The organism is Acidovorax sp. NO-1 (assembly GCF_000238595.1).
Lineage (GTDB): Bacteria > Pseudomonadota > Gammaproteobacteria > Burkholderiales > Burkholderiaceae_C > Acidovorax.
On record NZ_AGTS01000044.1, the window covers coordinates 1 to 46,250 of the forward strand.

Consider the following 46,250-nt stretch of genomic DNA (forward strand, 5'->3'; position numbering starts at 1 on the left):
TTAGCTGTTGAGAATTGCTCCGGAGTGACGCTATTGAATCAGGGCAGTAGAGTTTTGCTAAGGGGCAAACCAATTGATGAGAAGTTGTCCCCCCCCTCATTGCGATGTCAGTGATGTGCAACGGCCCTTGGAGGCCTCAGCGCTCGGCGCGATTTGGCCTTCACAGGCAAGAGCGAAAAGTTAGGAGTTCCGGGGGGGCTTGAACGGGAAGCTCTGTGCGGCAGAAGCACAGCATCGGCTTTGTCAGCGCGATTTCTGACGGACCTTGCGATTCCGGGTGAGGGCGAAGTTGGAGAACGTGGCTGAAGGGATGTCGCCTACTTTGCTAGTTTCTCCAGGGGCTTCCCGGCCACTATTCGCTCAGTAATTTCCGAACGGCCAGGCGAGCACGTGGGGCGGCCTTGCTGTAACGGAGCAGCATTTCCGCTATTTCGTCATCTTCATCTGCAAAGAAGAAAGCCACAGGCACACCCAGCACCTTGGCCAGTTTGCGCACGGTGAGCAAGTCAGGGCGATGGATGCCCAGCTCGTAACGATTGATCCGCGTGCTCGCTACGAAGGCATCAATCCCAGCTTCGATCCCCAGCATTTTTTGAGACAAGCCAGCGTTGAGCCTAGCCTGCTTGAGCCTGGCTCCCCACCGTTGATCCGCCTCTGACATCTCTCGTCCCATAGGACTACGAGAGTCGTAGTTATGCCACTTTATTGATACTACGAGTTGCGTTGTATAGGCCGTGCAACCTGACGATGAACGCGGCCAGCACCTCTTCAGTGGCCCGCCAGGACGTTCTGAGCACGATAGCGTGATGAAAGCCTCGGGCTGTCACCCCGCCTCCCCCCATTTGCCTCAAAGCTACGAATTACGTAGCCATCACCAGCTACTTCCTGCCTTTGATGGCTGCCTATCTGAATATTCTCGATTGCTACGATTTACGTAGTTTTAGACGAAGGTCGAGACGGCCTGTAGCAGCAGGAGGAGGAGGAGCATCAATGACGGGGAGGCAGACTTTGAATGGACTGAGGAATGCACTCATAGGCGTTGGTGCGATAGGGGCCGTTGCGGCGTGGATTGGAGCAGCGGAAGTGGCATGGCACTGACCATTTCCACCAACGTTCCTTCGCTGAATGCCCAGCGCAACTTGAGCGCGAACCAGGCAGGCTTGGCTACAACCATGCAGCGCCTGTCTTCGGGCATGCGTGTCAATACGGCCAAGGATGACGCTGCGGGCTTGGCGATCAGTGAGCGCATGCTGACGCAGGTGAAAGGCATGGATGCCGCCAAGCGCAATGCCAACGACGGCATCTCGCTAGCTCAGGTGGCCGAAGGTTCAATGCAGAAGATGACCGAAATCCTGCAACGTGGCCGCGAGTTGGCGGTACAGGCGGCTAACGGCACCAACTCCCGGAGTGACCGCCAAGCCCTGTTTGCCGAATACTCCCAATTGCTTCAAGAGTTTGAGCGCATGTCTCAGACGGCCAACTTTAATGGTCACAAGCTCTTGGACGGCAGCTTCACTGCGCAGACGTTTCAGGTGGGAGCCAACGCGGGGCAAACCATTGATGTGTCAGTGCCCGCGTTGAAGAGAAGCACTGTTGGTGTTTACGGTAGGTTTCTAGAAGACACTTTCGCGTTGTCGCGGGGAGCTTCACAAGGATTCAATAACTGGGTTGCTACTTCGCTACCCGCAGGAAGAACCTTTGGTATTGATGGTGTTGAATTTCCGGGAGACGACATATTGTCGATGGCGGATCTTGCAGAAAAACTGAAATCCAATTCACCTAATGATGTAGCAATAGAAGCTAAAACGAAAATAACTTTGGTCATCCCCCCGAATCCGAATGGCTTGGTGACAATCAGTCTCGTTGCTGGCGAAGACTACAGCAAAGCGCGAACACTCTCATTAAACTGGGACGGCTCCAGTGCAGCAGGGCTGGCTGCTATGCGCTCCATCAATGAGCTATCGAGCATCACTGGAATCCGGGCAGAAGATTTCCGTCCTGCCGAACTGCCTAGTGGCTCCACGGATTTAAATGGGAATCCAATCAACTATCCGATTTTTCGCCTAGTGAGCGATACAGGAGAAAACATACATGTGCTAAATAACTCCAATCCAGCTGCGTTTGTCAGCTTGGCAGATGCCAACTATAGTGAATATGGAGTTTCATATAGTTGGTTCTATGGTGCGAATTCCATGTTGGGCAGCGGTCAGTTTGGAGTTGACGACGCATACGCCATTGGGGATATTTCATATGTGTCTGATTCCCCAATTTCATTGAAGTGGGATGGTGGTTATGACGTTGATGGAAATGAAATCGGCCTCTTACCATCCAACGGCTGGTTTTCCGCCAAACAAACAACAATAGATCAGATATCTTTTGATTCCACAGCGGATGCAAGTCGATCTCTACGTATCTTTGATGCGGCCATCAACCAAGTATCTAGAGCGCGTGCTGACTTGGGTGCCGTGCAGTCGCGTTTCGAGGCCACCATTGCCAACTTGGAAATCTCGTCAGAAAACACCGCAGCCGCCCGCGCACGTATCGTTGACGCCGACTTTGCCCAAGAGACTGCGCAACTGGCGCGACAGCAAATCCTGCAAAACGCAGGCACTGCGATGGTGGCGCAAGCCAATGCAGTGCCGGAGCAGGTGCTAACCCTGCTCAAGGGGATCTGAGCTAGCAGTTCAGGTCGTTGAACTGTTTGCGAGCTTTGTACAGCTCCACGTCGGCCAGGGCTTTGTCAGTGGGAGTGGCTGTGGCGGCTCGCTGCTTGAGTTCAGGCAGTTCGGTATCCAGCCGGGTGCATTCCGCTTTGTCTCTAGGGCTGAGTTTGAATCGGTGCTTGTGGACCCGGTACTGCTCAGGGGTCATGCCTGTTAGTGGCTTCAAGGCATCGGCCATCAAGGCATTGTGTTCAGCCCGCTGCACATCAGCGCCCTTGCGGCTGGCACCGGTCATTTTGTCCATGCCTTGTGTGGGTGTCGTGTCAATTTCCTTGGCCCCTACACAAGGTGCATCAGAGTAGCTCACCTTGCCTGCCGTCTCGCAGCGGTAGACAGGTTTTTGGGCGTGGGCAGGGAAACTGAAACTCAACAGGCCCAGCAGGGCGAACGACCAATGAAGGTGGCGAGTCAGGTTCAAACCTGAAGAAGACAATAAGCGCATTGGTTTCAAACTCGAACTAGCTGGCAGCCGCGGTTCCCCGGCATTTGGGGTAGGTGGTGCAGCCCCAGAATGTGTTGCCGGCATTGGCCCCTTGTCTAGCGGTGCGCAGTGCCATAGAGGCACCACAACGTGGGCATTCAGGTTGGGCAGGAGCCTTGGCGGTAGCCTGGGGAGCTTGGACTGCCGATTGGGGTTGAGGTGCCGGGCTCCCCATTGAGCTGGGAATCTCGCGTTGTGGGGCTACTGGTTGGCCTTGGGTGCTCCGAGCCTGCTGAATCATGGCAAAGAGCCGAGGGCCGTCAACGAGTTCGATGTTGCGCCCTTGGGCGAAGTCTTTGGCATCGGTCGTAAACCGCCCCGAGGTGACGACAAAGCCGCCTGTGGCGCCTTTGGCAGCCATGACGCCATAGAGTTCACGCACGGTGGTCACGCCCACTCTGTAGGCCTTCCACTGTTTGCACTGCACAAAGAATTTTTCTGACCCCTTGACCAGAACGAGATCGACGCCGCCATCAGGGCCGCCCCCGCCGATTTCTGCCACGCGGTATCCCTGCAGTCGGTAGGCTTCACCGACCAGCAGCTCAAACTCCCGCCAGCTCATGCCGTCCAGGGCGTCGGCATTGCGTGCTTGTGCCACGTCCGAAACCAGGGCTTGGCGCTGTTTGCGCCGCCAGGCTGAAAGGGCTGCCGCTGCAATACACAGCAGCGGCACGATGTACTGACCGGCGTTTGCCAGGCCGTGGATGATGGCCTTTTGCATCATGGCCCCCACCATGGCGCCTCCTTGGCCTTGAATGTCAGAGGCTTGGATGGGTACCGCTAGGCGGTGCAGCAAGAAATAGCTGACCGCTGCGAGCACCAGGCAGACCCACCAGGGGAGCATGGCAAGCAAGTCCAGGACATCTTCTAATGGACTGGATTTCTTGCGTCTGGCCATGGTTCCTCCCGATGTTTTTGTGGCGTTTGCACTATTTTGGCGCAAGCGTTTGATCATGCCTGAGTGACAGTGGGGCGCTCGAAGGCCGGGAAGCAGCTAGTGGGGTGCTGTGCCGATACCAGAACGCGAATTGCTGCGCTAAGCGACTGCTGTGCAGCGAGAGCTGCCCTTCGCTTGCACTAGCCGAATTCACGCTGACTGGCAGCAAGTGGTCGCTGACGTCGACGACCATGTGACGCATGAAGGTGGCTACCTCCTAAAAGGTGACATACCATCTTCGAGCTGGAGCGTAAAAGTCAACTCCCCCCGGCGACACCGCAATCAAAGGAGGTAGCTGGTGACGATTCTTCAAGAAATTCATGCTTGGTCGAAAGGCCTCCCCGCCTGGCAACAAGACGCCATCGCGCGCATCTACGAGAGCCGCGATTTGAACGCGGAGGTAGTTGGAAATCTGTATGCCCTCGCCAAGAGCGAGGCGGGAATTGAAGACCCAGAGGATCGCCTACCCAAAGCACTCGACGATGCGCAGGTGGCGGCCCCTTCCGATCCAGCCCGACTTGTGCAACTGCTTGCAATCAAGGAACTTGCAAACGTCAATGCCTTGGCTTCGGGAGGCAGCCTCCCAATCGCAGAAGCTGGCTTGACGGTAGTCTATGGTGAGAACGGTGCAGGCAAGTCGGGATACTCGCGAATCCTCAAGCACGCCTGCCGTGCGCGCGATCAGCGCGAAGCCATCCTTCCTGACGCGAAGATGGATCCTGCGAAGGCTGGGAAGCCCTCTGCAAAGTTTGACGTGGTCATCGATGGAGCCAAGTCTGAACTCACGTGGACAGTTGGCAGCACTCCTCCGGAGCCGCTATCGGAGATCGCCATCTTCGACACCCACTGCGCCAGGGCCTATATCGACAATCATGGCGACTTTGCCTATCGCCCTTATGGTCTGGACATATTGGAAGTTTTGGTGGGGCTCTGCGGGAAGCTGCGAGTACTGGCCACGCAAGAGAAGGCAGCTAATACGCCTACCAATGCAGCATACGCAGCCATTGCCACGCAGCAAACACCGGTGGGACGGGCCCTGCTGGCCATTCCTGGCGCAACAAAAGCCGCCGACATTGAAGCCCTCGCTACGCTTTCCGATGCTGAGTTTTCGCGGCTTGAACTGCTGACCAAAACCCTTTCAGAGACGGATCCAAAGCAAAAGGCGCAAGCCTTGAGGCAGCGGGCAGCACGATTGAAAGAGCTTAAGGGCCGCATCGACCTTGCATTGCCACTGATCGACAGCGCCAAGATTGCCGCCTTGCAGGAGTTGATTGAAAGGTCGAAAGTAGCCAAGGCTGCAGCCGATCTTGCCGCTGCGGACTTCAAGGCAAAGGAAGGACAGTTGCCCGGAACGGGTGGCGAGGAATGGAAGGCGCTGTTCGAGTCCGCCAGAGCTTTCGCAAGGATTTCGCTCCCGGATCAGCAAATGGGAGAGTTGCCCGATGGTGCATTCTGCCCGCTGTGCCAAAACGTCTTGGGCAGTGACGGCTCAGCTCGCATGTCGCGCTTCGAGGCGTTCATACAGCAGGATTCCGAGGCGAGGGCCAAGAATGCCCGAGCCGAGGCTGAGGCAGCCTACAGGGCTTTGCAGGCAGCTAACTTGAACTTACTGATTGGGGCAGCTCTAGCTGAGGAGTTGAAAGAGATCGATGCGGCCCTTGCCGATCAGTGCACAGCTCTGCAGAGCTGCCTTACCACCCGCCAGCGGCAGAGCATGGAGGCGTCCGCAGGGAAGCTTGCTTGGGAGCAGATTCAACCTATCGCCGAGATCCCTTGCGGCAAGCTTGAGGCTCATGCATCCAGCCTAATCGAACAGGCCACGGCGCTTGAGGCCACCGCCGATGAGAAGTCGAAGGCGGCCATGGAGCAGGAAAAGCTGGAGTTGGAGGCTCGAAAGCGCCTTGCCGAAGTAAAGGCGGCGGTGCTCGATGCAATCGCCAAACACGATCTGTGCGCGAAGCTGCAGGCGTGCATCAATGCAATGGATACACGCGCGATATCTCGCAAATCCACAGAGCTTTCACGGACGATGGCCAGCCAAGAACTCGCTGATGCGCTCAATGCTGAGCTTCGCTGCCTCAAAGTCCATGAGTTGTATATCGGCATGAAGCCCGAGTCCCCAGGGGGCAAAACTCAATTCAAGCTGACGCTGCAGCTTCCCGGAGGTGGCGCGCCATCCGCAGTCCTAAGCGAAGGTGAACAACGTGCCATCGCCATCGCATCCTTCTTGGCGGAGATCAAACTCGGAAAGGGCAAAGGTGGCATTGTCTTTGACGACCCCGTCTCCTCCCTTGACCATCGACGCCGTTGGGAGGTGGCAGAGCGCCTCGCGCAGGAATCCAAAGTCAGGCAGGTGATCATCTTCACCCACGACATCTACTTCCTCGCAATCTTGGAACAGAAGGCTGAGGCCGTTGGCGCATCGCTGGCCAAGAACTACATCCGAAGGACTGTCAACGGCTTTGGCGTCCACTCCCAAAGTCTCCCGTTCGATGTCGAAGGAACCAAGGCGCGTGTGGGTCAATTACGGCAAATGCAAGTAGATGCCCAGCGAGCCAAAAAAGACGGAGATGATGACCGTCATCGAATGCTAACTACTGCGGCTTACGGGCGACTGCGCCTAGCCTGGGAGCGTTGTGTCGAAGAAGTCTTGTTCAATGGCGTTGTCCAACGTTTTGGCGAAGGCGTGTCCACACAAAAGCTCAAAGCCGTTGTAGTGACTGACGATGACTACAAGCAGATCGAAGCTGGTATGTCGAAGAGCTCGAAGTTTGAGCACGATGCGGCCAGCCCGGTTGGACGGCTTCCAATTCCGGATCCGGAAGAACTCTTGGCAGACATCGAAAACCTTGAAGCTTTCCGCGTGGCAGTGGACAAACGCAATCGGCAGGGAATACCAGCGCGGGCATAGCCAAGACAAACCGAAGGCGCGATATATCCATGCACGCCCGCCCCCCGCAACTAGTGCCCATGTATGGCATGGAGTGGATGAATGGTTTCCGGACGTAGGCGCACCAACTCAACAGCACCCGCTTTTGTCATATGCCTCGGATCCGATCATCTCTGACCGTAGAGCATCCGTAGGTCAACCACTACTGAGCCCCTGGTTTCGCTCCCGCCGCCTGGTTGAGGCAATGCGCTAACCACCCAGATGACCGGTCGGGGAATGAGCGGTCATTGGCCAGGAATGACTGACGACCCGCTCCCAGCCTGAAACGTAAGCGTGGCCCCAAGGCCCTTCTTGTGAGGAGCGGAGGGTCAATGCAGGATATGTCCATATGCAAGACAGTGGACACACCCCAGAGTGGAACGGCCCGACGGTGGAGCGAGTCATGCGCAACGGCAAGCGCATCTACGTCTCGGCCTTCAAGGCCTGGCTGGTGGAGCAAGCGCTCAAGCCAGAGGTTTCGGTTGCCGGCCTGGCACTTCGCCACGGTGTCAACGCCAACCAGCTTCGCAGCTGGATGAAACTCGAGCACTGGCAGTCCTCACCTCATACGTTGTTGCCGGTCACGGTCGTCGCAGACGCTCGGCCAGCTGAGGTGGTGGCCACCACAAACGCTCGTCAGCCAACCCAACCCAAGGGGGTGATGGAGATTGAGGTGGGCGGCACTGTCATCCGTCTGCGCGGCCCAGTGGATACCGAGCAACTCAAGGCGGTGCTGGCCGTGGTGCGCGCATGATCGGTTTGCCAGCGAACACGCGGGTGTGGATCGTGGCCGGCCACACCGACATGCGCAAAGGCTTCGACGGTTTGGCGGCAATGGTCCAAGGAGCTTTGAGCGAGAACCCGTTCAGTGGCCACGTCTTTGTCTTTCGCGGCCGGCGCGGCGACATCCTCAAAGTGCTGTGGTTTGATGGCCAAGGTTTGCTGCTGCTGAGCAAGCGGCTCGAACGCGGCCGCTTTGTCTGGCCGCAAGCTGCATCCGGCGGCGTGTCTCTGACCTCAGCCCAACTCTCGATGCTGCTTGAAGGCATCGACTGGCGCATGCCGGCGCGCACGCACCGTCCCGATCTGGCGGCGTAAAGCTTGGCAGTTGCGGGTCATTCCCGATGAGGTGAGACAGCAGAGTTGGGCATACTCAAAACCGTGCCGACGCCCCATCAACCGCCCCAGAACATCGACGAATTGCTGCGCATCATCGCGGCGCGCGACAGCGAGGTGGCCCTGCTCAAGTTGATGGTCGACAAACTCAAATTGCAACTGCTGCGCCGGGTTCGCTCCGAATTCGGTACCTCCAGCGAACAGTGGTCGGCGCAGATGCCTTTGATCGATGGTGGCGAGACCGCGATGGTCACTCGAGCCAAGGCCGCATCTGCACCGGCCCCCGCCAATGACCCGCAGATCGACCGCAGTCTGCCCGCGCACCTGCCGCGCGATGTTCGGGAGCACCTGCCCGAGATCAGCGACACGCACCAGGACACAAATGGCCAGTCCTGCGGGTGCACCGCTTGTGGCGCTCGACTGCGTAAGATAGGACAGGATGTCTCCGAACAACTGGAGTACGTGCCTGCCCACTTCAAGGTGATCCGGCATGTGCGTCCCAAGCTGGCCTGCGTGGCGTGCCATGCCATCTTCCAGGCCAGCGCACCCAGCCGCCCCATAGCGCGCGGACTGGCCGGTGCCGGCCTGCTGGCCCATGTGCTGGTGTCCAAGTACTGTGACCATTTGCCTCTCTACCGCCAAAGCGGCATTTACGCCCGCAGCGGTGTTGAGCTGGACCGCTCAACGCTGGCCGGCTGGGTTGACCAGGCCGGTCAATTGCTTGATCCCCTGGTGGCCGCACTGGGGCGCTACACCCTGGCGGCTGCCAAGATTCATGCCGACGACACCCCCGTGCCGGTGCTGCAGCCCGGGCGCGGCAAGACCAAGACGGGGCGCTTGTGGGTGTACGTCAGAGATGACCGTCCGATCGGCTCAAGTGCGCCACCGTCGGCCTGGTACCAGTACACCCCAGATCGCAAAGGCGAGCATCCAGAGCGCCACTTGAAGAAATATCGCGGCATTCTCCAGGCGGATGCCTATGGCGGCTGGGGCAAGCTGTACGCCTCAGGACAGATCACCGAGGCAGCATGCTGGGCGCACGCGCGCCGACCGTGGTGGGACCTGTACCTGAGCAGCGGCAAAGACGAGACGTCTATCGCAGCACAGGCGCTCAGACGCATTGCCGATCTGTATGCCATCGAGCGTGACATTCGGGGAAAGCCTCCCGACATTCGACAGGCCCAACGCCAGGCGCGTGCCGGGCCGCTGCTGCAGGAGATGCACGTCTGGTTGAGCCAGTTGGTTGGTCGGGTGTCGGCCAAATCGGAGTTGGCCAAAGCCATTGGCTATAGCCTGACACGCTGGCAGGCTCTGACGCGGTATTGCCAAGATGGGCGCATCGAGATGGACAACAACGCAGCAGAGCGGGCATTGCGCGGGGTGGCTTTGGGACGGGGCAACTACCTGTTCATGGGATCGGATGCCGGCGGCGAGCAAGCGGCGGCGATCTACAGCCTGGTGCAAACCGCCAAACTCAACGGGATTGACCCCGAGGCCTACTTGCGGGAGGTGCTCGGCCGCATAGCCGACCACCCCATCAACCGCATTGATGAGTTGCTGCCCTGGAACCTGATGCGGCAGTCCCGTCAGGCGGATCAACAACGCAAGGCGGCATGAGCGTGTCTGGCATTGACCCGCGGGTGCTGGACGCCCTGCAGAACGCAAGCAGCCTGGAGCTGTTCCAGCTCAGCACGCTGATCGAGCGGCTGCTGGCCGACCCACGCCGCATCATTGCCGTGCGCAAGGACATGAACCTGGGTCAAACCGTGCGCTTTGTGGACTGGCGCGATGGCAGTCTGCGAGAAGGCAAGGTGGTGGCCATGCGTGACACGCAGGTCACGTTGCAAGACCTGCGCGAGCGCAAAGAGTGGAAGTTGCCTTACGCCGCGATCGAACCGCCCTTGCCCGATCCTGCAACACGCCCTCAAGCTGTGGCGCCAGAGCCGCCGGCCGCCCCCCGACCGACGCGCAACGACTTTCGCTGCGGCGAGAAGGTCGCCTTTGAGGACAAGTACCTGCAGACCGTGGTGGGCACCATCGTGCGCATCAACAGCCGCACTGCAACCATCGACCCCGGTGATGGCACGCAGTGGCGCGTAGGCTTCGGCTTGCTGCGACACATCCTGGACGTCTGACTATCCCATAAGGACCTCGTCAAGAGGGTGCTGAGCTGACGCTTACCCTGAAACAGTCTTCCCAATGGCACTGGCAACTCCGCAGCGATGGCCGTCATTCAGCAGCTTTCGCTGAACGACTGCTGTTATTCCCGTAACGACCGGTGATCACTTAAATTTGCGGATCGTGGGTCAATCTGGGACTAGGACGTAGACGGGCATGTAGCTGCCGCCTCTGCCGATAAATCCAACGCCAGGTATCACTCGGTGGGCATGCCGAACATCCCGAATCACCCGCATTGCATCACGCCAAATCAGCATCGATGCTGCTGCTACAGCGTCACCTACGTCGTCGAGCTTCCAAGACGGCAGTTGGCATCCGTCGAGGGGTTCCGGCCCGATATCTGGCCTTGAAAGGTGGACCTTGAAATGCGCGTCTTGATGCTGGAGTCCCGCGAGGGGGAACCAGTAAGTTTGAAAGTTGCGGCCGAGTTCGAAGAGGTCACTGACTGCCGGGAAGGCTGCGACGCTCGGTAAACCATGCACGATGGCCCGGTCCGCGAACTCGAACAGCTCTCGGTTGATTTTCCCGAGCATGCTCTGACTATCGAGAACCTTGGGCCGTCGAGCGAACACAACCAACACCCGGAATCGCTGACTGGCATGCCGCTCCTGCGCAAAGCTGTTTCCCTCACGCGTCGACCAAAAGTACATCGGCACGGCAGCACCGAACCTCTGCCTCAGGTACGAGAGGAGTGGCGGCAGGATGGCGTACTCCGCCGTTCGCTCGCTGAAGAAGCTCGACATAGCTTCAAGTTGGCAAGGCGCGTTGGTATTACTCACGAGCGCCGCCGCGCAGGCAGAATTGTCCGCTACAGCACATCGCGGCCAGATCGTGTTCTTTCCTAGTTCGCTCCACGTCCGATTCTGTTATCTTCGGTTACAAAAGTCTACACTCCTCTCCTCGGTATTCCGAGCGGGAAATTCAACAGCGCCAAGGAGGCCCGCCGTGCCGAGAGATTCGCTACAGCTTCGCGACGACTTAGTCGCGTGCCTGCCGAGCCTTGTGATCGACAGGCCGCTCGCCGAGTCGGGGCAGCGTGTGGTGTATTTAGCGCACTTCGTCGACGCCAGCATTCCGGCGGACGTTCTGCCTCCAGACGGGAATGATCCGGATCAGAGGCCGTTCCTCCACGGCTGGGAAGCATGGGGTGGAATTGTCGTGAAGGTGGTGTCCGGGGCGGATAACACCGCTCTGGCTAGACTTCAAGCTGAAACCGCCATCCTTGAGGATGTCAGACCAGCTAGCTTCCCGAGGCTGTTGTTCTGCAACCTGTTCACAGAAAACCCGGTCACCGATGAGCGCCTCGCTGAGCGGTTGTACGTCTCAATCGAAGAGTTCGTCGATTCGACACCGCTTTGCGACATGGCCGACAGGTACAAGGGTGATGAGAGGGGCATCGCGACGCTTGCGCTGGGAATCTCCAACGCGCTGCTGCCACTGTGGGTTCATCACCGCAAGTTCGTGCATCGAGATATCAAGCCGGCGAACTTGCTGATCCGCCCCTCGGGTGAAGTTATGGTCATTGACCTTGGAATCGTGCGAGAGACTGGCGCGCCCGGGGTCACGCATGACGGTCCTGGTCCTGGCCCGTTCACCCCGGGGTATGGCGCACCCGAGCAGATGGCCAACGAGAAGGAGGCGGTGACCTTCAAGACGGACTTTTTCTCTATTGGCGTGGTCATGTACCGACTCATGGCCGGCGTAGAACCCTTCGCCTCCAAGCCGGGCATGCAGATGCACGAAATCATGATTGCTGCGGCCGGGTACGAACCTCCGCCGTTGGAGACAGTCGCGGGTGCGTCACGAGCTTTCTCTGACTTCGTGGCTAAAGCAATGATGAAGGTGCCGTGGCAGCGGCAGCGCACTCCAGTGCTGTTCATCGAAGAACTTCAGGCAATACTGGCGAACTAACAGAGGAGCACAAATGGCGTTGGGACTACTTCATCAGGTCGGGCACAACAGCAACTGGAATGTCGAATCGTTCCAGACGGACGGGTGTGGTGACGGCTTGATCCTGAGTCCGCTGCACCAGGCGCAAGCCACGGTGGAAAAGCTGCCGCCTGCGACGCGCTCTGTGTCGATTTTCGATCCTCAGTTCTATCTTCCCAGCTCACGCAAGCCAAAGCTTCTGACGTATCCCTTCTTCCCGGAACAGGTCGATGGGGGGTTTCAGACTGCTACTTTCGTTGCGCACGCCTCTGAGGTTGCCAAAGCCTGCATCGACTTTCAGATCGACCAAGGATTCAGAAAGGTCGTCGTGCCCACTAGGTACATCAACCAGATGTACCCCTCGTACTTCGACCAACAGCGGATGTTCACCATTGACGCTTTCATGGAGCACGCTGGCAACCGTCCCCTGTGCCTGTCTGTGGCACTAACGGCACCCATGATCCAGGACGCGGACTGGCGCCGACGCGTCCTGAACTGGATTACCTCGTTCCCGAATGTGGACGAGGTCTATGTGATGTACGAGCATGAGCGCAACACCAAACAGATTCAAGACGCGCAGTTCCTGACCGATTGCATGGCGTTCTTCTCCGATATATTGAACACCGGTCTAGGCCTAGTCTTGGGCTACACAAATACTGAGGGGCTTCTCTACTCTGCGGCCGGCGATCTAACCATCACTATGGGCGCGTTCGAGAACACTCGCATCTTCTCCGTGGACAAATTCCTTGAATCGGAAGGGGAGCGGCGCGGCCCCAAGGCGCGGATCTACCTTGCCGGATTGCTTAACTGGGTGCAGTTCGAGGATGCCAAGCGAATCCGTGACCGGGCGCCGCGCGTTTGGCAACAGGTCTATCGGGCGACGCCCTGGGCAGATGAGGCATTGGCTCGCTTGGTCGAGCCGACATTCAATCAATCGCCGCTATATAAGCACTACTTCCGCAACATGCAAGACCACGTCGACGAGCTTCGCTCTCTATCTCTCGCTGAGCGTCGAGCCTTGCTCATTCGCAAGGTCGATGCTGCGTTGGCGGCCTACCGAGAAATCGAGCACGCGGGCGTGCCGCTTGAGAAGCATGGGCAAGCAGGCCACTTGCAGCAATGGCGACGAGTGCTAAACGGCGCCTGAAACGATCTTCCGGGTAAGGGCGCGGGTAGATAGCACAGACTGCGCTTGCCATCGCTTTGCGAGGCTCATAGGGCCTTGCGTTGCGGCGGCGTGGTGGATGAACAGGCCTCGCCCGCGCTCCACGGAAGCGAGGCCCACGCCGGCGATTCGAAAACGGTCCAGCTGAGCAATGGCCGGCCTGGCGAAAGCGTGGTCCAGTACGACCCAGGACTCATCCGCGAACTGCAGATTTCTGTAGGCCTGGACCAGCACACGCTGCCAGTCACTTATCTTGGCTTCGACCGCGATGAGCCGCTCGAACGGAGGCGTTCGAAGGCCCGAGATGGTCAACGAATCCCTTGACTGCGCTGCGACGCCCGCTGCTAACAGCTGCGCTACGACTCTTTGCGCAGCGCCTTCGGAGGTGCCCAGAAAGGCTGCTAGCTCGGCGCGGCTCTTGATAGCGTCACCTACGCCTTGTTTGAGGAGAACGGCGAGGCGAGGTGAAACCATCGCGGCAGCTCGCAGTGCTTTGGTACTACGCGGCGATCGTTTTGCTAGAACAAGGTCAGCGACGCCCACCCCGGCATCCACCTCTAACTCCACTCGATATTCATGACGCCTTGCGTGCGCTACACAGGCGATGATGGCCTTTACAAGGGCCGCTTCCGATTCAAATCCAACGCATCTCACGTCTTTGTGCTCATTCTCTTGTGTTGTTACTCACCACGGTGCTCCTGCGCCATCCTCACCGCGCGCTCGCGCACCTCGGGCGAGAACTTATTCGAGTTGCTCATGGCTCAATCCTCTCAGAAGGTTGAGCCTCCTCAAAACCCCGGGGCGATTCAGTTTGGGGCAACTATGCATGCGATAGTCCCAAGCTGTGTTTTGCGGCACCCCAGTTCGGGGCGTATTCGATGCTCACAGCCGCAAAGTCAGCGGCGATGTCTTCCTGAAGGTGGCGGGTGTTTGGCGCGAAGTATTCCCTGGTGTTCGACGAGGCAAAGACGATGGGGGCTGTCATCCCGGCGGCCCGCAACTGGCTCGCTGTCTCGATATAGACCTCGACGATCACACAGTCCTTCATTGATTCCTTGCCGCGTCGCGCAGGCGTGCGAGGCTCGTTGACACGCCTGAGTGCCCTACTGGCCACGCCATCGTTGTGCGGCACTACCTGGGCAACCTGTAGCCACCGGTCCAGCACCGGCCTGGCCCGGCGGACGTGGCCATCTAGATGAAGGACCTGCAGAGGCCCTCGGGCTCCGTAAGCCTCAGCCACATTGTGGATGCGCTGCGCCTGCGCAAGGAATTTCTCCAAAGCGGTTTGCGCCTCTTGCTCAACGTTCGCTGCGTTGCCTGCGATCTCCAAGCTAACCTGCTCGGCCATGAGCACGGTCAGGCCGGAGCCCACTTCGGCCATCGCGAGGAGGGCCAGCCCTGCGTTGACGTCCGCAGGTGTGACACTCTCGCGAGTGATGTCGCGAACAACATCAAGCACCGTGCAGGTGTCCACGCATAGCACTGGTAACCCCATTCCCACCAGACGGGAGATTTCTCGGGAGCTCAAACTCATGAGCGCGAATGGTCGTATTGCTCAAGGAGGCCGAGGGCGAATTCATAGTCGATTGCTAGTTCGTGGGCCTTGTCTTCGGACCAATGCTCCACTTCGACCAGCCAACGAACGAGCTGATCAGTGTCCGGGCGCTTCGATGCATGGTGTGTCGCGATCAGGAAGGCGTACCACCGATCTCGGTCCATGGGATGCGCAGCCCCCGTGGACTTGTTGGCCAAGCGCGAGAAGCGCCTCAGCGCGGCAGCAGGTTCTGCGTCGAGCCAGTCGTCCAGAGACTGATGGGGCGAGGACAGCTCCACCTCGAAGCCACCGGCACGGGCTGCAGGCTCCGCGATCCTGGCCACGAAGTCGCGCAGGATCGCGTTGTACTTGGTGATGCCCAGTTCGCCGACGTTTCGGGGCACGATATTGGAAACTTTGTAACCCTCCCCCTCCTGCCAGAGTACCAGCCCGGACTCGTCGACATCATCAAATGAGTCCCGAACTAGAACTATCGCATCCTCGTCGTCGGCCGCATGGTCTCGGATGTCTTCTTCTCGCTCTGAGTCATGGCGCCACGGCACCTGGACGTGCGCCAGGATAGTCGTGCGAATCAAGCTCGCCGATGTGCGACTTTTGAGGTGTAGGTTCTGGAAGATCTCGATATTCTTGTCCGTCATATCGGTATGGCCGTTGTAGGTTGTAGGTTGTAGGGAAAAATGGAGAATAGCTGACCGTGCGCCTTCCACACTTTTCCATAGCGAGCAGCACCTAGTCCCTTGATGACCTACGGACCATGCCGCCCTCCACATCGGCGGCGGACAATGCCCGCTTGCGGAAGGAACGGACGGATGACGGACTGAGATCGATTGACTGCTGCCAGCCTGAAGCGGCCACGTTACCAGCGACCGTCGATGAGATGGGCTGTCACTGCCGCGCATTTGCAGCAACAAGCGAGTCAAACCAAAAACTCTGCCCGATTCTTACCTTCGATCCATTTTGGCGCTCTTCCTCTGCCGCTCCAACTCGCTCCCGTCAGCGGGTCGCGGTACTTTGCCGCCACGCTTTTGACCACGGGCTTCCAAGGAAAGACCTGCTGCGCAGTAAAGCCAAACTCGGCTATCAACTCATGGACCGTCTCCAGTGCTTGCTTCGCTTGCGCCTTGCGCGCCAAGGCAATTTGTTGATCCAGTGCAGCTTTTCGAGCCAGTAGTTCTTGGTAGGTGTTCATGAGGTTTTGTTTTTTCCAGTCAAGCCTATGAGGATAGCGCTAAAAACTTGGGCTTTTAGCACCTTTGGCACTATTCAAATAGTGATTACCATAAAAATCTGCTTTTGAATGACTTTCTTTGCAGGGTTTGAATATTGAGTGATATTCGACTGTTATTTTCTTATTTTGATTTGTGATATAATGATATTGCTCGATATTTGATTTTTCATCGATTCGACATATCAATATCAGCTTTCTCCCCGCCTGTATTCCCAGGTCGTTTCTCCTATCCCCCAGCTTGATTTCCTTCGCGCCGTAACCCCACGGTAGCGTGCGCGCGGCTGTCGCCATGACAGCACGCGTGGCACCGCCGTGGCCGTGTCATCGCGGTGGTGATGGGTTGTGTGGTGGCAGATCGCGCCAGGGTGTGCAGGCGGTGGTGCCGAGCGCATAGCTGCGCTTCGTTCTTTTCCCTTCCCCTTTCTCTTCTTCTCAGGAGTTTTCCCATGACCTCTTCGCCTGGTCAGGCCGCCGCATGCGCGCGCTACGAACAACAACGCACTCCCTTGTTCAGCTTGGGCACTGTGCTGATCACCCCCGGTGCACTCGACATGCTCGAAGCACTGCAGCTGGCACCGCTGCCGTTTGTGCTGCGTCACGTTGCCGGGGATTGGGGTGACTTGTGCCAAGAGGATAAGGAGGCGAACGCTGCGGCGCTCACTTACGGCAGCCGTTTGCTGTCGGCCTATGACATCCCCCCGAACCATCGGCTGTGGATCATCACGGAGGCCGACCGGCGCTCGACCACCTTGCTGCTGCCGGAGGAATACTGAGCAATGCTGCATTCCTACCATTGCCACCCCCGCATCAGTGCTGGCATGCATGGCCCCATGTTGGGCAACCAGCGGTTGCATGTGCGCCAGGGGGAGGTGGATGCCACTTGCGGCTACCACTGCGTTTTGATGGCTTTGATGGTGCTGGGCCAAGTACGGCGCAACGCGCTGATTTGGGACACCCGCGATGTGCGTCTGCAAGCGCTGCGCAAAGTGGCGCAGCGGTACTACTTTGATGGCTGCGAGGTCCAAGAGCTGCAGCAGCAACTGGCCCCCTACGCCGAGCAAGTGCACTGCAAGGAATTGCGCTCACGCGTGGCTGAACGCACCTTGGATGCGCTGGCCGATGGAAAGCTGTGCTTGGTGTGCTTTTCTACGGAGCGCTACATGCATTGGGTGCTGGCCGTGGGTTTGCGCTTCGAGGCCGAGGAACCCGCTGACTTGCTGGTGCTGGACCCGGCCATGGCCCCGATACCGCTAGTGCCCTGGAATGCCATGCTGACCGGCTGGGCGAGCAAGCAGCCACGGCGTGTGGTGGCTATGCTCAGTGAGCGCGTGAACATCGACGCGGTGTTGGTGCTGTCGCCTGTGATGCAGGCGCAAGAGGGCGAGTAGGCCGTTTGGCAGTTGCGTCGTTCAGTTTCGCTCGCTTTCTTTTTCCCTTTTTCCCTTTTCTTCTTCCTGAACTTCCGCTTTCAGTAGCGCTGGGCAGACCTCCCAGTGCCGCTGCCGCATGGCCGCATGAGCACATGGCTGGCGGGAGTTCGTTTTGAGCTGTTTTGTTTGGAGGTGCTTTGTGATGACCGACGATTCCTTGATGCCACCGCCGCTAGGGCGGTTGCTAACTGCGCTGTTGGAGTTACCGCCCCTGTTGCCCCTGCCTGGGCTGGCATCCCCCCAAGAAGCCGGTGACGGTGCGGCGCAATTGGTACTGGAAGTGCTGGACACGGCGCTACACACCCCGCCTGCGCAGCCCCAGCGCATGGCTGCAGTGCGGTACTTCTGCAAGCACGCCCGCCACCGCCTGGGCTTGGCGTCCTGGCGGGATCTGCAGGGCTTGCTGGAGCAGTACCCGCAAAGTGACGAAGGCGATGCCGAAGTGGCGCGCTTGCTATGGGGTGTGGAGGCCCCTGAACATGTACGGGCGCTGCGCTTGCTGGTGTGGTTCATGGCAGCGTATGACGTTACCGAGCTGGTGCAGTGGCATGCGTGGATGGGTACGAGTGGGTTTGAGGAAGCCTTGCGGGAATCGCTCGATACGCTGGGCGCTGTGGCAGTGGTGCTGTTGTGGCAAGCCAAGTCGGGGCGCACCGACCATGCCTGGGTACTGCGGTTTGCGCGCAGGGCGCTGGGGCATTCGGTCAGTGAAGGGCCTGCCATGCTGGCTTTCAGAGATGCGGCAGAGGCGATGGGTGTGCCGCAAAGGGTGCTGGCCCGGCAAGTAGCCCATTGGGAGCGGGCAGCGATGGGGGTTGACGATGCGCCGGGCCTGCGGGTGCTGTGGTGGCAGTGTGTGGCCGAGGCCTTGCAGGTGCATGTAGCCCAAGAAACAAGCGCCGCCGCGAGTAGCGACGAATGGCGTGTTGAGTTGTCACCAACGTCGGCATTGCGTTACGGCGAAGCTGGCGTGGTGCTGGAACCTCAGGCGAGGGAACTACAAGCTAACACCCCTATGGTCACCGCGCTGCGATTGCGCCAACGGAGTTGGGCGCAGGGGTTGGGGCTATGGCTGGAGATTCAGGGGGAGGGGCGGCTGTCGGCGGTGCAACAAGCGGCCATTGCCGAGCGGTTTGAGGCTGCGGGGCACCGGGTGCCGCAGTTGCGGTATGCCAGTGCAAATGGCGGTTACCAAACCACATGGCTCGCGACATGGCACTGGGATGAAGCGGTATGGGTGCCTAGAGATATGCCGGTGGCTGACGTGAAGCGCTGCGCACTGGAGACGGGGCTCAAGGCGACCGAGCACTGGCTGTTGATGTGCGGCATGGTGGCGCTGGCGGGAAAGCCGCAGGGGGCTGCGCTGGCGCTTGGTACCGGGCTGGTCGGGGTTGATGTGAAAAGGGAAGCCACCAATGAAAAAAGTTCTAGGGCCTGGGGCGCTAGAACTTCTTCAGGCTGGTGGGGGTGCCACTTTCTGAGCCAAAACTGACTGAAAGCAACCGTATAACCAGCCGTATAACGGTTTTATGACTTTGCTAAAAGTCTTTGAAAATCAATGACTTAGGGCTGTATCTGGCGGAGAGGGCGGGATTCGAACCCGCGGTGGGGATTAGCCCACACACGCTTTCCAGGCGTGCGACTTAAACCGCTCATCCACCTCTCCGAAGCCCTCGATTATAGCCACAGGATTGGGTGCCTACCGGTCACTGCCGGCCACGGTCTGAAAATATCGTCCGCTGTGCTATCTCAACCCGCTCTCTGCGATGTCTGCACCATTTTCATCGCCGAACCGATCAGTGCCGACACTTCGGTCATGTTGCTCGGGACGATGAGGGTGGTGGTCGCATCCGAGGCGACCTGGCTGTAGGCGTCCACGGCCTTTTCGGCCACCTTGAGCTGCACCGCCTGTTCGCCACCTGGCTGGCGGATGGCTGCGGCGACGCGTTCAATGGCCTGTGCATTGGCTTCGGCCACGGCCTTGATGGATTCGGCTTCGCCCTGGGCCTTGTTGATCACAGCCTGTTTTTCGCCCTCGGAGCGGGCGATGAAGGCCTCGCGCTCGCCGGTGGCGATGTTGATCTGCTCCTGCCTGCGGCCTTCTGAGGCGGCAATCAGCGCGCGCTTCTCGCGCTCAGCGGTGATCTGCGCCTGCATTGCGTGCAGGATTTCCTTGGGCGGCGTCAGATCCTTGATTTCGTAGCGCAGCACCTTCACGCCCCAGTTCAGCGCGGCTTCGTCAATGGCCTGCACGACCTGGGCATTGATGATGTCGCGCTCTTCAAACGTCTTGTCGAGTTCCAGCTTGCCGATGACCGAACGCAGCGAGGTCTGGGCGAGTTGGGTGACGGCCATGATGTAGTTGCTGGAGCCGTAGCTGGCGCGCATGGGGTCGGTCACCTGGAAGTACAGGATGCCGTCCACCTGCAGCTGCGTGTTGTCTCGTGTGATGCACACCTGGCTCGGCACGTCGAGCGGGATTTCCTTGAGGCTGTGTTTGTAGGCAACCTTGTCAATGAACGGAATCAGGAAGTTCAGGCCGGGTGTCAGGGTGCCTGCGTACTTTCCCAGACGTTCCTTGACCCAGGCGTTTTGCTGGGGCACGACCTTGACCGACCGGATCACGAAGACCAGGAAGATCACGAAGACGACGGCGGCAATGGCGGTTTTTTCCATGGAAGACCTTTTTAGTAAATAAGGAGATTGAAGGGGCCGGCCGAGGCAGGTTTACACGGGGTCTACCAGCAGGCGGTTGCCCACCAGCTCAGCGACGCGGTGCATGCCGGTGGAGGGCGTGACCCCGGGCCGATGGATGGCAGTCCACTGCGCCCCCCGGTATTTCACGGTGGTGGTGCCATCGGGGTTCCAGCTCTCGATCAGAATGGTCTCGCCCACATCCATGTTCACGCTGCGGTCTGCGCGTGCCGAGGGGTCTCCGGGGCGTTTCTTTTTCTGGAAGTACAGGGCCAGCACGGCGCCACCTCCCAGGGCAGCTGCAGCCACCATCTGCAGCGATAAAGGCACGCCGAGATGTGCCGCAAGGGCCCCCGCCACCAGCCCGACCGCCACCATGAGCAAATAGAACGTCCCGGTGACGAGCTCCGCGACGACCACGGCCCCTGCTGCCAGCCACCAGATGGTGGATTCCTCCATAGCCAACTCCTTGTTGTGATTGTGTTTAGTGCACCACATTCTGGGACAAAAGGGTTGCAGTTCAAAGGCGTGACAACGTTATTCCTTACACTTCGCGCCTATTTCGTTTTTTGGCCGGGCAGGGCACGGTTGCACGGAGGCTGCGCATGAAGTTTCGCTTTCCCATCATCATCATCGATGAAGACTATCGTTCCGAGAACACGTCGGGCCTCGGTATCCGCGCGCTGGCGCAGGCCATCGAGTCCGAGGGGTTCGAGGTGGTTGGCGTCACCAGCTATGGAGACCTGTCGCAGTTTGCCCAGCAGCAAAGCCGGGCCAGCGCGTTCATCCTGTCGATTGATGATGAAGAGTTCTCCGGTGGCGACGGGCTCGATCCCATCGTTCTGAGCCTGCGCAATTTCATCGGCGAAGTGCGGCGCAAGAACACCGAGGTGCCCATCTATGTGCACGGCGAGACCAAGACCAGCCGCCATTTGCCCAACGACATCCTGCGCGAGTTGCACGGCTTCATCCACATGTTCGAGGACACGCCCGAGTTCGTGGCGCGCCACATCATCCGAGAGGCCAAGAGCTATCTTGAAAGCGTGCAGCCGCCGTTCTTCAAGGCACTGCTCGACTATGCGGAAGACGGCTCGTACAGCTGGCATTGCCCCGGCCACTCCGGCGGCGTGGCGTTTTTGAAGAGCCCCGTGGGCCAGATGTACCACCAGTTCTACGGCGAGAACATGCTGCGCGCCGACGTTTGCAACGCCGTGGAAGAACTCGGCCAGTTGCTGGACCATAACGGCGCCATTGGTGAATCGGAGCGCAACGCCGCGCGCATCTTCAACGCCGACCACTGCTTCTTCGTGACCAATGGCACGAGCACGTCAAACAAGATGGTGTGGCACCATACCGTGGCGCCCGGCGACGTGGTGGTGGTGGACCGCAACTGCCACAAGTCCATCCTGCACAGCATCATCATGACCGGGGCCATTCCCGTGTTCATGAAGCCCACGCGCAACCACTTCGGCATCATCGGCCCAATCCCGCAAAGCGAGTTCGAGCCCAAGGCCATCGAGGCCAAGATCAAGGCCAACCCGCTGCTCAAGGGCGTGGACGCCAAGAAGGTCAAGCCGCGCGTGCTCACGCTCACGCAGAGCACTTACGACGGCGTGCTCTACAACACCGAAACCATCAAGGGCATGCTCGATGGCTACGTGGACAACCTGCACTTTGACGAGGCCTGGCTGCCGCACGCGGCCTTCCACCCGTTCTACGGCAGCTACCACGCCATGGGCAAGAAGCGCACGCGCCCCAAGTATTCGGTGACCTACGCCACGCAGTCCATTCACAAGCTGCTCGCCGGCATCAGCCAGGCATCGCATGTGCTGGTGCAGGATTCGCAGACGGCCAAGCTCGACAGGCACCTCTTCAATGAGGCCTACCTGATGCACACGTCCACCAGCCCGCAGTACAGCATCATCGCCAGCTGCGACGTGGCCGCCGCCATGATGGAGCCGCCCGGCGGCACCGCGCTGGTGGAGGAGAGCCTGCTTGAAGCGCTGGACTTCCGCCGCGCCATGCGCCAGGTGGAAGAAGACTTCGGCAAGAACGACTGGTGGTTCAAGGTCTGGGGCCCGGACAAGCTGGTGGACGAAGGCCTGGGCCGCGCCGAGGACTGGATCATCCGCAGCGATGGCAAGGGCAAGAAGAACGGCAGCAAGTGGCACGGTTTCGGCCAGTTGGCCGACGGCTTCAACATGCTGGACCCTATCAAGTCCACCATCGTCACGCCGGGCCTGAACCTGGATGGCAAGTTCGACAAGACCGGCATTCCCGCGTCCATCGTCACCAAGTACCTGGCCGAACACGGCGTGGTGGTGGAAAAGACCGGTCTGTACAGCTTCTTCATCATGTTCACCATCGGCATCACCAAGGGCCGGTGGAACACGCTGCTGACTGCGCTGCAGCAGTTCAAGGACGACTACGAGAAGAACCAGCCCATGTGGCGCATCCTTCCGGAGTTCTGCCAGCAGCACAAGCGCTATGAGCGCATGGGTCTCAAGGACCTTTGCCAGCACGTGCATGAGATGTACGCCAAGTACGACATTGCGCGCCTGACGACCGAGATGTACCTGTCGGACCTGACGCCCGCCATGAAGCCCTCGGACGCCTACGCGCACATCGCCCACCGCCAGACCGAGCGCGTGGAGATCGACGACCTGGAAGGCCGTATCACCGTGGGCCTGGTCACGCCCTACCCACCAGGCATTCCACTCTTGATCCCGGGCGAGGTGTTCAACAAGAAGATCGTGGACTACCTCAAGTTCGCGCGTGAGTTTGCCAAGCTGTGCCCCGGCTTCGAGACCGACATCCACGGCTTGGTGGAAGTGGAAGACGAAAACGGGCAGGTGCGCTACTACGCCGACTGCGTGGCCGACGGCAAACCCTCCCGCAAGAACCCCAAGCCCCTGGCCACGGCCGAGAACCTGGTGCAGGTAGGGGATGACGGACCTTACGGCCGCAACGTATAACTACCGTCTTGGTGCGGGTGTCTGCACCTGCACACCAAAAATCGCTCCCCGGCTTGACTGGCGGAGCGATTTTTTCATGGGCTTGAATCCGCTGCAGTGGTGCTGCCGTATTGACTGTCAGCCGCGTGATTGTCATGCGGTGACTGTCTTCACACCACCCTCAGGAGATCTTCATGACCCTTCGATTCAACGCCCGCCTTGCCACCATCGCTCTTGCAGCTGCCCTGGGGGCTGCCGCAATGCCTGCCATGGCCCAGGTCATGGTGGGCGGTGCGCCCATGCTGGCCAGCAAGGACATCATCGACAACGCTGTGAACTCCAAAGACCACACCACCCTGGTGGCGGCGGTCAAGGCGGCCGGCCTGGTCGAGACGCTCAAGGGCGCAGGCCCGTTCACCGTTTTTGCGCCCACCAATGCCGCATTTGCCGCATTGCCTGCAGGCACGGTAGACACGCTGCTCAAGCCCGAGAGCAAGCCCACGCTGACCAAGGTGCTCACCTACCACGTGGTGGCAGGCAAGTATGACGCCGCTGCGCTGTCCAAGATGATTGCCGACGGCAAAGGCATGGCCAGCATCAAGACCGTGGCGGGCGGAAAGCTCACGGCCAAGGCCAACGGCAACGCCATCATGGTGACGGATGAAAAGGGCGGTACAGCCACGGTGACGATTGCCGATGTGTACCAGTCCAACGGCGTGATCCACGTGGTAGACAAGGTCCTGTTGCCCAACTGATGAGCGGTGCAGCCTGCCTGCCGCAAAGCCGCCGGGCCACCGCGTTCGGCGTCGGGCAGGCGCCAGTGCTGCAGCCGTCACCGGGCAGGCGGAATGTCCTCGCGCACCCGCACAAAACTCGCAAAGCGCGGCAGGCCGCCGTCGTGCGTGCCGCGAAAGCGGTAGGTCACCCAGCTGCCCACGGGCGGCGGGTCTGCCCGCTGCGCATCACTGAAGCCTGCGCCCAGCCTGAACTGCTGGCCTGAAGGCATCTCCACCAGCAGCGCGCCCATGCGCCCCGCGTGCTTGCCCTTGCCGGGCACATGCGCCACCACGCGGGCCTCGGTGTCCTCGTGGGACTTGACCTTGATGAGATCGTCGCTACGTCCAGCCCGGTACGCCGAGCTACCCTTGTGCAGCATCAGCCCCTCGCCACCAGCCCGTACCGTCTTGTGCAGCAGGGCCTGCAGGGCTGCGTCGTGGGCAATGCGTTGTTGTGGCACGGCCTGTACCCAGGGCTGGTGGATACGCTGCACCAGCGCCTGCAGTGCGGGCAGCCGTTCGTCGAACACGCCGCCGTGCTGCGGCAAGTCAAACACCATGAACCGGATGCCGCGCCAGGCGGTATCTTGGGGTTGCTGTTGGCGCGTGGTGGACTGCGCGGTGCTGAAGCGACCGCGCCCGGCCCACAGTTCGCCGTCCATGGGCGTGGCTGGCCAGCCTGCGGTAAACCATGCCGGGGCCTGCACGGGTTCGCCGCCGCGGGTGCGCAAGGTATGGCCGTCCCAGTAGCCGCGCACGCCGTCGTATTTTTCACTCACCCAGTAGTCCGCCAGCGGCATGCCCGGCCGGTACACGTTGGCCAGGAGCAGGGCGGGCGCGTCTGCCGCCTGCGCCCAGGCCGGTGCAGGCAACAGGGCGGCCAAGGGCAGGGCCCTTGCCAGAACGCTGATGAAGCGTCGGCGGGCCGGAGATGGAGTGCTATAAAATAAATAGCTGATGGCGCTTGATGGATAAGCGCTAGAGCCCATTTTTACGTTAAGTTTGCAGATCAGACCTGGTCGGCCGACAGCCCTGCCGTCTGGCTGAAGCCGCCGTCCACATAGGTGATCTCGGCCGTCATGCCCGACGCCAGGTCCGACAGCAGGAAGGCAGCCACATTGCCCACGTCTTCAATGGTCACGTTGCGGCGCAGGGGCGAGGCATCGGCCACGCGCGACAGCAGCTTGCCAAAGTCCTTGATGCCGCTGGCGGCCAGCGTCTTGATGGGCCCGGCGCTGATGCCGTTGGCGCGGATGCTGCGGCCATCTTCGGTGCGGCCCACAGCCTCGGCCAGGTAGCGCACGCTGGCTTCCAGGCTCGCCTTGGCCAGGCCCATGGTGTTGTAGTTGGGGATGGAACGCAGCGCGCCCAGGTAGCTCAGGGTGAGCAGGGAAGACTTGTCGTTGAGGTAGGGCAGCGCAGCCTTGGCCATGGCAGGGAAGCTGTAGGCGCTGATATCGTGCGCAATGCGGAAGTTCTCGCGCGACAGGCCGTCGAGAAAATTGCCCGCAATCGCCTCGCGCGGGGCAAAACCGATGCTGTGCACAAAGCCGTCAAACTTGGGCCAGGTGGCGGACAGCTCGGCAAACATGCGCTCGATCTGCTCATCGCTCGCCACATCGCAGTCAAAGATCAGCTTGGAGTTGAACTCGGCGGCAAAGTCGGTGATGCGGTCCTTGAAGCGGTCGCCCACGTAGCTGAAAGCCAGCTCGGCACCCTGGTCGTGGCAGGCCTTGGCGATGCCGTAGGCGATGGAGCGGTTGGACAGAACGCCCGTGATGAGCAGCTTTTTGCCGGTCAGAAAACCCATTGTTGTTCTCCTGTGGAATGCGGGGGATATGGCGTTGGCCGAAGCACCGCAGCCGCTTGCGGGGAAATCCCTTAGCCCCTGCGGTGGTGCCTTTGGCGTAGTGCAGAATTGTCGCATGCGGTTTTGGCTGACTTTTTTGCTGATGGGATGTGCGGCGCCGGCCTGGGCCGCCCACGCGTATGCCCTGTGGGGCGAGCCGCGCTACCCCGCCGGGTTTGCGCATTTCGAATACGTGAACCCCAACGCGCCCAAGGGCGGCGAGCTGCGGCTGGTGAGCAACCTGCGCGTTTCCACCTTCGACAAATACAACCCGTTCACCATCAAGGGCAACGCACCGGCGTACCTGTCGTCGTTGATGTTCGATTCGCTGCTGGTGGGCTCCATGGACGAAACGGCCACCGGCTACGGCCTGCTGGCCGAAGATGTGGAGGTGGCTGCCGATGGCCTGTCCGCCACGTTCCGCCTGCGGCCCGAGGCGCGGTTTCACAACGGCAAGCCCGTGCTGGCGCAGGACGTGAAGCACAGCTACGACACGCTGGTGGGGCCCTTCACCTCGCCCGCCTACAAGACATTGCTGATCGAGGTGGCAGGTGTCGATGTGATCAATGACCGCACCGTGCGCTACCGCTTCAAGCTGCCCAACCGCGAGCTGCCGCTGACCGTAGGCGGTCTGCCGGTCTTCAGCCGCGACTGGGGCGTCGAGAATGGAAAGGCCAAACCCTTCGACCAGGTGGTGATGGACATTCCCATCGGCAGCGGCCCCTATCGTGTTGGTCCGGTGCGTTTTGGCAAGGACATCACCTATGTGCGCGACCCGCAGTACTGGGCGCGTGACCTGAACGTGCGCAAGGGCACCGCCAATTTCGACTCCATCCTCGTCAAGATCTACAAGGACAACACCGCGCGGCTGGAGGCCCTCAAGGCGGGCGAGTTCGACCTGATGCGTTTCTTCAGCGCGGGCGACTGGGCACGCCGTGTGACGGGCAAGAAGTTCGACACCGGCGAGCTCGTGAAGGGAGAGTTTGCGCACAAGCTGCCCTCGGGCTTTCAGAGCTATGTGCTCAACACCCGCCGGCCGCTGTTGCAGGACGCCCGCGTGCGTGAGGCCCTGGGCCTGGCCATGGACTACGAGTGGATGAACCGCCAGATGTTCTACGGCGCCTACCAGCGGGTGAACGGCCTTTTTGGCAACACCGCGTGCGAGACCAGGGGCTCCCCATCGCCCGAAGAACTGGCCTTGATGGAGCCTTGGCGCAAGCACATTCCGGCTGCCGCCTTCGGCCCCATGACGGTGCCGCCGCGTACCGATGGTGACTCCTCATTGCGCGCCAACCTGCGCCGCGCGCAGGCGCTGCTGAAAGAGGCAGGCTGGGAGGTGCAGGGTGGCGCGCTGCGCAACGCCCAGGGGCAGGCCATGGTGCTCGAATACATGGACAGCAACGAAGGCGGTGTGCGCGTGGTCACGCCGTGGATGCGCAGCCTCGAAAAGCTGGGCATCAGCTTGCGCTTCCGTGCGGTGGACTTCGCGCTGTACCAGCAGCGGCTGCAGAAGTTCGACTTCGACATCACCTCCATGGCCTTCCAGGGCACGCACAACCCGGGCCAGGAGTTCGCCGACCTGTTCGGCAGCCAGGCCGCCGACACTGAGGATTCGGGCAACTTTGCGGGCGTGAAGAACCCTGCCGTGGACGCGCTGATCATGGCCATGACCTCCGCCAAGACCGAGGCGCAACTGCTGCCCGCCTGCCACGCGCTGGAGCGCGTCATCGCGCACAGCCACTACCTGATTCCGCAGTGGACGGCGGGCACGCACCGCATGGCGTACAACGCCTGGCGCCTGTCCCGACCCGCCACGGTGCCGCCGTACTCCAGCGGCGAGGGCTGGGTCATCGATACCTGGTGGTCGAAGCAATGAAGCCCCCACGCTCCACCGTTGCACGGGTCGCTGCCCCCCCAGGGGGCTGGCCTTGCTTGGGGCGGCCCGGCGCGGTGGCCGCTCGCCCTGCAACAAGTTCTTGACAAGCCATGTTCGCCTACATCCTCAAACGCGTGCTGCTCATGCTGCCCACCCTGCTGGGCGTGCTGCTGCTGACCTTCGTGGTGATCCAGTTCGTGCCCGGCGGCCCGGTGGAGCAGTACATGGCCGAGGCCAAGGCCGGCGCGGGCGGGGGGGGCGCAGAGGGCGGCGGGCTCAGCTACCGGGGCGCGCAGGGGGTGGACCCGCAGCGGCTGGAGCAGATCAAGGCGCTTTACGGCTTCGACAAACCCCCGCACGAGCGCTTCCTGCAGATGCTGGGGCAGTTTGCGCGCTTTGACCTGGGCAAGAGCTTCTTCCAGAACAAGGATGTGTGGCAGCTGGTGAAAGAGAAGCTCCCCGTTTCCATCAGCCTGGGGATGTGGACGTTTTTCATCAGCTATCTCGTGGCCGTGCCGCTGGGCGTGGCCAAGGCGGTGCGGGCGGGGTCGCGGTTTGACCTCGTCACCACGCTCATCATCCTGGTGGGCTACGCGATCCCGGGGTTTGTGCTGGGCGTGGCGCTGCTGGTGATTTTTGGCGGGCAACTGCAGTGGTTCCCGCTGCGGGGGCTCACCTCGGCCAACTGGGACGAGCTGAGCTGGGGCGCGCGCATTGTGGACTACCTCTGGCACATCACGCTGCCCGTCACGGCCATGGTGCTGGGCAGCTTTGCGGTGACGGCCATGCTCACCAAGAACGCTTTCCTGGAAGAGATCCGCAAGCAATACGTGCTCACGGCGCGCGCCAAGGGCCTATCGGAGCGCCAGGTGCTCTGGAAGCATGTGTTCCGCAACGCGCTGATTCCCATCATCACCGGCTTTCCGGCGGCGTTCATCGGCGCGTTCTTTGCGGGCTCGCTGCTGATTGAGACGCTGTTCTCGCTCGACGGCCTGGGCCTGCTGAGCTACGAGAGCGTCATCCGGCGCGACTACCCCGTGGTGCTGGGCACGCTGTATCTGTTCACGCTGATCGGGCTGGTGACCAAGCTCGTCAGCGACCTGTGCTACGTGTGGGTGGACCCGCGCGTGAAGTTTGATTGAAGGATACGCATGCGTGTGACCTCCGAAGTAATCGAGCGCACCGTGCGCATGCTGCAGGCGCGACTGCCGGGCCTGCTGGCGGTGTACGGCTTTGGCAGCCGCGTGCAAGGCACGGCGGGGCCGGACAGCGACCTGGACCTGGCCGTGCTGGTGGCTGGCTACGCTGATGTGCTGCTGTTGTGGCAGCTATCCAGTGAACTGGCCGACATCGCGGGCTGCGCCGTGGATCTGCTGGACTTGCGTGCTGCATCCACGGTGATGCAGTACCAGGTCGTCACCCAGGGTGAGCGTTGGTGGACACGGGATGCACAGGCCGCGATGTTCGAGAGCGCCATCCTGAGCGAGAAAACCGCCCTGGACACGGCGCGCGCTGGCCTGCTGGCCGATATTCGAGAGCGAGGGACTGTGTATGGTGGATGACGTGCTGCTGAACAAGGCCGCCACAATAGAGCGCTGCGTATTGCGTGCGCGCGAGGAATATTTCAGCGATCCGACCACTTTCGCCACCAATTTCAGCCGCCAGGATGCCGCCATCCTGAACATCCAGCGCGCCTGCGAGGCCGCGCTGGACATGGGCCAGCACCTGATTCGGCGCGACCGGCTGGGTGTTCCACAAAGTGCGCGCGACGTTTTTGCCCTGCTGGCCCAGGCTGGCCGGATTGAACCACCCCTGGCCGAAGGCTTGCAGCGCATGGTGGGGTTTCGCAACATCGCCGTGCATGACTACCAGAGCCTACAGCTTCCCATTACCATCGCCATCATCGAGAAGCACCTGGATGAGTTTTTGCAGTACAGCAAAGCCATCCTGCTGCGTGATGCCAGATAAGCAGCAGGCCATGGGCTCCCCAACATCTCGCGGTCCAACGGGTGCTGCTCCCGCTTCGCTCTCCCCCTCCCGCCGCGCGTGGCTGCGCTTCAAGCGCAACCGCCTGGGGTACTGGAGCCTGCTCGTCTTCTGCGCCCTGGTGCTGGTCAGCCTGTGCGCCGAGCTGGTCAGCAACGACCGGCCGCTCGTCGTGCGCTACGAGGGTCAAACGTATTTCCCCATGCTCAAGGACTACCCCGAGAAAACCTTTGGCGGAGACTTCGAGACACCCACCGACTACCTCGACCCCTTCATCAAGGAGCGCATCACCGCAGGCAGCAACTGGGCGCTGTACACCCTGAACCCCTACGGCCCCAACACGCTGAACTACTTTGCCAAGGCGCCCAACCCCTCAGCACCAACGGCCGACAACTGGCTGGGTACCGACGACCGGGGGCGCGACCTGCTCGCGCAGCTGCTCTACGGATTTCGCGTGAGCGTGCTGTTTGGCCTGGCGCTCACCGTCACCGGTGTGCTGCTGGGCATGATCACCGGCGCCATCCAGGGCTTCTTCGGCGGCAAGACCGACCTGGCGTTTCAGCGCTTCATCGAAATCTGGGGCTCCATGCCCGAGCTGTACCTGCTCATCATCTTCAGCGCCGTGTTTGCGCCCAGCATTGCACTTCTGCTGGTGCTGCTGAGCCTGTTTGGCTGGATGGGCCTGTCGGACTACGTGCGCGCCGAATTTTTGCGCAACCGCCAGCTTGATTACGTGAAGGCGGCACGCGCGCTCGGGGTGAGCAATACCCAGATCATCTGGCGCCACATCCTGCCCAACAGCCTGACGCCCGTGGTCACCTTTTTGCCGTTCCGCATGAGCGGCGCGATTCTGGCGCTCACCTCGCTCGACTTTCTGGGCCTGGGTGTACCGCCCGGCACGCCCAGCCTGGGCGAGCTTTTGAGCCAGGGCAAGAACAGCATTGATGCGTGGTGGATCTCGCTGTCCACCTTTGCGGTGCTGGTCACCACCTTGTTGCTGCTGACCTTCATGGGCGACGCCCTGCGCGACGCGCTCGATCCGCGAAAGGCCGACCAGTGAACCCTTCATCGGCCATGACGACCCCTTTGTTGCAGGTTCTGGACCTTCACGTTCGCTTTGGCGCCAAAGAGGTGGTGCGGGGCGTGAGCTTTGACATCGCCGCCGGTGAAAAGCTTGCGCTGGTGGGGGAATCCGGCTCGGGCAAGACCATCACGGCCCTGAGCCTGCTGCGCCTGGCGGGCAATGCCGTCATCACCGGGCAGGCCACGCTGCAGGGCCGCGGCGACCTGCTGGCGCTGACCGAGCGCGAGATGCGCGGCGTGCGCGGTGGCGACATTGCCATGGTGTTCCAGGAGCCCATGACCGCGCTCAACCCGCTGATGACCATTGGCATGCAGATCGCCGAGATCCTGCAGCTTAAAAAAGGCCTGACAGGCGCCCAGTGTGCGCAGGCCGCCATCGAGCTGCTGGCGCAGACCGGTATCCCCGAGCCCGCGCGGCGAGCCAACAGCTTTCCGCACCAGCTCAGCGGCGGGCAGCGCCAGCGCGCCATGATTGCCATGGCCCTGGCCAGTGCGCCCCGGCTGCTGCTGGCCGACGAGCCCACCACGGCGCTGGATGTCACCCTGCGCGGGCAGATCCTGGACCTGCTGACCGACCTGCAGCGCCAGAACGGCATGGCCGTGCTGCTCATCACGCACGACCTGAATCTGGTGCGCCGCTTTGCCGACCGCGTGGCCGTGATGGAGCAGGGCGTGCTGGTAGAGCAGGGCCCCGTGGCTGACGTGTTTGGCAACCCGCAGCACGCCTACACCCGCCGCCTGATCGCCAGCCTGCCGCGCCGCGACGTGCTGGAGGCCGACCCGCCCGCGGGCGCTGCGCCCGTGGTTCACACCCAGGACCTGCGCGTGGTGTACCCCACGCCGTTGCCGGGCATCAAGGGCTGGTTCAAGAAGGGCGAGTTTGTGGCCGTGCAGGGCGCGGCGCTGCAGCTGCTGCCCGGCCGCACGCTGGGGGTGGTGGGCGAATCGGGCTCGGGCAAGTCCACACTGGCGCAGGCCATTCTGGGTTTGCTGCCGTACGCGGGGCAGTTGCAGGTGGGCGGGCAGGCCTGGCAGCAGCCAGCCACGCGCAACACCCCGGCCAACCAGCAGCTGCGCCGCAGGGTGCAGGTGGTGTTTCAAGACCCGTTTTCGTCGCTGTCCCCGCGCCTCACGGTGGAAGAGATTGTGGGCGAGGGCCTGAAGGTGCACGAGCCCACTTTGGGTATAGCCGAGCGGCGTGCACGGGTGGAAGCCGCCCTGCAGGAGGTGGGACTGGCCGAGGCGCAATACCCGCGCCTGCTGGAGCGCTACCCGCACGAATTCTCGGGTGGCCAGCGCCAGCGCCTGGCCATTGCACGTGCCCTCATCGTGCAGCCCCAGGTGCTGGTGCTGGACGAGCCCACCAGCGCCCTGGACGTGACCATCCAGCAGCAGGTGCTGGGCCTGCTGCAGCGCCTGCAAAAAGAAAAGGGCCTGAGCTACCTGCTCATCACGCATGACGTGGATGTAATCCGCGCCATGGCGCACGACGTACTGGTGATGAAAGACGGCAATGTGCTGGAGGCGGGCAGCGTGCAGCAGGTGCTGGATGCGCCGCAACACCCCTACACCCAGCGCCTGGTGGCTGCGGCCACGGTGCCGTCCGACGACTGAGTTTTGTGTAAAAACGGGCTCTTGCGCTTGATGGTAAAGCGCGAGCAGCTATTAAAATTGTAGCGAAAGAACAGACGCGTGTGTTGCCCCGGTGCCCGCACGGCGGCGGTGGCAGGGTAGCGGCTTTACGTCAACACGGCGCGCCGTGCGTGCTGTTCACCCGCCGGAGGCGCCCAGCGGATCTTGCTCACATCCACGCCCATCGCCTGGGCGCGTTCCATCAGGTGTTCGCGCACATGGTGCGGCACGGTGGGGGTGCGCGACAGAATCCACAGGTAGTCCTTGCTGGAGCCCACCACCATCGCCCACTGGTAGTTCTCGTCCAGCGCCACCACGTTGTAGCCGCCGTAGAACGGGCCGAAGAAAGACACCTTCAGCGCGGCGCGGGTCGGGTCATCCACAAAGCGTGCGGTGCCCTCAGCCTCCTTCCAGGCCTTGCGCACCGGGTCGTAGCCGCGGTTGACCACCTTGATGGTGTCGTCGGCGTTGCGGGTATAGGTGGCGCTGGTCTGCGTCAGGCCACGCTCGAACGAATTCTCGATGCGGGCCACCTCGTGCCAGTAGCCTGCGTAGCGGTCCACGTCAAAGCCGCGCACCGGCTGGATGCCTTCGGGCGTGCGTGGCGTTGAGCAGGCCGACAGCGCCAGCACCGCCATCAGCGCGACCGCGCCCATCAGCAGCGGCCAGGGCGAATGGCGAAGGGGTGGGCTGTAAGTGCGCATGGGGTCTTCTCCAATGGTCTGGCGCGCTCAGTGCGGGGGTAAAAGCGCGGCGTGTTGTGGTTGGGGGCTGCACGGTGTGCTGCCTTGCTCTCTGCCGGTGACTGTAGGCAGCGCGCCTGCCGCCCGGTGTAGGAGCACGCTGGCAGCGCCTGTCGGCCGCGCAGGTCAGATGCCAAACACCTTCAGCACCGAATCGCCCACGCCCCGCAGCCACCGCGCTGCGCCGCTACCGTGCGGGGCGGCGTGTGGCATTTCGCCATACACATAAAACCCCGCATCGCCCTGAAAGCTGTCGTGCAGCAACGCCTGCTTGCCCCGCACATAGGCCACAAAGGTTTCAGACCGGCGGGTGGAATACGCCAGATTGGCGTTGAACCCGATGGTGGCGGCCTGGCTGATACTGCGCCCGCTGTGGGCAGGCTCCACCCGTACCCCCCGGCTGCCCTGCACGATGAGCTGCGCGGGCCCATGAAACGCCAGGTAGCGCAGCTGCAGCGTCAGCCATGCGTGCAGCGTGCCCAGCCGCCAGTGCGAGGTGATGCGCACCGGCTGGCCCCGCTGCTGCAGCACGCCCACCAGGTTGTGCGGCTGCATCACCAGCGCGGCGCCCGCAGGCAGCACCAGCAGGCCGATTTCGCTGTGCGCATCCTGCGTGGAAGACACCACAAAACTCGCTGGCGCCGTGGTGCGGATGCGCGTGAGTGCCACCATGCCCGATGCCAGGCTGGTCAGCGGGTACTGCGGGTTCAGCAGCCAGCAGGTGTCGGTATGGCCTGCCACCGATGCGCTTTGCAGGAAGTCGGGGTGCAGCAGCAGCTCATGCCTGGCATCCACCGTCACCTCCAGCGACACGGCCGACTGGTGGGGCTGCAGCGCCAGCGCACCCAGGCTGTCTGGCAGCAGCCGGATGGGTGGGCACCGCGCCGCACGCGGTGCCAGCACAAAGTAGAACAGCGCCTTGATAGCCAGCGGCGCCACCATGGCCCCCAGCAGGATGAGCAGCGCCGTGGGCATCACGGCCATCAGCGGCAGCGACAGCCGGTAAAACCAGTTGCCCTGCCGCAGCGCCTGCAGCGCCGCCTGCCGCTCGCGCAGCGGTGCCAGCAGCGCGCCGGTATCGGCCAGCGGCGGGGCAAATGCCGCCAGCGGCGGCAGCAGCTCATCGGCCTGGGCAATCGCCTGCTGGCGCTCGTAGTCCTGCGCCGCGCGCCGGTTCTCGGCCAGCAGCTGATCCTGCAGCGCCCGCAGCTGCGCGCACTGCCGGTATTCGGCCGCACCCACACCGCCGACCCCGCCCACCCCCAAACGGCATGCCACGGGGTGGCGCTGCTCCAGGGCCTCGCGCTCGCGTCTGGCCGCCTGCCACTGCGTGTACAGGCCCTCGTGCACCAGGCGCAGCCGCTCCAGCTCGGCGCGGCGCGCCTGGGCCGATTGCGTGGCTTGCAGCCGCAGCCGCAGATCCTGCAGGTGCTTGCGCTCGGCATTCAGCAGAAAAATCTCGGCATCCAGCCGCATGCCGTCGAGCTGGTGCGCCACGATGGGCTGGCCGTGCAGCACCGGGCCCAGGGCGCTGGCCTGCTGGCGCTGCAGCTGCTTGCGCCGCGTTTCCTCGTCCAGTGCGTCGATGCGGTTGGCCAACACATCCAGCGACGCCGAGGCCAGCCCCGCCACGCGGCCCTGACTGGCGGTGGCCAGGCGGGAGAGGTCATTCGCAATGCGCTCGTCGGCCGCCGCCAGCTCCGCCAGCTCGGCCTGCGACGCCCGGTAGCCCTGCCACTGCGCCCACCCCCAATGGCCCGCCAGCAGCACCGCACAGATGACCACAAAGGCCATCAGATGGCGCAGCAGGAAGCGGACTAGCGTGGCAACAAGCGTGATCAAGAGCAGGCCTTTCAGAGCGCGGCGGGATGGCGCCAACCGCCAGCACACCCGCACCGGTGCCCAGCCTATCACCCACCACGCTGCGGGTGCAGAGGCTGAATACGGAGTGAAAATATGTATAAAAAGTGCCGCAAGCGCTTATTGGTAAAGCGCGAGTAGCTATCCAAATAATAGCGTTTCGTGTAACCCGGCGCAGCAGGTGCCACGGCCCGTCAGCCTGCACCATTGCCCCCGGGCTGCGCAGCGTCGCCATGTAACCGCCTGTTCCACGATGCACCCTGGGCTCTCCGCCCGGTTGCCCACCGCCAGCAGCGTGGGCGCGCCCAGCGCCTCGTGGATGTCGCGCAACGTGATGTGTGCCAGAGCAGCGCGTGGAGGACGTGGAAAGGCGCACTGGCATATCCAAGACTAGCTTCGTGGCATCGCCTCGAAATCGCTCAGAGCGGCGGCGCGGAAGGCTGGCAGCGCTTCGCAGTGTTCGGCCAGTGTGATCAGGGCGGCGTGGGCGGACGGTGACAGCACTTCATTCATCCGATCCCGCATGTACCAGACCAGCGTCGTGATCATGACATCAGCGTGGGTGAGTGCCACCCCGCAGGCATAAGGTTTGGCAAGGCGGTTGGTCAGTTCGTCGAGACCGGCGCGTGCCTGGCCAAGGCAGCGATCAACCCAGACGGAGCTGCGGTGTTCGGGGGGATGGAAGTGCCTCTCGTACACCACAGCCGCGACCTTTTCGAGGGTACCTTGAGCCAGTGCCGTCATCTGCAGAACGCGCCGGCGTTGGGTGCCGGAGCCGGGAATCAGCGCCGCGTCGCCCACCTGCTCATCGAGATGATCCAGGATCGATGCGCTGTCGATCAGCACTTCGCCATCGTCGAGGATGAGGGCCGGGATGCGGGTCAGCGGGCTGATACGCCCGATCGCCTCCGCATCGCCAAAGATGGACCGCGTGTCGCGAGCGAAGGGTATGCCGTAGTGGTGCAGCGCGATGGCGACGCGGCGAGTGACGGGGCTGTCATATTGGCCGACGAGGATCATGGGCAGTCTCAGGTGTGGAAATCTCGAACAACGATCTTCAAGGATCCCGAATGTATACGGCGACAGCCTTCCCATCGGCTGCCGTTGGTGGCGGTAGCTGGTGGCCGATACCAGCCCTCCCCGTTGACCGCCACAAGCTGGCATCAACGAGGGGATCTCACCGGAGGTCAATTTTCCGGCGCCGCATCCAACCCACATTACTGGCCAGGCGCTGACATTGTCGAATGTGAACTTCTGGATGCTGAACCCTGCGCCGGCACGCGCACCTGCGGCAGGCAATCGGGGTACTCGCGTTGAATGAACGTCACCAGCGCTTCACGCACCCTGCAGCGCAGGTCGAACGCGAGGCCCGATGACCGTGCGGAGACCAGCACGCGGATCTGGATGGTGCGCTCGGTCACATCGGTCAGCTGCAGCACGCTCACGCGCTTATCCCACTCGGGCGCGGTTTCCAGCACACGCTGCAGCTCGGCCCGCAGCGGGTCGAGCGGCAGGCGGTAGTCGGCAAACAGGAACACGGTGCCCAGGATTTCGGAGCTGGTGCGTGTCCAGTTTTGAAACGGGTTCTCAATAAACCACTGCAGCGGGATGATCAGGCGCCGCTCGTCCCAGATGCGCAGCACCACGTAGGTGCTGGTGATTTCTTCAACCCGCCCCCACTCGCCTTCGATGATGAGCACGTCGTCAATGCGGATGGGCTGGGCCAGTGCAATCTGCAGGCCTGCAATCATGTTGCTGAACACGGGGCGCGCAGCAATGCCTGCCACGATCCCCACCACCCCGGCGGATGCGAGCAGGCTGGCACCCACCTGCCGGGCCCCCGGAAACGTCATGAGCATGAGCGCGATGCCGGCCATGACCACGCCCGTCATGGCGGTGCGCGAGAGCACGCGGGCCTGGGTGGCGATGCGCCGGGCGGCAAGGTTGTCTTCCACATCGGCCGGGTGCTGGGCGATGACGCCGTTGGCCAGGCCGCCGATGGCCGCAATCAGCAGCCAGCAGGCGCCCGCAATGACCGCCAGGCCGTTGAGGTGGCGCACGCCGCCAATGGCGGGCAGGTCATCGCTGGCGGCCTGCCACACCAGTTGCAGCGCAATCAGCGGCAGCAAGACCCGCATGACAGGTATGCACGCCAGCACCACCCCATGCACCACGGGCAAGGGCGCCGTGGCGCGGCGCAGGATGATGGCCACAATGCGGTGGGCAATGGCCGCCAACGTGATGGCGAACAATGCCACCACGGCCGTGGCGAGCCAGGGGGAGAGCTGCAGGCTTTCAAGCATGGGTGTGAAACGGGGGCAAACGCACACTATCGCATCGCAAAATGCCTGCATCTGTCAGACATCGCGCCGCGCGGCACGCCCGGCGTGGGCAGGGCGGGGCTGGTTTTGCCCATCAGGGTATTCCTTTGCTGGTGGCGGGCCACCCGTTACCTAGAATGTGCTGCACTGCAATACATGGGCTTCCAGCCCGAGGAGTTCGTCGTGTCTGAACAGAAAAGTGCCGCGCCCAAGTCGGCGCAGCGCGTCATCAAGAAGTATCCCAACCGCCGTCTGTACGACACAGACACCTCCACCTACATCACGCTGGCGGAGGTGCGCCAACTGGTGATGGATCATCAGCATGTGGTGGTGCGGGATGCGAAGACGGGCGAAGACCTCACGCGCAGCATCCTGCTGCAGATCATTCTGGAAGAAGAGGCGGGCGGCGCGCCCATGTTCACTGAGGCGGTGCTGGCCAACATCATCCGTTTCTACGGCCACGCCATGCAGGGCTTCATGGGCGCGTATCTGGAGAAAAACGTGCAGGCGTTCACTGATGTGCAGGCCAAGCTGGCCGAGCAGTCGCAAAGCGTCACGCCCGAAATGTGGGCCCAGTTCATGAACCTGCAGTCGCCCATGCTCAAGGGCATGATGGGCAACTATGTGGAGCAGTCGCAGTCGATGCTCACGCAGATGCAGGAGCAGATGCAAAAGCAGACGGAGCAGATGCTGGGCGCGTTCGGACTCAAGAGGTGACCCCCATGAGCAGCCAGCGGCGCCGGCTCCGAGGGGGATGCCGCCAGTGCGGCGAGGCGGCCCTTGCGCGGCGGCCGCTCTCCTTTGCAGTGCCAGATTCTTGCGCCTTGGGAAATCGCCGAGTCGGCCCTGATTACCCCTGCTTTGCCGGAACTGGGACAATACGGGGCTATGAGCGAAGCAATTGCCCCCACAAAAACACCCAAAGTCGGATTCGTCAGCCTGGGCTGCCCCAAGGCGCTGACCGATTCCGAGCTGATCCTCACGCAGCTGAGCGCCGAGGGTTACGAGACCTCCAAGACCTTCCAGGGCGCGGATCTGGTCATCGTCAACACCTGCGGCTTCATTGACGATGCGGTCAAGGAGAGTCTCGACACCATTGGCGAAGCCCTGGCCGAGAACGGCAAGGTCATCGTCACCGGCTGCCTGGGCGCCCGCACGGGCGACGATGGCGGCAACATGGTGCGCCAGATGCACCCCAGCGTGCTGGCCGTGACCGGCCCCCACGCCACACAGGAGGTGATGGACGCCGTCCACCTGAACCTGCCCAAGCCGCACGACCCGTTCATTGATCTGGTGCCGGGCAGCTTTGGTATTGCGGGCATCAAGCTCACGCCCAAGCACTATGCCTACCTCAAGATCAGCGAAGGCTGCAACCACCGCTGCACCTTCTGCATCATCCCCTCGATGCGCGGCGATCTGGTGTCGCGCCCCATCGGTGATGTGCTCAGCGAGGCCAAGGCGCTTTTTGAAGGCGGCGTGAAGGAGTTGCTGGTGATCAGCCAGGACACCTCGGCCTATGGCGTGGACGTGAAATACCGCACCGGTTTCTGGGATGGCAAGCCCGTCAAGACCCGCATGCTGGAGCTGGTGCAGGCCCTGGGCGAGATTGCCGAGCCTTACGGCGCCTGGGTGCGGCTGCATTACGTATACCCGTACCCCAGCGTGGACGAGGTCATACCGCTCATGGCCACCGGCAAGGTGCTGCCATACCTGGACGTGCCCTTCCAGCACAGCCACCCCGACGTCTTGAAGCGCATGAAGCGCCCCGCCAGCGGCGAGCGCAACCTGGAGCGCATCCAGCGCTGGCGCGAGGCCTGCCCCGAGATCGTGATCCGCAGCACCTTTATTGCCGGGTTTCCCGGTGAGACCGAAGAAGAATTCCAGCACCTGCTCGACTTCGTGCGCGAGGCGCAGATCGACCGCGCGGGCTGCTTTGCCTACAGCGATGTGACGGGCGCCGCCGCCAACGAGCTGCCCGGCATGCTGCCGATGGAACTGCGCGAGGAGCGCCGTGCCCGTTTTATGGCCGTGGCCGAAGAGGTGTCCATTGCCCGCCTGCAGCGCCGCGTGGGCGCCACCATGCAGGTGCTGGTGGACCACGCCCCGGCCCTGGGCCGCAAGGGCGGCGTGGGCCGCACCTATGCCGACGCGCCCGAGATCGACGGCACCGTGCAGCTGCTGCCGCCCGAAAAGATCAGCAAGACCCTGAAGGTGGGCGAGTTCACCAAGGCCCGCATCGTGGGCGTGCGCGGGCACGACCTGGTGGCCCAGCCGATCTGATGCGCTGAGGTACGTTCCCGGGAAACCCGGTCGTTGCGACAACGCCGGGGCCGTGCGTTCCGGGGCGGGATAGTGTGGTGCGGGCGAAAAGCCGTGCCCCGCATCGAGGGCGGCGACCGGTTCGGGGCGCTGGGGGACTGGCCTGCCCGGAGGGACTCGAACCCCCGACCTATAGCTTAGAAGGCTATTGCTCTATCCAGTTGAGCTACGGGCAGTAGACAAGGCTTGCGGTGTGTTTCCACTCACCTGGTGTGCGGCGCATTCGCCGTCGCGCTGTAGCGCAGAGCGCGCATCATAACCTGCGCAAGCGGGCCTGCTGTGATGGGTGCACAACGCAGGAGTGGCTGCAGAATGTGGGATGCGGTTATAACGAGGTGACCTGCCCGACACCGCCGTTTTTTCTTCCCTTCACACCATGCCGCACAGCGTCGCGCTCATTCACACCATCGCTGCCGCGCTGGGGCTGGCGTTGGCATTGGGCTTTGTGGCGGCGCGCCTGCGGCTTCCAGCGCTGATCGGCTATCTGCTCGCCGGGGTGGTGCTGGGGCCGTATACGCCGGGGTTTGTGGCAGACGCCGCCATGGCCAGCCAGCTTGCAGAAATCGGGGTGATGCTGCTGATGTTCGGCGTGGGCCTGCACTTTTCATGGGGCGACCTGCTGGCCGTGCGCAAGATTGCGGTGCCGGGGGCGGTGGTGCAGATGATGGTGGCCACCGCGCTCGGGGTGGCGCTGGCCACCTGGTGGGGGTGGGGGTTGGGTGGGGCGCTGGTGTTTGGTCTGTCGCTGTCGGTGGCAAGCACCGTGGTGCTTTTGCGTGCTCTGGAGACACTGGGCATTCTGGACAGCCATACCGGCAGGATTGCGGTGGGCTGGCTGGTGGTGGAAGACCTGGCCATGGTGCTGGTGCTGGTGTTGCTGCCGCCGCTGGCGGGCTGGCTGGAGGGCGGGCAGCAAGATGCGCGCGGGGCGGCTGCAAGCGCCACTGCGTTGTGGCAAACCCTGGGGTGGACGCTGCTGCAGGTGGGCGGCTTCATTTCGCTGATGCTGCTGGTGGGGCGCCGACTGTTTCCGTGGGTGCTCTGGCAGGTGGCGCGCACCGGGTCGCGGGAGCTGTTCACGCTGTGCGTGGTGGCTGCGGCGGTGGGCATTGCGTTCGGGTCTGCCGCACTGTTTGGCGTGTCGTTTGCGCTGGGTGCATTTTTTGCGGGCATGGTGATGCGGGAGTCGGAGTTCAGCCACCGGGCGGCCCAGGAGTCCTTGCCGCTGCGCGACGCTTTTGCGGTGCTGTTCTTTGTGTCGGTGGGAATGCTGTTCAACCCCGCGGTGCTGTGGGACCGGCCGCTGCAGGTGCTGGCGGTCGTGGCCATCATCATGGTGGGCAAGACGGTGGCTGCGGCTGCGCTGGTGCTGGCGTTTCGCTATCCGCTGCACACGGCGCTCACGGTGTCAGCCAGCCTGGCGCAGATCGGAGAGTTTTCGTTCATCCTGGTGGCGCTGGGTGCATCGCTGGGCATGCTGCCCCCCGAGGGTGCGAGCCTGGTGCTGGCGGGCGCCCTGATTTCCATGGCCCTCAACCCCATGCTCTTTCACGCCATCGCCCCGCTGCAGGAGTGGCTGCGCAAGCGTTCGGCGCTGGCGCGGCGGCTGGAGCAGCGCGACGACCCGCTGGCCGAGCTGCCCATGAGCACGGATGCACGGTACCTGGCGCGGCAGGTGGTGCTGGTGGGGTATGGCCGGGTGGGGCGGCGTGTGGCCGCTGCGCTGGCGGCCAACGACATCCCGTTTGTGGTAGCCGAGCAGAACCGCGAGCTGGTGGAGGCTCTGCGGGAATCCGGCATTGCGGCGGTGTTCGGGGATGCCGTGGATCCGGTGGTGTTGATCCAGGCGCACATTGCGCGCGCTGCCATGCTGGTCATCGCCACACCCGACACGCTGAACGTGCAGCAGATCATCACCACGGCCCGCACGCTCAACCCCAGCATCGAAGCGGTTGTGCGCAGCCACAGCGCCGACGAGGCCCGCCGGATCGCACAGGAGTGCGACAGCACGGTGTTTCTGGCCGACGAGGCGCTGGCACAGTCCATGGCCCGCCACGTACTGGAGCGGACCGAGGCGCGCCACCAAAGGCATACGGGCCCCGCATCCCTGCACAGCAGGGTTTGATTTTGAGTGTTTTTGGGCTCTAGCGCTTGATGGATAAGCGCCAGTAGCTATAAATTACATAGCAAATGACGGCTGCGCTTGCTGCCTGTGTGCAAGGGCGCAACGGTGCAACGGTGCATGGGTGCTGGCACGGCACCCGCTGGCGGGCCAGCGGGGCCTTGCCCATCAATCTTCGAAAACAAGTGCCGGTGGCGCCATGACGCGGGCCGTGTGCGCCAGGTCCGCGATCAGGTGGTTGGCGAAATAGCTGTTTTGGGTATCGGGTTCCAGTGCCGCCACGGCCAGGTTGGCGCGGGGCTGGTTCAGGGGCACGTAGAAGCTGCCTGCGGGCATGTCAATGGCGCTGCGCGTCGGCGCCACCTGCACGCGCACGATGCCCTGGCCACCCGCAATCGTGCCGATCACGTCCTGGCGGTCGGCTGTCTCCCGGGCGGTTTCGCGGTAGGTGTCGGCCAGGGCCGAGCCGGGCTCGGCCACGCGCAGTACCTGCAGCCCCAGCAGCTTCAGGCGCTCCACGGCTTCACTGGAGCTTGCCGACAGCCAGTAGCCGCAGGGGCGGGCCCGCGTCTTGGTGGCACGCAAGGTGAGGGAGGAATTCCAGTCCACACGGATGGAGCGGTCTTCACCGGTTTCGGGATCCAGAAAATCGAGCTGGCGCTGCGTGGGGGTTGCAGCAGCTTCCACCACCACCTGGTCACGGCAAGCCTGTGCGCTCACGTCACGCTCCACAAACGAGCGCACCTGCTCCAGGTTGGTGGCACGCTCGGCCGTGCTGCGCAGCGCACTGGTGATGGCGGTCACCTGCGAATGCACCCGGCGCTGGATGTGCATGCGCCCAAGGCCCACGCCGCGCGTTTCCACCAGCAGGCTCACGGTGTTTTTAAGGCCATTCACGTTGCGCCCGGTGTCGGGCTGGGTGCCCCCCATCGAGATGCGCTTGTCATCCGGATTGGTGGAGGTGGTGTAGTACCAGTCGCTCGTGAGGTTCTGGGCCCGGAGCGCCGCCACCATGGGCTGGTGGTACCACTCTTCAGACGCCTTGGTCAGAAACTCGGGGTAGTTGGCCGTGGTGGCGTACTGCAGCAGCGCGTCGTAGCGCTGGATGGCGTTGAACTTCTGCAGGTAGCGGCCGACGGCGGTGTATTCATGGGCGTCCAGCACCAGGATCGGCCGGTAGGTGCTAATCGCTTGGGCCAGCGCGCGGGCTTCGGGTGTATTCAGGAGCAGATGGTCGCGGTTCATGTCCACGCCATTGGCGGTGACACGGGTTCCGGCCGCGGCGCCGTCGGGGTTGGCACGGGGCACGACCACGACGTTGATGCGGTCCAGCAGCGGCTCGAGCAGCCCCTGCACCAGCTCCCGGCTGATGACCAGCAGGGCCTCGCTGCCAGCGGGCTCGTCGCCGTGCTGCTGGCCAATGAGCACCACCGTGGGCCGGCCGCTGGTGTCCAGGTCAGCGGGCTCGGTGCCCGCCGCTCGCGTCGCCAGCAGGCCCAGGATGGGTTCGCCCCGCTGCGACATGCCCAGGTTGAGCAGCCTGGCGCGTGTGCCCCCGCGGGGCGCGGGCTCGGCCAGCGACTGCAGCCACTGGCTGATTTCGGCGTTGGTGGTGAAGGCCCTGCGGTCCGGGCCCAGGCCAGGGGTGCTGTAGGCAGTGGGTGGATCAGGGAACCGGGCTGCCACTGCAGCGCCGTAGGGCGGGGCCATGGGGCCCTGGTCTTGCACCACCAGCGGCGCTGGCGGGGGCAAGGGGCTGGTAACCACAGCCGGGCGTGGGGGCGGGGCCAAAGGTGTCTGGCCCAAGGGCGCCGGCACCACCGTGCCGGGCTGGGCGCGGGGCAGGGGTGCGGGTGCGCCTGTTCTCGCGCCAGGTGTGGAGGGCCACGGGGGCAGGGGTGTGGTGCTGCACGCCGTCAACAGCGCTGCGGCCAGCAGTGCAGAGACCTTCCACGGCAGATTCCGCAGGCGGCCGGGTTTCGGCGCGGCCAGGGATGCGGGTGGGGTTTCGCGGTGAAGATTGGAATGCATGTTCATGGTGGTTGCTGCCATTGGCCAAGGCTGGACTTTGTTACGGCGATGTTACCTGCGCATGCGCGGAGGGCCGTGTCAGCGTACATCCCGTTGCAAACACTTTGCCCCGCTTTGCAGCACCTGTACCGAGGACGTGACCGGAAGCCTGCTTGCTCAGGCTATAGGGGGTTTGCCGAGGGTGGCAGCGGCTGTAGCGGTGCAGGCGGTGGCGGGGGGTCCTGCGGTGGCATCCTGAGGCGTAGCAGCGCGCGCACAAAGCCGTGGTCGGAGCGGGTGCGGTCACGCCCTTCGTGCAGGTGGTCATTGAAATAGTCCACACGCTTCACGTCGCCCAAGCTGTTCCTGCCGTTCTGCACGAACTCCTCGCTCACCAGGATCTGGTCGAGCACGCTGGGGGAACCCTGGTGGATGTGTGAGTACGCCACGTCCTTTTTCAGCGCAGCATCGCCTTGCAGGTCGTAGGCATTGAACAGGGCCACATCGCGCGCCGAGCGGTCATACGCGATCTCGTTGGTGGCGCAGAAGAGTTGCGTGGTGACGCTGTCAGGGGTGTCGTTGAAGTCACCCAGGACCACCAGCGGCATGCTGGTGCGGTGCAGCAGGTCAATCACCAGGCAACGCAGCGCCATGGCCTCTGCACCGCGCATGATCAGCGAGCGCAGCGACGCCAGTGCCATCACTTTGCGGTCATCCCGGTCCTCGGTGGGGTTCCCCTGGGCATCTTGCAGGAACTTGGGCCGCTTGGATTTGAGGTGGGCTGTCAGCACCGTCAGGCTCTGCCCATGTTTCATGCGCAGTGTGACCACCAGCGGGGGGCGTTCGAAATGCGTGTGCAAACCCAGACCGGGCACGTCCACCTGAAAACCCGGCGGGAATTCAGCAAACGACTGCATGGCCTCGACCTTGAGCCTTGTGGCGATGCCCACCCGGGGCGTTCCCTTGGCACCGCCGTGGGTGGCGTCGTTCTCTGCACCAGGTACCGCCACAAAGTCGTAGCGCAGGCCGCTGCGGCCGAGTGCGCCCTTGAGCGCTGCATCGTCCCACACCTCCTGGACCGCCAGCACGTCGGCATTGAGCATGCGAAACCGGTCGCCCAGCCAGGTGAGCTTGCGCTCGAATTCGGTCTGGCTGTAGGGGTCCTGGCTGTCGTAGAAAACGCGGCCCGGATTGGCCAGGTTGAGCACGTTGCAGGTGGCCACCATCAGGGTGGCCAGGGGCTGGGGTGGATCGATGGGGCGCATGGGCCACAGCATCGCACAAGACCATGGTCCGCAACCGGGCCGGGTCGCCGTGTCAGAAAGGCTGGAGGTCGCTGCCCGTCAGAACATGCAGCCCGGCGGGGCGCGTCTGTACGGCGTGCACCAGTGCACGTGCCACGTCGGCGCCGGGGCGGGCGCGGTAGCTGGCGGGAATCACCGGGTTCAGCCATGTAAAGAGCTTGAGGGACAGTGTTTCCGCCGGGCGCGCAGCCTGGTGCAAGCTGCGCCGCTCGCCCATGAGCAGGGAGGGGCGGGCGATCACGAGTGTGGAGAATCCCAGGCCCGCCAGGTCCCGCTCCACCTCTCCCTTCACGCGGTTGTAGAAGATGCGCGAATTCGGATCGGCCCCCATCGCGGTGACCACGCCGCAGCGGGTGGCACCGGCTGCGCGTGCAGCGCGGGCCGTTGCCATCACGGCGTCGTAATCCACTGCACGAAAGGCTGCCTGGCTGCCCGCAACCGCCATGGTGGTGCCAAGCGTGATGTAGACATCGTCTACTGGCGGCAGCAGGGGCAGGGCCGCGAAGTCCACCGCGTGCAGATGCAGCCTGGGGTGGTTCAGCGCAGGCGCCCTTCGCCCCCTGCCATGCAGTACGTGGACGGCCGGGCCCGTTACCGCAGAAGCGGGCGACTTGCGGGTATCAGCGGTTAAAAGAGCCGCGAGGACCGCCTGGCCCACGAGACCCGTTGCCCCGGCCACCACCGCCACCCGCGCCTGATCCACCACCATAACCGCCACCTCCTGAGTTGCGATAACCACCACCGCCACCACCACCACGGCGGCCGCGTTCAGCCATGCTGTCCACGCTGGTGCGCATCGGGTCTGGTTGCCCGCCAGCGCCATGGCTGGAGCTACGGTGGCTCGGGTTGCTGTGGCCCAGGTGTGTACCAAGGTGTGCATTCGCGCGGGGAGGCTGCGCGTCGTCGTAGCGATGTCCACCGCCGCCGCCTTCGGGGCGCGGACCCCGGCTGCGTGCAGGGGCCTGGGGCGCGCCATCACGCGCGCCGCCCCGGCCACCGCCTTGGCCACCACGGCCACCGCCGGCAGGGCCTTGCGCGCTGCGCGGTGCA

Annotated in this window: 43 protein-coding genes, 2 tRNA genes and 3 pseudogenes; 24 read left to right on the plus strand and 24 right to left on the minus strand. The window is 62.6% G+C overall.

Annotated features, from left to right (window positions below; genetic code table 11):
* Nucleotides 1-352: 352 nt before the first annotated feature.
* Entirely contained in the window at nucleotides 353-673 is a 321-nt protein-coding gene (locus tag KYG_RS04140) for a helix-turn-helix domain-containing protein (protein WP_369749734.1), read from the minus strand.
* A gap of 415 nt (nucleotides 674-1,088) precedes the next feature.
* Between KYG_RS04140 and KYG_RS23565 the strand changes: the two genes are divergently transcribed.
* Entirely contained in the window at nucleotides 1,089-2,675 is a 1,587-nt protein-coding gene (locus KYG_RS23565; RefSeq protein WP_008903578.1) for a flagellin, read from the plus strand.
* Between the two features lies 1 nt (nucleotide 2,676).
* On the opposite strand, the gene KYG_RS04150 is transcribed toward KYG_RS23565, so the two are convergent.
* Nucleotides 2,677-3,141: a DUF4124 domain-containing protein gene (locus tag KYG_RS04150; RefSeq protein ID WP_237707196.1), complete on the minus strand. Its 465-nt coding sequence runs from the start codon at nucleotides 3,139-3,141 to the stop codon at nucleotides 2,677-2,679.
* A gap of 40 nt (nucleotides 3,142-3,181) precedes the next feature.
* Complete coding sequence (locus tag KYG_RS04155) at nucleotides 3,182-4,102, minus strand: restriction endonuclease (RefSeq protein WP_034693087.1); 921 nt, start codon at nucleotides 4,100-4,102, stop codon at nucleotides 3,182-3,184.
* A 337-nt stretch (nucleotides 4,103-4,439) separates the two neighbouring features.
* Between KYG_RS04155 and KYG_RS04160 the strand changes: the two genes are divergently transcribed.
* From KYG_RS04160 to KYG_RS04180, 5 genes are all read left to right on the plus strand, one after another.
* Nucleotides 4,440-7,052: an AAA family ATPase gene (locus KYG_RS04160; RefSeq protein WP_008903581.1), complete on the plus strand. Its 2,613-nt coding sequence runs from the start codon at nucleotides 4,440-4,442 to the stop codon at nucleotides 7,050-7,052.
* Between the two features lie 367 nt (nucleotides 7,053-7,419).
* On the plus strand, nucleotides 7,420-7,824 hold the full coding sequence (locus KYG_RS04165; protein WP_082753583.1) for a transposase: 405 nt from the start codon (nucleotides 7,420-7,422) through the stop codon (nucleotides 7,822-7,824).
* Nucleotides 7,821-8,168 carry an IS66 family insertion sequence element accessory protein TnpB gene (gene tnpB / locus KYG_RS04170; RefSeq protein ID WP_008903583.1) on the plus strand — a complete coding sequence of 116 codons (348 nt, stop codon included), beginning with the start codon at nucleotides 7,821-7,823 and terminating at the stop codon, nucleotides 8,166-8,168. Before KYG_RS04165 ends, tnpB begins: the two co-directional genes overlap by 4 nt.
* Nucleotides 8,169-8,231: 63 nt before the next feature.
* Nucleotides 8,232-9,803: an IS66 family transposase gene (locus tag KYG_RS04175; RefSeq protein ID WP_034693102.1), complete on the plus strand. Its 1,572-nt coding sequence runs from the start codon at nucleotides 8,232-8,234 to the stop codon at nucleotides 9,801-9,803.
* Entirely contained in the window at nucleotides 9,800-10,321 is a 522-nt protein-coding gene (locus KYG_RS04180; RefSeq protein WP_008903585.1) for a hypothetical protein, read from the plus strand. Before KYG_RS04175 ends, KYG_RS04180 begins: the two co-directional genes overlap by 4 nt.
* A 171-nt stretch (nucleotides 10,322-10,492) precedes the next feature.
* On the opposite strand, the gene KYG_RS04185 is transcribed toward KYG_RS04180, so the two are convergent.
* Nucleotides 10,493-11,107, minus strand: coding sequence for a hypothetical protein (locus KYG_RS04185; RefSeq protein ID WP_008903586.1), 615 nt, complete (start codon nucleotides 11,105-11,107; stop codon nucleotides 10,493-10,495).
* A 202-nt stretch (nucleotides 11,108-11,309) separates the two neighbouring features.
* On the opposite strand from KYG_RS04185, the gene KYG_RS23205 reads away from it, so the two are divergent.
* Entirely contained in the window at nucleotides 11,310-12,275 is a 966-nt protein-coding gene (locus tag KYG_RS23205) for a protein kinase (protein WP_008903587.1), read from the plus strand.
* Between the two features lie 13 nt (nucleotides 12,276-12,288).
* Nucleotides 12,289-13,440: a hypothetical protein gene (locus KYG_RS04195; protein WP_008903588.1), complete on the plus strand. Its 1,152-nt coding sequence runs from the start codon at nucleotides 12,289-12,291 to the stop codon at nucleotides 13,438-13,440.
* Here KYG_RS04195 and KYG_RS04200 read toward each other — a convergent pair.
* From KYG_RS04200 to KYG_RS24250, 5 genes are all read right to left on the minus strand, one after another.
* Nucleotides 13,426-13,932, minus strand: coding sequence for a hypothetical protein (locus KYG_RS04200; RefSeq protein WP_008903589.1), 507 nt, complete (start codon nucleotides 13,930-13,932; stop codon nucleotides 13,426-13,428). The two genes, KYG_RS04195 and KYG_RS04200, sit on opposite strands and share 15 nt — an antisense overlap.
* Before the next feature lie 346 nt (nucleotides 13,933-14,278).
* A complete protein-coding gene (locus KYG_RS04205; protein WP_202798333.1) occupies nucleotides 14,279-14,932 on the minus strand; it encodes a PIN domain-containing protein in 654 nt (217 codons plus the stop codon).
* Between the two features lie 56 nt (nucleotides 14,933-14,988).
* Nucleotides 14,989-15,651 (minus strand): hypothetical protein, encoded by a 663-nt coding sequence (locus KYG_RS04210; protein WP_008903591.1) that lies wholly within the window; start codon nucleotides 15,649-15,651, stop codon nucleotides 14,989-14,991.
* A gap of 278 nt (nucleotides 15,652-15,929) precedes the next feature.
* Complete coding sequence (locus tag KYG_RS04215; RefSeq protein WP_008903592.1) at nucleotides 15,930-16,202, minus strand: H-NS family nucleoid-associated regulatory protein; 273 nt, start codon at nucleotides 16,200-16,202, stop codon at nucleotides 15,930-15,932.
* Nucleotides 16,203-16,241: 39 nt separating this feature from the next.
* Nucleotides 16,242-16,532, minus strand: a complete 291-nt coding sequence (locus tag KYG_RS24250) for a hypothetical protein (RefSeq protein ID WP_139019291.1) — start codon at nucleotides 16,530-16,532, stop codon at nucleotides 16,242-16,244.
* A gap of 155 nt (nucleotides 16,533-16,687) precedes the next feature.
* Between KYG_RS24250 and KYG_RS04220 the strand changes: the two genes are divergently transcribed.
* The 3 genes from KYG_RS04220 (at nucleotide 16,688) to KYG_RS04230 (ending at nucleotide 19,163) form a co-directional block, all read left to right on the plus strand.
* A complete protein-coding gene (locus tag KYG_RS04220; protein ID WP_008903593.1) occupies nucleotides 16,688-17,014 on the plus strand; it encodes a hypothetical protein in 327 nt (108 codons plus the stop codon).
* A 3-nt stretch (nucleotides 17,015-17,017) separates the two neighbouring features.
* A complete protein-coding gene (locus KYG_RS04225; RefSeq protein WP_008903594.1) occupies nucleotides 17,018-17,629 on the plus strand; it encodes a hypothetical protein in 612 nt (203 codons plus the stop codon).
* Nucleotides 17,630-17,813: 184 nt separating this feature from the next.
* Nucleotides 17,814-19,163 carry a hypothetical protein gene (locus tag KYG_RS04230; protein ID WP_008903595.1) on the plus strand — a complete coding sequence of 450 codons (1,350 nt, stop codon included), beginning with the start codon at nucleotides 17,814-17,816 and terminating at the stop codon, nucleotides 19,161-19,163.
* An 84-nt stretch (nucleotides 19,164-19,247) separates the two neighbouring features.
* Here the strand turns inward: KYG_RS04230 and KYG_RS04235 are convergent.
* From KYG_RS04235 to KYG_RS04245, 3 genes are all read right to left on the minus strand, one after another.
* A tRNA-Ser gene (locus tag KYG_RS04235) sits at nucleotides 19,248-19,337 on the minus strand.
* 83 nt (nucleotides 19,338-19,420) lie between these two features.
* A complete protein-coding gene (locus KYG_RS04240) occupies nucleotides 19,421-20,347 on the minus strand; it encodes an SPFH domain-containing protein (protein ID WP_008903596.1) in 927 nt (308 codons plus the stop codon).
* Between the two features lie 51 nt (nucleotides 20,348-20,398).
* Complete coding sequence (locus KYG_RS04245; protein WP_008903597.1) at nucleotides 20,399-20,824, minus strand: NfeD family protein; 426 nt, start codon at nucleotides 20,822-20,824, stop codon at nucleotides 20,399-20,401.
* A 146-nt stretch (nucleotides 20,825-20,970) separates the two neighbouring features.
* Between KYG_RS04245 and KYG_RS25445 the strand changes: the two are divergent.
* The 4 genes and pseudogenes from KYG_RS25445 to KYG_RS04255 all read left to right on the plus strand — a co-directional run.
* A pseudogene (locus tag KYG_RS25445) lies at nucleotides 20,971-21,387 on the plus strand (Orn/Lys/Arg decarboxylase N-terminal domain-containing protein); the annotation flags it as partial.
* Nucleotides 21,296-21,505 (plus strand): DUF6862 domain-containing protein, encoded by a 210-nt coding sequence (locus KYG_RS25450; RefSeq protein ID WP_369749736.1) that lies wholly within the window; start codon nucleotides 21,296-21,298, stop codon nucleotides 21,503-21,505. The pseudogene KYG_RS25445 and the gene KYG_RS25450, both read left to right, overlap by 92 nt.
* Nucleotides 21,409-23,340 (plus strand): lysine decarboxylase, encoded by a 1,932-nt coding sequence (locus KYG_RS04250; protein WP_369749737.1) that lies wholly within the window; start codon nucleotides 21,409-21,411, stop codon nucleotides 23,338-23,340. The genes KYG_RS25450 and KYG_RS04250 overlap by 97 nt, the downstream gene beginning before the upstream one ends.
* Before the next feature lie 173 nt (nucleotides 23,341-23,513).
* Nucleotides 23,514-24,074, plus strand: a complete 561-nt coding sequence (locus tag KYG_RS04255; RefSeq protein ID WP_008903599.1) for a fasciclin domain-containing protein — start codon at nucleotides 23,514-23,516, stop codon at nucleotides 24,072-24,074.
* 77 nt (nucleotides 24,075-24,151) lie between these two features.
* On the opposite strand, the gene KYG_RS04260 is transcribed toward KYG_RS04255, so the two are convergent.
* Together KYG_RS04260 and fabI are read right to left on the minus strand one after the other, a co-directional pair.
* Nucleotides 24,152-24,979, minus strand: coding sequence for a DNA ligase (locus tag KYG_RS04260; RefSeq protein ID WP_008903600.1), 828 nt, complete (start codon nucleotides 24,977-24,979; stop codon nucleotides 24,152-24,154).
* Between the two features lie 125 nt (nucleotides 24,980-25,104).
* On the minus strand, nucleotides 25,105-25,905 hold the full coding sequence (gene fabI, locus KYG_RS04265; RefSeq protein ID WP_008903601.1) for an enoyl-ACP reductase FabI: 801 nt from the start codon (nucleotides 25,903-25,905) through the stop codon (nucleotides 25,105-25,107).
* 115 nt (nucleotides 25,906-26,020) lie between these two features.
* On the opposite strand from fabI, the gene KYG_RS04270 reads away from it, so the two are divergent.
* From KYG_RS04270 to KYG_RS04295, 6 genes are all read left to right on the plus strand, one after another.
* Nucleotides 26,021-27,820, plus strand: coding sequence for an extracellular solute-binding protein (locus KYG_RS04270; RefSeq protein WP_008903602.1), 1,800 nt, complete (start codon nucleotides 26,021-26,023; stop codon nucleotides 27,818-27,820).
* 110 nt (nucleotides 27,821-27,930) lie between these two features.
* Nucleotides 27,931-28,962 carry a microcin C ABC transporter permease YejB gene (locus KYG_RS04275; RefSeq protein ID WP_008903603.1) on the plus strand — a complete coding sequence of 344 codons (1,032 nt, stop codon included), beginning with the start codon at nucleotides 27,931-27,933 and terminating at the stop codon, nucleotides 28,960-28,962.
* 9 nt (nucleotides 28,963-28,971) lie between these two features.
* On the plus strand, nucleotides 28,972-29,382 hold the full coding sequence (locus KYG_RS04280) for a nucleotidyltransferase domain-containing protein (RefSeq protein WP_008903604.1): 411 nt from the start codon (nucleotides 28,972-28,974) through the stop codon (nucleotides 29,380-29,382).
* Entirely contained in the window at nucleotides 29,372-29,788 is a 417-nt protein-coding gene (locus tag KYG_RS04285) for a DUF86 domain-containing protein (protein ID WP_008903605.1), read from the plus strand. The genes KYG_RS04280 and KYG_RS04285 overlap by 11 nt, the downstream gene beginning before the upstream one ends.
* 10 nt (nucleotides 29,789-29,798) lie before the next feature.
* Complete coding sequence (locus tag KYG_RS04290) at nucleotides 29,799-30,866, plus strand: ABC transporter permease (RefSeq protein ID WP_008903606.1); 1,068 nt, start codon at nucleotides 29,799-29,801, stop codon at nucleotides 30,864-30,866.
* A gap of 14 nt (nucleotides 30,867-30,880) precedes the next feature.
* Entirely contained in the window at nucleotides 30,881-32,503 is a 1,623-nt protein-coding gene (locus KYG_RS04295) for an ABC transporter ATP-binding protein (RefSeq protein ID WP_034693094.1), read from the plus strand.
* Nucleotides 32,504-32,628: 125 nt separating this feature from the next.
* Here the strand turns inward: KYG_RS04295 and KYG_RS04300 are convergent, their stop codons facing one another.
* From KYG_RS04300 to KYG_RS04315, 5 genes and pseudogenes are all read right to left on the minus strand, one after another.
* The gene (locus KYG_RS04300) at nucleotides 32,629-33,225 is read right to left on the minus strand and encodes a lipocalin family protein (protein WP_008903608.1); all 597 of its coding nucleotides are present in this window, start codon (nucleotides 33,223-33,225) and stop codon (nucleotides 32,629-32,631) included.
* A gap of 165 nt (nucleotides 33,226-33,390) precedes the next feature.
* Nucleotides 33,391-35,106 (minus strand): hypothetical protein, encoded by a 1,716-nt coding sequence (locus KYG_RS25395; RefSeq protein WP_008903609.1) that lies wholly within the window; start codon nucleotides 35,104-35,106, stop codon nucleotides 33,391-33,393.
* A 255-nt stretch (nucleotides 35,107-35,361) separates the two neighbouring features.
* Nucleotides 35,362-35,469 (minus strand): annotated as a pseudogene (locus KYG_RS25020) (transcriptional regulator); the annotation flags it as partial.
* 45 nt (nucleotides 35,470-35,514) lie between these two features.
* Complete coding sequence (locus KYG_RS04310) at nucleotides 35,515-36,144, minus strand: glutathione S-transferase family protein (protein WP_008903610.1); 630 nt, start codon at nucleotides 36,142-36,144, stop codon at nucleotides 35,515-35,517.
* 197 nt (nucleotides 36,145-36,341) lie between these two features.
* Complete coding sequence (locus tag KYG_RS04315) at nucleotides 36,342-37,427, minus strand: mechanosensitive ion channel family protein (RefSeq protein WP_008903611.1); 1,086 nt, start codon at nucleotides 37,425-37,427, stop codon at nucleotides 36,342-36,344.
* Between the two features lie 174 nt (nucleotides 37,428-37,601).
* Between KYG_RS04315 and phaR the strand changes: the two genes are divergently transcribed.
* Entirely contained in the window at nucleotides 37,602-38,162 is a 561-nt protein-coding gene (gene phaR / locus KYG_RS04320; RefSeq protein ID WP_008903612.1) for a polyhydroxyalkanoate synthesis repressor PhaR, read from the plus strand.
* A 171-nt stretch (nucleotides 38,163-38,333) separates the two neighbouring features.
* The gene (gene rimO, locus KYG_RS04325; protein WP_008903613.1) at nucleotides 38,334-39,725 is read left to right on the plus strand and encodes a 30S ribosomal protein S12 methylthiotransferase RimO; all 1,392 of its coding nucleotides are present in this window, start codon (nucleotides 38,334-38,336) and stop codon (nucleotides 39,723-39,725) included.
* Between the two features lie 138 nt (nucleotides 39,726-39,863).
* On the opposite strand, the gene KYG_RS04330 is transcribed toward rimO, so the two are convergent.
* A tRNA-Arg gene (locus KYG_RS04330) sits at nucleotides 39,864-39,940 on the minus strand.
* A 200-nt stretch (nucleotides 39,941-40,140) separates the two neighbouring features.
* Here KYG_RS04330 and ybaL point away from each other — a divergent pair.
* Nucleotides 40,141-41,889, plus strand: coding sequence for a YbaL family putative K(+) efflux transporter (gene ybaL / locus KYG_RS04335; protein ID WP_008903614.1), 1,749 nt, complete (start codon nucleotides 40,141-40,143; stop codon nucleotides 41,887-41,889).
* A 165-nt stretch (nucleotides 41,890-42,054) separates the two neighbouring features.
* On the opposite strand, the gene KYG_RS04340 is transcribed toward ybaL, so the two are convergent.
* From KYG_RS04340 to KYG_RS25025, 4 genes and pseudogenes are all read right to left on the minus strand, one after another.
* Nucleotides 42,055-43,923: a M14 family metallopeptidase gene (locus KYG_RS04340; protein ID WP_008903615.1), complete on the minus strand. Its 1,869-nt coding sequence runs from the start codon at nucleotides 43,921-43,923 to the stop codon at nucleotides 42,055-42,057.
* Nucleotides 43,924-44,078: 155 nt separating this feature from the next.
* Nucleotides 44,079-45,161: an endonuclease/exonuclease/phosphatase family protein gene (locus KYG_RS04345; protein ID WP_034693119.1), complete on the minus strand. Its 1,083-nt coding sequence runs from the start codon at nucleotides 45,159-45,161 to the stop codon at nucleotides 44,079-44,081.
* 52 nt (nucleotides 45,162-45,213) lie between these two features.
* Complete coding sequence (locus KYG_RS04350) at nucleotides 45,214-45,711, minus strand: nucleoside-diphosphate sugar epimerase (RefSeq protein WP_237707197.1); 498 nt, start codon at nucleotides 45,709-45,711, stop codon at nucleotides 45,214-45,216.
* Between the two features lie 109 nt (nucleotides 45,712-45,820).
* A pseudogene (locus KYG_RS25025) lies at nucleotides 45,821-46,250 on the minus strand (RNA helicase); the annotation flags it as partial.

What these genes read in the sequence shown, in the direction of transcription:
- KYG_RS04245 (WP_008903597.1), bottom strand. Translation starts at nt 20,824, where the DNA reads ATGGAGGAATCCACCATCTGGTGGCTGGCAGCAGGGGCCGTGGTCGTC.
- KYG_RS04340 (WP_008903615.1), bottom strand. Translation starts at nt 43,923, where the DNA reads ATGAACATGCATTCCAATCTTCACCGCGAAACCCCACCCGCATCCCTG.
- KYG_RS04285 (WP_008903605.1), top strand. Translation starts at nt 29,372, where the DNA reads ATGGTGGATGACGTGCTGCTGAACAAGGCCGCCACAATAGAGCGCTGC.
- KYG_RS04255 (WP_008903599.1), top strand. Translation starts at nt 23,514, where the DNA reads ATGACCCTTCGATTCAACGCCCGCCTTGCCACCATCGCTCTTGCAGCT.
- KYG_RS23565 (WP_008903578.1), top strand. Translation starts at nt 1,089, where the DNA reads ATGGCACTGACCATTTCCACCAACGTTCCTTCGCTGAATGCCCAGCGC.
- KYG_RS04215 (WP_008903592.1), bottom strand. Translation starts at nt 16,202, where the DNA reads ATGAACACCTACCAAGAACTACTGGCTCGAAAAGCTGCACTGGATCAA.
- KYG_RS24250 (WP_139019291.1), bottom strand. Translation starts at nt 16,532, where the DNA reads ATGGCGACAGCCGCGCGCACGCTACCGTGGGGTTACGGCGCGAAGGAA.
- KYG_RS04200 (WP_008903589.1), bottom strand. Translation starts at nt 13,932, where the DNA reads ATGGTTTCACCTCGCCTCGCCGTTCTCCTCAAACAAGGCGTAGGTGAC.
- KYG_RS04225 (WP_008903594.1), top strand. Translation starts at nt 17,018, where the DNA reads ATGCTGCATTCCTACCATTGCCACCCCCGCATCAGTGCTGGCATGCAT.
- KYG_RS04315 (WP_008903611.1), bottom strand. Translation starts at nt 37,427, where the DNA reads ATGCTTGAAAGCCTGCAGCTCTCCCCCTGGCTCGCCACGGCCGTGGTG.
- tnpB (WP_008903583.1), top strand. Translation starts at nt 7,821, where the DNA reads ATGATCGGTTTGCCAGCGAACACGCGGGTGTGGATCGTGGCCGGCCAC.
- KYG_RS04310 (WP_008903610.1), bottom strand. Translation starts at nt 36,144, where the DNA reads ATGATCCTCGTCGGCCAATATGACAGCCCCGTCACTCGCCGCGTCGCC.
- KYG_RS04230 (WP_008903595.1), top strand. Translation starts at nt 17,814, where the DNA reads ATGACCGACGATTCCTTGATGCCACCGCCGCTAGGGCGGTTGCTAACT.
- KYG_RS04295 (WP_034693094.1), top strand. Translation starts at nt 30,881, where the DNA reads ATGACGACCCCTTTGTTGCAGGTTCTGGACCTTCACGTTCGCTTTGGC.
- KYG_RS04345 (WP_034693119.1), bottom strand. Translation starts at nt 45,161, where the DNA reads ATGCGCCCCATCGATCCACCCCAGCCCCTGGCCACCCTGATGGTGGCC.
- KYG_RS04240 (WP_008903596.1), bottom strand. Translation starts at nt 20,347, where the DNA reads ATGGAAAAAACCGCCATTGCCGCCGTCGTCTTCGTGATCTTCCTGGTC.
- KYG_RS04155 (WP_034693087.1), bottom strand. Translation starts at nt 4,102, where the DNA reads ATGGCCAGACGCAAGAAATCCAGTCCATTAGAAGATGTCCTGGACTTG.
- ybaL (WP_008903614.1), top strand. Translation starts at nt 40,141, where the DNA reads ATGCCGCACAGCGTCGCGCTCATTCACACCATCGCTGCCGCGCTGGGG.
- KYG_RS04185 (WP_008903586.1), bottom strand. Translation starts at nt 11,107, where the DNA reads ATGTCGAGCTTCTTCAGCGAGCGAACGGCGGAGTACGCCATCCTGCCG.
- KYG_RS04300 (WP_008903608.1), bottom strand. Translation starts at nt 33,225, where the DNA reads ATGCGCACTTACAGCCCACCCCTTCGCCATTCGCCCTGGCCGCTGCTG.
- KYG_RS04290 (WP_008903606.1), top strand. Translation starts at nt 29,799, where the DNA reads ATGGGCTCCCCAACATCTCGCGGTCCAACGGGTGCTGCTCCCGCTTCG.
- rimO (WP_008903613.1), top strand. Translation starts at nt 38,334, where the DNA reads ATGAGCGAAGCAATTGCCCCCACAAAAACACCCAAAGTCGGATTCGTC.
- phaR (WP_008903612.1), top strand. Translation starts at nt 37,602, where the DNA reads ATGGGCTTCCAGCCCGAGGAGTTCGTCGTGTCTGAACAGAAAAGTGCC.
- fabI (WP_008903601.1), bottom strand. Translation starts at nt 25,905, where the DNA reads ATGGGTTTTCTGACCGGCAAAAAGCTGCTCATCACGGGCGTTCTGTCC.
- KYG_RS04280 (WP_008903604.1), top strand. Translation starts at nt 28,972, where the DNA reads ATGCGTGTGACCTCCGAAGTAATCGAGCGCACCGTGCGCATGCTGCAG.
- KYG_RS04180 (WP_008903585.1), top strand. Translation starts at nt 9,800, where the DNA reads ATGAGCGTGTCTGGCATTGACCCGCGGGTGCTGGACGCCCTGCAGAAC.
- KYG_RS04220 (WP_008903593.1), top strand. Translation starts at nt 16,688, where the DNA reads ATGACCTCTTCGCCTGGTCAGGCCGCCGCATGCGCGCGCTACGAACAA.
- KYG_RS04210 (WP_008903591.1), bottom strand. Translation starts at nt 15,651, where the DNA reads ATGACGGACAAGAATATCGAGATCTTCCAGAACCTACACCTCAAAAGT.
- KYG_RS04165 (WP_082753583.1), top strand. Translation starts at nt 7,420, where the DNA reads ATGCAAGACAGTGGACACACCCCAGAGTGGAACGGCCCGACGGTGGAG.
- KYG_RS04270 (WP_008903602.1), top strand. Translation starts at nt 26,021, where the DNA reads ATGCGGTTTTGGCTGACTTTTTTGCTGATGGGATGTGCGGCGCCGGCC.
- KYG_RS04140 (WP_369749734.1), bottom strand. Translation starts at nt 673, where the DNA reads ATGGGACGAGAGATGTCAGAGGCGGATCAACGGTGGGGAGCCAGGCTC.
- KYG_RS04195 (WP_008903588.1), top strand. Translation starts at nt 12,289, where the DNA reads ATGGCGTTGGGACTACTTCATCAGGTCGGGCACAACAGCAACTGGAAT.
- KYG_RS04275 (WP_008903603.1), top strand. Translation starts at nt 27,931, where the DNA reads ATGTTCGCCTACATCCTCAAACGCGTGCTGCTCATGCTGCCCACCCTG.